The 57671-nt window shown below is 60.8% G+C and carries 46 protein-coding genes and 5 pseudogenes (1 of these 51 cut by a window edge); 17 read left to right on the forward strand and 34 right to left on the reverse strand.

Annotated elements, in window-relative coordinates:
* Positions 1-331: 331 nt before the first annotated feature.
* The 5 genes and pseudogenes from EH165_RS15425 to EH165_RS08050 form a co-directional block, all read right to left on the reverse strand.
* Positions 332-511, reverse strand: a pseudogene (locus EH165_RS15425) (transposase); the annotation flags it as partial.
* 62 nt (positions 512-573) lie between these two features.
* Positions 574-789 (reverse strand): annotated as a pseudogene (locus tag EH165_RS16830) (IS3-like element ISMysp3 family transposase); the annotation flags it as partial.
* Between the two features lie 55 nt (positions 790-844).
* Positions 845-1156 carry a transposase gene (locus tag EH165_RS08040; protein WP_124799007.1) on the reverse strand — a complete coding sequence of 104 codons (312 nt, stop codon included), beginning with the start codon at positions 1154-1156 and terminating at the stop codon, positions 845-847.
* 129 nt (positions 1157-1285) lie between these two features.
* Positions 1286-1579, reverse strand: coding sequence for a hypothetical protein (locus EH165_RS08045; protein ID WP_124799008.1), 294 nt, complete (start codon positions 1577-1579; stop codon positions 1286-1288).
* A 443-nt stretch (positions 1580-2022) separates the two neighbouring features.
* On the reverse strand, positions 2023-2244 hold the full coding sequence (locus tag EH165_RS08050) for a hypothetical protein (RefSeq protein WP_124799009.1): 222 nt from the start codon (positions 2242-2244) through the stop codon (positions 2023-2025).
* A 74-nt stretch (positions 2245-2318) separates the two neighbouring features.
* Between EH165_RS08050 and EH165_RS08055 the strand changes: the two are divergent.
* Positions 2319-3617 (forward strand): annotated as a pseudogene (locus EH165_RS08055) (IS256 family transposase).
* Positions 3618-4074: 457 nt separating this feature from the next.
* Here EH165_RS08055 and EH165_RS08060 read toward each other — a convergent pair.
* Complete coding sequence (locus tag EH165_RS08060; RefSeq protein WP_124799010.1) at positions 4075-4746, reverse strand: polymorphic toxin-type HINT domain-containing protein; 672 nt, start codon at positions 4744-4746, stop codon at positions 4075-4077.
* On the reverse strand, positions 4719-7130 hold the full coding sequence (locus EH165_RS08065) for an RHS repeat-associated core domain-containing protein (RefSeq protein ID WP_124799011.1): 2412 nt from the start codon (positions 7128-7130) through the stop codon (positions 4719-4721). The genes EH165_RS08060 and EH165_RS08065 overlap by 28 nt, the downstream gene beginning before the upstream one ends.
* 70 nt (positions 7131-7200) lie before the next feature.
* Between EH165_RS08065 and EH165_RS08070 the strand changes: the two are divergent.
* A pseudogene (locus tag EH165_RS08070) lies at positions 7201-8396 on the forward strand (IS3 family transposase).
* A gap of 103 nt (positions 8397-8499) precedes the next feature.
* Here EH165_RS08070 and EH165_RS08075 read toward each other — a convergent pair.
* The 4 genes from EH165_RS08075 to EH165_RS08090 are packed head-to-tail and all read right to left on the reverse strand — an operon-like array spanning position 8500 to position 16980.
* A complete protein-coding gene (locus EH165_RS08075) occupies positions 8500-8679 on the reverse strand; it encodes an RHS repeat protein (RefSeq protein WP_124799012.1) in 180 nt (59 codons plus the stop codon).
* Between the two features lie 53 nt (positions 8680-8732).
* The gene (locus tag EH165_RS08080; RefSeq protein WP_124799013.1) at positions 8733-9143 is read right to left on the reverse strand and encodes a hypothetical protein; all 411 of its coding nucleotides are present in this window, start codon (positions 9141-9143) and stop codon (positions 8733-8735) included.
* A 32-nt stretch (positions 9144-9175) separates the two neighbouring features.
* Positions 9176-16120, reverse strand: a complete 6945-nt coding sequence (locus EH165_RS08085; protein ID WP_124799014.1) for an RHS repeat-associated core domain-containing protein — start codon at positions 16118-16120, stop codon at positions 9176-9178.
* Complete coding sequence (locus tag EH165_RS08090; RefSeq protein WP_124799015.1) at positions 16120-16980, reverse strand: LPXTG cell wall anchor domain-containing protein; 861 nt, start codon at positions 16978-16980, stop codon at positions 16120-16122. Before EH165_RS08090 ends, EH165_RS08085 begins: the two co-directional genes overlap by 1 nt.
* A gap of 694 nt (positions 16981-17674) precedes the next feature.
* Between EH165_RS08090 and EH165_RS08095 the strand changes: the two genes are divergently transcribed.
* The 5 genes from EH165_RS08095 (at position 17675) to EH165_RS08115 (ending at position 22374) form a co-directional block, all read left to right on the forward strand.
* Positions 17675-18520 carry a MinD/ParA family ATP-binding protein gene (locus EH165_RS08095; RefSeq protein ID WP_124799016.1) on the forward strand — a complete coding sequence of 282 codons (846 nt, stop codon included), beginning with the start codon at positions 17675-17677 and terminating at the stop codon, positions 18518-18520.
* Positions 18517-19422: a hypothetical protein gene (locus EH165_RS15780; RefSeq protein ID WP_206425862.1), complete on the forward strand. Its 906-nt coding sequence runs from the start codon at positions 18517-18519 to the stop codon at positions 19420-19422. The genes EH165_RS08095 and EH165_RS15780 overlap by 4 nt, the downstream gene beginning before the upstream one ends.
* 76 nt (positions 19423-19498) lie before the next feature.
* Positions 19499-20236, forward strand: coding sequence for a YaaA family protein (locus EH165_RS08105; protein WP_124799017.1), 738 nt, complete (start codon positions 19499-19501; stop codon positions 20234-20236).
* Positions 20237-20343: 107 nt separating this feature from the next.
* Positions 20344-20886, forward strand: coding sequence for a YbhB/YbcL family Raf kinase inhibitor-like protein (locus EH165_RS08110; protein ID WP_124799018.1), 543 nt, complete (start codon positions 20344-20346; stop codon positions 20884-20886).
* A gap of 90 nt (positions 20887-20976) precedes the next feature.
* Complete coding sequence (locus EH165_RS08115; protein ID WP_124799019.1) at positions 20977-22374, forward strand: mycothione reductase; 1398 nt, start codon at positions 20977-20979, stop codon at positions 22372-22374.
* A 126-nt stretch (positions 22375-22500) separates the two neighbouring features.
* On the opposite strand, the gene map is transcribed toward EH165_RS08115, so the two are convergent.
* The 7 genes from map to dxr all read right to left on the reverse strand — a co-directional run bounded on the left by map (position 22501) and on the right by dxr (position 30281).
* Complete coding sequence (gene map, locus EH165_RS08120; protein WP_124799020.1) at positions 22501-23355, reverse strand: type I methionyl aminopeptidase; 855 nt, start codon at positions 23353-23355, stop codon at positions 22501-22503.
* A gap of 52 nt (positions 23356-23407) precedes the next feature.
* Entirely contained in the window at positions 23408-23782 is a 375-nt protein-coding gene (locus tag EH165_RS16505) for a penicillin-binding transpeptidase domain-containing protein (protein WP_124799021.1), read from the reverse strand.
* 5 nt (positions 23783-23787) lie between these two features.
* A complete protein-coding gene (locus tag EH165_RS08130; RefSeq protein ID WP_277870554.1) occupies positions 23788-25242 on the reverse strand; it encodes a penicillin-binding transpeptidase domain-containing protein in 1455 nt (484 codons plus the stop codon).
* A gap of 133 nt (positions 25243-25375) precedes the next feature.
* Positions 25376-26182 (reverse strand): GNAT family N-acetyltransferase, encoded by an 807-nt coding sequence (locus EH165_RS08135; protein WP_239020487.1) that lies wholly within the window; start codon positions 26180-26182, stop codon positions 25376-25378.
* 60 nt (positions 26183-26242) lie between these two features.
* Positions 26243-27409, reverse strand: a complete 1167-nt coding sequence (gene ispG, locus EH165_RS08140) for a flavodoxin-dependent (E)-4-hydroxy-3-methylbut-2-enyl-diphosphate synthase (RefSeq protein ID WP_422392144.1) — start codon at positions 27407-27409, stop codon at positions 26243-26245.
* 217 nt (positions 27410-27626) lie between these two features.
* Positions 27627-28940, reverse strand: coding sequence for a M50 family metallopeptidase (locus EH165_RS08145; RefSeq protein ID WP_124799025.1), 1314 nt, complete (start codon positions 28938-28940; stop codon positions 27627-27629).
* A 192-nt stretch (positions 28941-29132) separates the two neighbouring features.
* Positions 29133-30281 carry a 1-deoxy-D-xylulose-5-phosphate reductoisomerase gene (dxr, locus tag EH165_RS08150; RefSeq protein ID WP_124800398.1) on the reverse strand — a complete coding sequence of 383 codons (1149 nt, stop codon included), beginning with the start codon at positions 30279-30281 and terminating at the stop codon, positions 29133-29135.
* A 323-nt stretch (positions 30282-30604) separates the two neighbouring features.
* On the opposite strand from dxr, the gene EH165_RS08155 reads away from it, so the two are divergent.
* A complete protein-coding gene (locus EH165_RS08155) occupies positions 30605-30961 on the forward strand; it encodes a DUF2631 domain-containing protein (RefSeq protein WP_206425863.1) in 357 nt (118 codons plus the stop codon).
* Between the two features lie 84 nt (positions 30962-31045).
* Here EH165_RS08155 and rlmN read toward each other — a convergent pair whose 3' ends face one another.
* Both rlmN and EH165_RS08165 read right to left on the reverse strand, forming a co-directional pair.
* On the reverse strand, positions 31046-32200 hold the full coding sequence (gene rlmN / locus EH165_RS08160; protein ID WP_124799026.1) for a dual-specificity RNA methyltransferase RlmN: 1155 nt from the start codon (positions 32198-32200) through the stop codon (positions 31046-31048).
* Between the two features lie 67 nt (positions 32201-32267).
* On the reverse strand, positions 32268-33011 hold the full coding sequence (locus EH165_RS08165) for a ferritin-like fold-containing protein (RefSeq protein WP_124799027.1): 744 nt from the start codon (positions 33009-33011) through the stop codon (positions 32268-32270).
* Positions 33012-33668: 657 nt separating this feature from the next.
* Here EH165_RS08165 and EH165_RS08170 point away from each other — a divergent pair.
* The 3 genes from EH165_RS08170 to EH165_RS08180 all read left to right on the forward strand — a co-directional run bounded on the left by EH165_RS08170 (position 33669) and on the right by EH165_RS08180 (position 37102).
* A complete protein-coding gene (locus tag EH165_RS08170; protein ID WP_206426213.1) occupies positions 33669-35303 on the forward strand; it encodes a DEAD/DEAH box helicase in 1635 nt (544 codons plus the stop codon).
* A gap of 71 nt (positions 35304-35374) precedes the next feature.
* The gene (locus EH165_RS08175; protein WP_124799029.1) at positions 35375-36292 is read left to right on the forward strand and encodes an alpha/beta fold hydrolase; all 918 of its coding nucleotides are present in this window, start codon (positions 35375-35377) and stop codon (positions 36290-36292) included.
* A gap of 27 nt (positions 36293-36319) precedes the next feature.
* Positions 36320-37102: an aspartate/glutamate racemase family protein gene (locus tag EH165_RS08180; RefSeq protein WP_124799030.1), complete on the forward strand. Its 783-nt coding sequence runs from the start codon at positions 36320-36322 to the stop codon at positions 37100-37102.
* Here the strand turns inward: EH165_RS08180 and EH165_RS08185 are convergent.
* Positions 37049-37486, reverse strand: a complete 438-nt coding sequence (locus EH165_RS08185; RefSeq protein ID WP_124799031.1) for a hypothetical protein — start codon at positions 37484-37486, stop codon at positions 37049-37051. The two genes, EH165_RS08180 and EH165_RS08185, sit on opposite strands and share 54 nt — an antisense overlap.
* Complete coding sequence (locus EH165_RS08190; RefSeq protein WP_124799032.1) at positions 37483-38343, reverse strand: PHP domain-containing protein; 861 nt, start codon at positions 38341-38343, stop codon at positions 37483-37485. The genes EH165_RS08185 and EH165_RS08190 overlap by 4 nt, the downstream gene beginning before the upstream one ends.
* Before the next feature lie 153 nt (positions 38344-38496).
* Between EH165_RS08190 and EH165_RS08195 the strand changes: the two genes are divergently transcribed.
* Positions 38497-39579, forward strand: coding sequence for a magnesium and cobalt transport protein CorA (locus EH165_RS08195; protein ID WP_124800400.1), 1083 nt, complete (start codon positions 38497-38499; stop codon positions 39577-39579).
* A 143-nt stretch (positions 39580-39722) separates the two neighbouring features.
* Here the strand turns inward: EH165_RS08195 and EH165_RS16835 are convergent.
* Positions 39723-40228: pseudogene (locus tag EH165_RS16835) on the reverse strand (YflT domain-containing protein).
* A gap of 160 nt (positions 40229-40388) precedes the next feature.
* On the opposite strand from EH165_RS16835, the gene EH165_RS08205 reads away from it, so the two are divergent.
* On the forward strand, positions 40389-41519 hold the full coding sequence (locus EH165_RS08205) for an Mrp/NBP35 family ATP-binding protein (protein ID WP_124799033.1): 1131 nt from the start codon (positions 40389-40391) through the stop codon (positions 41517-41519).
* A gap of 32 nt (positions 41520-41551) precedes the next feature.
* Here the strand turns inward: EH165_RS08205 and tatB are convergent, their stop codons facing one another.
* The 4 genes from tatB to sigE all read right to left on the reverse strand — a co-directional run bounded on the left by tatB (position 41552) and on the right by sigE (position 44981).
* Positions 41552-42061: a Sec-independent protein translocase protein TatB gene (gene tatB / locus EH165_RS08210; protein ID WP_124799034.1), complete on the reverse strand. Its 510-nt coding sequence runs from the start codon at positions 42059-42061 to the stop codon at positions 41552-41554.
* 101 nt (positions 42062-42162) lie between these two features.
* Complete coding sequence (locus EH165_RS08215) at positions 42163-43782, reverse strand: S1C family serine protease (protein ID WP_124799035.1); 1620 nt, start codon at positions 43780-43782, stop codon at positions 42163-42165.
* 153 nt (positions 43783-43935) lie between these two features.
* A complete protein-coding gene (locus tag EH165_RS08220) occupies positions 43936-44391 on the reverse strand; it encodes a zf-HC2 domain-containing protein (RefSeq protein WP_124799036.1) in 456 nt (151 codons plus the stop codon).
* Positions 44388-44981, reverse strand: a complete 594-nt coding sequence (sigE, locus tag EH165_RS08225; RefSeq protein ID WP_422392145.1) for an RNA polymerase sigma factor SigE — start codon at positions 44979-44981, stop codon at positions 44388-44390. Before sigE ends, EH165_RS08220 begins: the two co-directional genes overlap by 4 nt.
* A 302-nt stretch (positions 44982-45283) precedes the next feature.
* Between sigE and EH165_RS08230 the strand changes: the two genes are divergently transcribed.
* Positions 45284-45907, forward strand: coding sequence for an O-methyltransferase (locus tag EH165_RS08230; protein ID WP_239020491.1), 624 nt, complete (start codon positions 45284-45286; stop codon positions 45905-45907).
* A 217-nt stretch (positions 45908-46124) separates the two neighbouring features.
* On the forward strand, positions 46125-46940 hold the full coding sequence (locus EH165_RS08235) for a D-alanyl-D-alanine carboxypeptidase family protein (RefSeq protein ID WP_164479161.1): 816 nt from the start codon (positions 46125-46127) through the stop codon (positions 46938-46940).
* On the opposite strand, the gene glgC is transcribed toward EH165_RS08235, so the two are convergent.
* Positions 46924-48147 (reverse strand): glucose-1-phosphate adenylyltransferase, encoded by a 1224-nt coding sequence (gene glgC / locus EH165_RS08240; RefSeq protein ID WP_124799039.1) that lies wholly within the window; start codon positions 48145-48147, stop codon positions 46924-46926. The genes EH165_RS08235 and glgC overlap by 17 nt on opposite strands.
* A gap of 141 nt (positions 48148-48288) precedes the next feature.
* Here glgC and glgA point away from each other — a divergent pair, with 141 nt between their 5' ends.
* The gene (gene glgA / locus EH165_RS08245) at positions 48289-49440 is read left to right on the forward strand and encodes a glycogen synthase (protein ID WP_124799040.1); all 1152 of its coding nucleotides are present in this window, start codon (positions 48289-48291) and stop codon (positions 49438-49440) included.
* 118 nt (positions 49441-49558) lie between these two features.
* On the opposite strand, the gene EH165_RS08250 is transcribed toward glgA, so the two are convergent.
* On the reverse strand, positions 49559-49726 hold the full coding sequence (locus tag EH165_RS08250; RefSeq protein ID WP_090479970.1) for a DUF3117 domain-containing protein: 168 nt from the start codon (positions 49724-49726) through the stop codon (positions 49559-49561).
* 273 nt (positions 49727-49999) lie between these two features.
* Here EH165_RS08250 and EH165_RS08255 point away from each other — a divergent pair, with 273 nt between their 5' ends.
* Positions 50000-50203: a DUF6191 domain-containing protein gene (locus tag EH165_RS08255; protein WP_124799041.1), complete on the forward strand. Its 204-nt coding sequence runs from the start codon at positions 50000-50002 to the stop codon at positions 50201-50203.
* A gap of 131 nt (positions 50204-50334) precedes the next feature.
* On the opposite strand, the gene EH165_RS08260 is transcribed toward EH165_RS08255, so the two are convergent.
* The 5 genes from EH165_RS08260 to EH165_RS08280 form a co-directional block, all read right to left on the reverse strand.
* Positions 50335-50805, reverse strand: a complete 471-nt coding sequence (locus EH165_RS08260) for an SRPBCC family protein (protein ID WP_124799042.1) — start codon at positions 50803-50805, stop codon at positions 50335-50337.
* Positions 50802-51281 carry a DivIVA domain-containing protein gene (locus tag EH165_RS08265; protein WP_124799043.1) on the reverse strand — a complete coding sequence of 160 codons (480 nt, stop codon included), beginning with the start codon at positions 51279-51281 and terminating at the stop codon, positions 50802-50804. Before EH165_RS08265 ends, EH165_RS08260 begins: the two co-directional genes overlap by 4 nt.
* 105 nt (positions 51282-51386) lie before the next feature.
* On the reverse strand, positions 51387-52199 hold the full coding sequence (folP, locus tag EH165_RS08270) for a dihydropteroate synthase (RefSeq protein ID WP_422392146.1): 813 nt from the start codon (positions 52197-52199) through the stop codon (positions 51387-51389).
* Positions 52200-52454: 255 nt separating this feature from the next.
* Entirely contained in the window at positions 52455-55958 is a 3504-nt protein-coding gene (locus EH165_RS08275; protein ID WP_124799045.1) for a UvrD-helicase domain-containing protein, read from the reverse strand.
* Positions 55958-57671: the 3' portion of an ATP-dependent helicase gene (locus EH165_RS08280; RefSeq protein WP_124799046.1), read on the reverse strand. Its footprint extends 1574 nt past the window's final position; the window shows 1714 of its 3288 coding nt (coding positions 1575-3288); its start codon lies off the right edge, out of view — the gene reads right to left on this strand; the stop codon is at positions 55958-55960. Before EH165_RS08280 ends, EH165_RS08275 begins: the two co-directional genes overlap by 1 nt.

Genomic DNA, 57671 nt, shown 5'->3' on the forward strand with positions numbered 1-57671 from the left:
CACAAAAAGCAAGAGATGAGCAAACCAAATCCTGCTGAATACATAATTTTTCCGAACCGTGAATATTTAGGTTTCCGACCGCAGTAAATTAGCAACGCTGCTCCGCTGACGACGATGGCGAAATTTCTAAAGTAAGAGTGTCCGCCGAAAGCATTAGAGGCGACACCTCCCCAAAGTATCACAATGCTGACTATCACAGAAGTAATAAGGACACCCGTGCTTATACGCTTCACTGTCAGCCACCTCTCTATTTGTGGGGTGTTCCGACCTGCGCCCCTACACAGCAATACAGACCCCTACATTCAAAGGCCTGATTGATGGCTCTTCAGAGTTAGTAGGGGCATGGTGGCCTGGCTCTGGATGGCGCACGCCGTTGGGGGCGTGTGCAGGCCCAGCGTATCCGGCGGCGTTGGTTGGTGGGGTTACGGAATCCGAAAGCTGTCCGGCCGACGTGTTTGACGATTCGGTTCGTCCCCTCGCTGGCCGCGTGGGAGAGCCCGGAGCTGATGGCTGGTGAACACCCTTCAACCCGTGCCAGCGCATCAGGCATTCCACCGTGCACCTAGCCACCGGCGTGCCCTGGACCAGCACGTTCTCCCGGCGGAGCTGGTGATAGACCTTCGACACCCCGTACAAGCCGCCACGGGACCCCTCGTGCACCCGCCGAATCTGGACGAGCACCTCAACGTCGCGGATAGCTCTGGCGCAAGGCGCCCGTTTCACCTCGGCGTAGAACGTACTCGGGTCGATTTTGCACCCATGCTCAGTGAGCACCCGGCAGATCGGCACGACCGGCAAAACGCGCCCTGTTTTCCACGATGAAAGTAACTACCACGGCAGTCGCTCACTCGAGCTCCCGCGCGAAGAAACTTGACGCCGCCAACAGAATCTCATTGGCACGCTTAGACTCTCGCAGCTCAGCCTCCAACTCTTTAATCCGCTTCGCACTATCCGTTGTCGTGCCGGGGCGCTTACCGGTATCAACATCGGAATGCCTGACCCAAGTTCGCAAAGTGTCAGCAACTATGCCGACCTTCGGCCCAATACGTTTCACCGCCGCGTTCATCGACAACGCCGGATCCTCCGACATCGCCTCCACGACCAACCGAACCGACCTCTCCCGCAACTCCTGCGGATACTTCCTCTGTGCTGGCATGAAACCACCCTTCCGTGGAATCAAACCCTCCACAAGACCCGGGGTGATTCAGTCTCAGTACACGCCGGGTCTGTACAGGGACGATAAGGGTTACTGCGAAGGCGAACACGATTGCTAAGAGTCGACGCGTCAGAGCATTCCTACCTCACGCGCCAGCACTTCGCGGGCAATCTCGTCCCCCGCTTCAGTATTTGCGAACCAAACGATCGCGCCTGGCGTGGGAATCTCATCTCGCCATTCGGTCAACCACTCCCGCGTGATCCGCTCGATGGCATCACCTGGCGAATGCGGCCACGCGTGGTGCCCCTGTTCGTCAACGTCTCCAGGCACTATCAGGCCCGCGGTCACCAACTCAGCTATCAGTCCGATCGTCATCGTACGCCGAGCTTCCGCGGCGCAGAGGCTCCATATAGCGTTTGTCACCCAGGACGCGTAGCCCCAGTCTATTAGGCCCGACACAAGGACACACTCAGTGGGCGTCCTTGCGGCCGCATCAGCGCTCATTTTTTGATATGTATCCTCTTTTGAATCTGCCCTGGGGCCTTAATGTCGATCGTATGCCCACCCGTCTTTGAGAAGACACGCAAACCGATCTGCGTGCCATTCGGTAGTTCGTAGACCGACCCTTTGTAGCCAATCCACGTGATGCGTATGCCCCCTTGAGTCAACTCATCGAACGTCGACTGTAGTGCGGACTGATCAGGGGCGGTCCATACATCGGGATTCTTCCCCTTTAACAAGCCGTTGAGTATTTCGTCTAGCGACCGACCCTCCGCCCCCGCTGCTGCGCCGCCGAGGCCGCCGGCATATTTGACTGTGAGGCCCCCTGCCAAACCAAGTCCGGCGCCTAGGGCTGCGGCTTTGATTTAATCTTCGACTGATCCTCCGCCGTATGCGCTGTTTCTGGCGCCGGCGACCGCCCCGCCCCACACAACGCCACCCACAGCTGTTGTTCCGAAGGTGGCTGCGGTGCACACTGCGGTCGCGAGAACACCTGATGCAAGGGACACCGTGATGGTGAGGGCGGGCTGGACAACCGTCCCCCACGGATCCTGCGCGATCCTGACGTATTTGTTGAATGCCTGCATCGTCGGGACTGTGGATTTAAGGGTGTTTCCGGCCTGACGCGCCGCGCATGATGCGTGGCGGGAAAGGCGCCGTGATGACAACGACACTTGATGCTGTGAGTCCGAAGAAAAACCAGAGCGATGACCGATCCGCCGAGGGTGCTGCCGCGGCCGAGTTGGTAAGGATGGCGAAAGAACAAGGCCTGTCCCTGACAGGCCCTGATGGGCTGTTGAAGCTGTTCACGAAGAACGTGCTTGAGGCCGCGCTGAACGAGGAACTCACTGAGCACCTTGGGCATCAGAAGAACCGGGCCGACCCTGACCGCGGGCAGGGCAATGTCCGCGGGCGGCACGAGAGCGAAGACGGTGCTCACCGAAGCGACCGGTCACATCACGATCGAGGTCCCAAGGGATCGGGATGGTTCGTTCGAGCCGCAGACCGCGGGCGAAACGTCAACGCCGGCTGAACGGGGTTGAGGAGATTGTGCTGTCTTTGTATGCCAACGGGCTCACGACGGGTGAGATCAGCGCACACTTCGCCCAGATCTACGGCGCGTCGGTGTCAAAGGAGACGATCTCAAGGATCACCGACAAAGTCATCGAGGAAATGCACGAATGGGCCGCCCGGCCCCTGGATGAGGTTTACGCGGCGATTTTCATTGTCCCCCACTACGTGGGAGGTGCCCCAGCGATTGTGGTGAAGATACGGGACGGTCAGGTCGCGAACCGGCCCGTTTACGCAGCTATCGGCGTCACCCTGGCCGGGGAGAAAGACGTCCTCGGGCTGTGGGTCGGGACCGGAGGTGAAGGCGCGAAGCTTGCGGATGAGCGTCCTGACCGACATTAAGAACCGCGGTGTTCGGGACGTTTTCTTCCTTATCTGCGACGGTTTGAAAGGCCTGCCCGACGTGGTGGGCAATGTGTGGCCGCTCACCACGGTGCAGACGTGCATCATCCACCTCATTCGCAACACTTTCCGCCTGGCGTCGAAGAAGGACTGGGACGCGCTCAAACGTGATGTGAAACCGATCTACACCGCACCGAACCACAACGCCGCCCGGGCAGCGTTGGAAGAGCTCACCGAGAAATGGGGGAAGAAGTACGGTGCGATCATTCGGCTCTGGGAATCCGCGTGGGAAGAGTTCATTCCTTTCCTGGACTACGACCTCGAGATCCGGACCGTGATCTGCTCAACAAATGCGATCGAATCACTGAACGCTAGGTATCGGCGGGCGGTTCGGGCCCGGGGTCATTTCCCGACCGAGCAGGCAGCACAGAAATGCCTCTACCTGGTCACCCGTAGTCTCGATCCCACGGGTCGTGGCCGCACCCAATGGACAATGCGGTGGAAACCAGCGCGGGGCGCATTCGCGACCACCTTCGCCGACCGCTGACCAGCAGCACAAACCTACTAACCAAAAATGCTGGAAACACCGTTAACGAGACAGTCCCACCAAACATCACACGAAACGGCGAAGAGCCCCTTACTCCGGCGCCTGTCCGCTGATGTTTGTCAGATTAGATGATCGAGTTAGCCGCGAATATTTTCTACATTTGCATAATAGACTCTCAATTGCAGATCCGTCGGACTATTCCAAACGTATTGGCCTACGGTTCGTAGAAGCTTCTCGCCTCGGTTAGAATCTATTACCTCGGGCTCGCTCGACCAGTGACCAGCCCATACCTGTATGCATTCTTTTCGTAGTAGGCTAACTAGCGCCGCAATTACTTCAGCCAAGTCCGGGACGGGGCGAATTGCTCGTATCTCCTGAACCTGACAAATTTCAGGCAAAGGGATTAGGTCCTCAAGGCCCAAGATCAAGATCTCTTGCTCGATATTCGTCATTTTGGTCACGGTGCTCCTAATTTAACTCTTTGACCATCAAGCGGCCCTCCAAAATACCTAAGGTAAGCGGAGCCCTTAATTCCTGGCTGGCCTGCCACCCCTTCGGGGAGAACTCGAAAGCCGACGGCCTGCTTAGTACCTGGGCTATAATATCGCGTTGCAGGGTTTGACGCGGTTGCTTTACCAGGAAGTATTTCATAGCCCGCATTTCTAGCCAGGTCATCAATCTGCTTAGGGGTCAACCCCTTGAGCGACTTCGGGTCACTCAGTATTTTTTGAGACGTGGTGCAGGTGTTGTGGACGAGTATGGGTGTGTTACCAGCGTAGTAGGTGTGGATTCCTTCGATTTCGAGGTTGTAGGCGGTGAGGTCCTGCCCGTGTACATACTTGGTTGTGATGGTGGCGGTGCCGCCGGCCGCAGTGAGGACCTTGTCGCCCACTGGGACGTCGATGGCCTTAGTGAACGTTTTGGTGGTGGCATCCCAGATGGGGTGACCATCGGTGGCGTTAAGCACGGTGCCGTCAGACAGCGTGAGATCAACCATAATGTGCGGCCCGGCGTGACGGATCAGCGTTAACACCTGTTTGGCTGTGGTGACCCCAGTCTCTGGTTCCGTGGCAAGAACCAGATCGCCAACCTTGACGTCTTCTATCGGTTTTTCGGTGCCGTCTGCCATGAGGACCGACGTACGCCGGTGAAGCTATTCATGCAGCTCGTTGCCGAGGAGCCCCCGCGGGCGCTCATGCTGGCGCCGGCATAGGCAGCTATGCCGGTGAGGCCAAGGCCGGTGAGGCCGAGGCCGGTGACTTGCCAAAAGTTGTAGTCAGCGCATTGGTCGGGGTCCATGGTGCAGGCGCTTAACGCCAACGTTTTCGCATACTCCAGGTCGGTACCGCCTTTAATGAGGTAGCCCGCGGCGATCCTGCACGCTGCCGTGGTGACGCAGACAACGCTTTTGCCGCTCATCAGAACGTCATTAAAAATCGTCAAGGCGCCCCAGTCCATCCACTGCACACGTGCAACGGCGATGTCCGTGACGTTGGGCAGCACATCTGCAGGAGTGAAAACGCGATATTGCCCATTGACCAAAAAGGGGCCTGGGTGCCTGACGGCGACATCGCCAGCGTCAATGGGTTCGCTGACGACTGTCGGCACCAAACCGGCCCCAACCTTCGTCGCAGCGGCTGTAGCCGAGCTGGTTCTTCTCGGGTCGCTCCACTGAGTGTCGTTTTTCTCCTTGCTTTTGGTGGTGGCCACGGCTTTGGGAACGTACGGGGTGCTGTTGCGTTCAGTGGTTGTGGTGAGGGTTCGGACTGGTCCGGTGGCGGCGTTTCCGACGGACTTCTCGCTGGTGAACGTTTCCAGCCCAGGTCCGATTGGTTTCCCGCCGCAGTTGACTCCGATGTAGTTACCGGTGGTGTAGTTCTGGTAGCAGTACCCGAGGAAGTCCGTGTTGGTGGTGGGGTTCCCTGAGACGAATGCATACCGGTTTTGGGTTTGCGACGCGAACACTGACCCTTGGTAGGGGTCGGGGCTGAGCCAGGTGGCGGTGACGGGGTCGTATTGGCGGGCGTAGTAGGAGTTCAAATCGTTGGTGGGATCAGTGATCTCGCCGCCGTATCCAACTGTTGCGTTCCAACCGGGGGTGTTGAACGTCTGATTCCCGTAATCGCCGTAGGTGGCTTGTTCGGTGACCGTTGCGCCGATTGTTTGCGCCACCGGTGAGCCCTGGGCGTCGGTGAGGTTCCACCTGATACCGGTGCCGGGAGTGGTGACGGTGGAGGCCTGGATAGCGACATTGCCAGTGACATCCCGCACCATGTTGGTGGTACCGGAGGCAGGGTTGGTTTGGGATAGGACACTCAGGCCGTCCCACACACTGGAAGTCACAGTGGGTTGCCCCACCATGCCGCCCCCACTGCCGCTGCCCGCACCGCCGCTGGCATTGCCGGTGGTGGGTGTGGTGGTGGTGTCGGTGCTGGTTTGCAACCGGCCGATGCCGTCGTAGGTGTTATCGGTGGTTCGGCCGTCCCTGATGATGTGGGTGAGCCGGTTTTGCGGGGACCACGCGTAGTTGGTCAGCAAACCATCCACAGTTTCCTTCGTCCGCTGCCCGACCCCGTCGTAGGTGTAGGTCGCGACGTGAGAACCGGTGGAGGAAATGATCTGATTCAAATCATTGAACGTCGCCGCGATCGTGGCGGGGTCGGCGCCGGTGGTGACTGCGGAAACCCGGTTCCCCGCCGCGTCATACCCATAGGTGGACGCCCCACCCCCACCCGCTGCTGCCCCACCAGCACCTGCTCCCGTTGCGCCTGTCGTTCCACCAGCACCTGTGTTGGTGGTGGTTGTTGCGGTGAGCCGGTTGAGAGGGTCGTAAGTGTGAGTTTGGGTGTTGGAGGTGACCGGTTTCGCCAAGCCCGAAGCGACCCCGGCGACAGTCGTGGGCGTGAGCAAAGCAGCCAACCCAGCCCGAGGGTCAACCCCGCTGGTGGTGACGGTATTGGTTTCGGTGGTGACGTTGCTGCGGGAGTCATACCCGTAGCCGAGAACTATTTTGCCGCCCGCCGGGACCTGCCCCTGCGCGGTAGGAATATCCCAACCGGCTAAGTAGTCACCGGGTGCGATCCCACCAGCTGTGTTCCCACCGCTGCCGGGGACCACAGGTCCGAGCGGCGTGGGGGTGGGGTCAGTGGGGAGTTGGTGGGTGATAGTGGTGACCCGACCAGCACTGTCGTAACTAAAGGTGGTGTCCACCCCATTCGAACGGACCTGCGACACCAGTCGGCCGGCGTCGTCGAAGGCGTACTCCAAATCCCCGAACGGAGACCTCTGCGCCACCGGCAACCCAGCACCATCAAACGTGGTGGTGACAGTTTGACCCGTCGGATACGTCAACGCCGTTTCCTGCCCAGCCGCGTTATAAGCATGCGCAACAACGGCCCCAGCGGGGTTCGTTTCCGACAAAACCTGCCCGGCAACGTCATACGTCCAACCGGTGACACCAACACCGTCGGTCATCGCAATCGGGCGACCCACCGCATCAAACTCCCACGCCACTGATCGGCCTAGGGATTTCGGACAGTGGCCCCTCTTAAGCTGAGGGGACTACTGAGAGCGAGATCTGATTGTGTCTGCTTCTTCGTCCAGGCGGCGGTTCAGCCAGGATTTTAAGGATGAGCTTGCCCGTGAGGTGGTTGATTCCTCCAAACCGATCGTCGATGTTGCTAAGGCCTACGGCGTCGGTTCGGAGACGTTGCGGCGGTGGGTTCTGAAGTACCGGGAGGCCCACGGTGGTACTGAAACTGACGTGACGGTGTCGGAAAGGACCCGACTTAAAGAGCTCGAACGGGAAGTTTGTGATCTCCGGGCCGAGGCGGCGTTCCTGAAAAAAGCCAGCGCTTACTTCGCTCGGGAGCAGCGGTGGTAAGCAAGTATGAGTACGTCGGTTCCCAACTCACCGAACCTAGCAACACCAATTCGGTGGTGAAAATGCTTGGCTGGCTTGAAGTCTCAGCATCTGGGTTCTATAACTGGCGTGGCCGTGGCCGTGGGCTGTCGGCGACCGCAGCTCGCCGTGATGTGTTGGCGGTGAAGATTCATGGGTACTTCACCGCATCCAAGGGCCGGTATGGGTATCGGCGGATCTACGCCGACCTCAAAGCCGAAGGTGTTGAATGCTCCCCGGAGCTGGTCCGCTAGATCAGGGTTCGGGAGAACCTGGTTTCGTGCCAACCCAGGCCTTTCCGGGTGACCACCGAATCGGACCCCGACAGACCTCAGGCGATCGAGGACTTGGTGAATCGGGACTTCACAGCCGACCGGCCCGGGGTGAAATTCGTCGGTGACATCACCTACATCCACACGTGGCAAGGCTTCATTTATTTGGCCACGGTCATCGATTGCTACTCCAAGAAAGTTGTTGGGTGGTCGATCGCTGATCACATGCGCTGCGAGTTAGTTGAAACAGCCCTGAAGAACGCCGCGGCGACAACAGTTATTGAGCCGCAAGCGATCTGGCACTCCGACCGCGGCAGCGCCTACACCAGCGGCGCCTACCGCAAGCTGGTTGCCTCACTGGGGATGCGGTCCTCGATGGGCAGAACAGGGGTGTGCTGGGACAACAGCATGGCCGAATCTTTCTTCGCCGCGCTGAAGAACGAACTCGTCTACCGCACGATCTACGCCACCAAAAGGCAGGCCAAAAGCGACGTCATCGCCTACATCGAGGGTTTCTACAACTCCCAACGCCGCCACTCGGGCCTGAACTACTCCCGACCCAACGAAGTCCACTACGGTTACCAACAGCCGGCTACGGCAGCGTAAAAAAACCACATTCCGCTGTCCGAAATTTACGCGCCAGATCAAAACCCGAGGTGTCGAACGTGGTGGTGACGGTTTCACCTGTGGGGTAAGTCAAACCGGTTTGTTAGCCGGCTTTGTTGTAGGCGTGGCTGATGGTGGCCCCAGCGGGGTTCGTTTCCGACAAAACCTGCCCGGTGGTGTCATACGTCCAACCGGTGACACCAACACCGTCGGTCATCGCAATCGGACGACCCACCGCGTCAAACTCCCACGCCACCGTCGTTCGGAGCGATGAGTATGCCATTTCTTAACCGCTTTTCAATTGAGGGCACTCAAACGCCAATACCTTGAATATCCCTACGATGAATACTTGAACGCATCCCTAATCGCAGCCCCAAGCTCCTCCACCGAAAGTTGCCCAAGATCCAATTTTATAGCCGGAGACAAGTATTCGAAACCTTTACCAGTGTTCTTGGTAGGAGTAACATCTAAAATTTTGCCATCCACATTCCAAATCAGGTCCAGGCTGATCTGTCGGTCAAGGTATGCCCGCCGAGATTTGAATCCAAGGCTTTTAATTATCGGGCGATCGGGTGGTCCTTCCGGCACCTCCATGTCGTCACGCGAATGGGTAGCTGCCTCAAGGACGGCGGCGCCCAAATCTGCATCTGCGAACGGAGCTGGAATTTTCCTCAGCCAGCCATTGGGTCTGCGAAAGTTGTCTTTACATCGGGAATATGCGAATACGACAGCATATTCGGCCCGCATCTCAACAGTGGTCGACCGAAAGAATGGCATCCTCATCCGAGAGCCTTAATATCCAGTGTAATCCCTTTGTTCATTGCGTAGTTTCTCATTTCTGCCAGTACGGCCTGCTGGGCGGCTGAGGTGCCTGTCGACGGAATGATGAGCTCGACTGATTTTCCACTAAAGTCCGCTCCTAGGCTCACCGGCACTCCATTCAGTCTGCCACTGCTGTATGCGTCGAGTTGGTCGATGTACCCCTTCAGCTTACTTCTTAACTTACTCGCTGTCTGATAAGTGACGGATCGGGTATCGAGCGTCTTAAAACTAACCGCGGTGGTACCCACAATTTTATCGATGGTCTTACTGTTGCCGCCAACAGCACCAAACAGTTTCTCAAACTCAAGGCCACGAACCTTGGGCTCAAGTTTCCACAGCGCCGCGTAAGCAGCGTTCATATCCTCAACCGTTGTGGCTTTCAGAGCCGACCTCGCCGTTAACCGACCGAGGGAGTCAATTTCGGGGCCGAGAATCAATGAAAGCGCCAGCAACAGGCCTGGCAACTCCGCCGCGCCACTAGAAGTCAACCAATCTTCAGTTAACAGCCATTCATGCCCTGGGATCACCCACACGTTACCTGGAAGAATCTGGCAACCCAGGCGGTCACATACTTGGTGGAATACGTCAGCCGAACAGGCACCGGGACCAGCGATACAAGGATCATCGTGCCTTACGGCGACATCGCTACTGTCGATGGGTTCGCCGCCGCCTGTAGGCGCCAGACCGGCCCCAACCTTCGTCGCAACGGCTGTAGCCGAGCTGCTTCTTCTCGGGTCGCTCCACCCGGTGTCATCTTTGCCGGTGGTTTTCGTAACCGCGACCTGCGCTGGCACCGGCGGTGGTGTGATTCTTACTGATGAGAGGTCTCCGGCTGATTGGGGGTCTTTGAGGAGGCCTGTGTGTCTGACGGGTTTGGGTTGGCCTCCGCAGCGGGGGCCGCCGGTGAAGTCACTGGAATTGAGTGGGCAGTAGCCGAGGTAGTCGGTGTTGGTGGTGGGGTTCCCTGAGACGAATGCATACCGGTTTTGGGTTTGCGACGCGAACACTGACCCTTGGTAGGGGTCGGGGCTGAGCCAGGTGGCGGTGACGGGGTCGTATTGGCGGGCGTAGTAGGAGTTCAAATCGTTGGTGGGATCAGTGATTTCGCCGCCGTATCCAACTGTTGCGTTCCAACCGGGGGTGTTGAACGTCTGATTACCGTAATCGCCGTAGGTGGCCTGTTCGGTAACAGCGCCGCCAATGGTTTGCGCTACCGGTGAGCCTTGGGCGTCGGTGAGGTTCCACCGCACCCCGGTGCCGGGGGTGGTGAGGGTGGAGGCTTGGATAGCGACATTGCCAGTGACATCCCGCACCATGTTGGTGGTTCCAGATACGGGGTTGGTTTGGGATAGGACACTCAGGCCGTCCCACACACTGGAAGTCACAGTGGGTTGCCCCACCATGCCGCCCCCACTGCCGCTGCCCGCACCGCCGCTGGCGTTACCTGTGCTGCCGGTGGTGGTGGTGTCGGTGCTGGTTTGCAACCGGCCGATGCCGTCGTAGGTGTTATCGGTGGTTCGGCCGTCCCTCATGATGTGGGTGAGCCGGTTTTGCGGGGACCACGCGTAGTTGGTCAGCAAACCATCCACAGTTTCCTTCGTCCGCTGCCCGACCCCGTCGTAGGTGTAGGTCGCGACGTGAGAACCGGTGGAGGAAATGATCTGATTCAAATCATTGAACGTCGCCGCGATCGTGGCGGGGTCGGCGCCGGTGGTGACTGCGGAAACCCGGTTCCCCGCCGCGTCATACCCATAGGTGGACGCCCCACCCCCACCCGCACCGGCTGCTGCAGCTCCGCCAGCACCTGCTCCGCCAGCACCTGCTGCCGTTGCGCCAGCACCTGTGTTGGTGGTGGTTGTTGCGGTGAGCCGGTTGAGGGGGTCGTAAGTGTGAGTTTGGGTGTTGGAGGTGACCGGTTGCGCCAAGCCCGAAGCGACCCCGGCGACAGTGGTGGGCGTGAGCAAAGCGGCCAACCCAGCCCGAGGGTCAACCCCGCTGGTGGTGACGGTATTGGTTTCGGTGGTGACATTGCTGCGGGTGTCGTATCCGTAGCCGAGAACAATTTTGCCGCCCGCCGGGGCCTGCCCTTGCGCGGTGGGGATATCCCAACCGGCTAAGTAGTCTCCTGGTGCGATCCCACCAGCTGTGTTCCCGCCGCTGCCGGGCTGGACTGGGCCGAGGGGTGTGGGGGTGGGGTCGGTGGGGAGTTGGTGGGTGATGTTGGTGACCCGCCCGGCTTTGTCGTACCCGAGGGTGGTGTTCACCCCATTGGATCGGTCCTCGGACACGAGGCGTCCGGCTTTGTCGAAGGCGTACTTCAAATCCCCGAACGGGGATTTTTGCGCTACCGGCAACCCGGAGGTGTCGAAGGTGGTGGTGAGGGTTTCACCGGTGGGGTAGGTCAAGGCGGTTTGTTGGCCGGCTTTGTTGTAGGCGTGGTTGATGGTGGCACCAACGGGGTTCGTCTCCGACAAAACCTGACCGGCGGCGTCATACGTCCAACCGGTAACACCCACGGTGTCGGTCATCGCAATCGGGCGACCCACCGCATCAAACTCCCACGCCACCGTCGTATCAGGCGCGGGAGCCTGTCCAGGTGGAGCGCCGGTATTGGTGAATTTCTGCTGGGTGAGTAAACCGGCGGCGGTGTAGGTGTTGGTGGTGGTGTCACCGTTGCCGTCCACTGAGCTGAGGACTTCTCCGACCGCATCAAACACATTCTTGGTGGTCACAGTTCCGGCGGCGTTCGTTACCTGGGTGGGGCGGGACGACGCATCAAACACCGTTGCGGTTGTGTTGCCGTTGGGGTCGGTGACCGTCGTGCGGTTCCCGACCTTGTCGTAGCTGTACTTAGTCGTCACATTCGCTGTGGCAGTAGAAGCACCGGCCGTACCACCGATGCCGGTGGGGGTGGCTGCTTCGATGAGTGTGGTGAGCTGCCCCACCGGGTCGTATCCGAATGTGGTGGTGGTCCCGGCGGGGTCGGTGGCCGTGACGGGTTGCCCAGCTGGGTCGAACCCAGTTTTGGTGACGGCGCCCATCGGGTCAGTAACTGCGGTGACCCTCCCGGCGGGGTCCAGGGTTTGCGCTGTTACCGCGCCGAGGGGGTCGGTGGCCGTGAGGGCCCGACCGGCTCCGTCGTAGGTGAAGGTGGTGGTGTTCCCAGCGGGGTCGCTCGCTGCGGTGACGAGGCCGCGGGAGTCGAGGGTTTGGGTGCTGGTGCGCCCCAACGGATCCGTTGACCCAGTCAGGCGGCCGAGGCTGTCGTAGGTGAAGGTGTTCACCGCACCCAACGCATCCGTCACAGCGGCGAGGTGGCCGCGGGTGTCGTAGGTGTAAGAAGTGACCTGCCCTGCTGGGTCTGTGACTGTGGCGACCTGCCCGTTGGGGGTGTAGGTGTGGGTGGTGACCCGACCATCGGGGTCTGTGGCCGTGGCGATTTGCCCGTTCACTGTGTAGGTGTAAACGATTTCCGACCCGACAGCGTCGATGGTTTTCACCACCCGCCCCAGCACGTCGTAGATGTACCCGGTGACACCACCGGCAGCGTCGGTGGAAGCAATAACGCGGCCGACATTGTCGTATTCGGTGGTCCACACCCCACCCCGGGGGTCAGTGACTGTGATGACGCGGCCGTTGGCGTCCACAGTGTTGGTGGACACCGCACCCAACGGATCAGTGCTGCTGGTGGCCTGCCCGGTGGGGTCAAAACCAGTGGACCACGTATTCCCATTCGGATCCGTGATGCCCACAATGCGGTACAGCTGATCCCGGGTGTATTTGGTAACCGCACCCATCGGATCCGTTGTCGCGGTCAGGTCATCTTCGGTGTTGTATTCAAACCCGGTGACCGCGCCGGTGGGGTCGGTGACGGAAGCCATCCGGAACAGCACATCCCAGGTGTAAGAAGTGACCCCGCCCGCCGGGTCGGTGGAGGTCAGCACATGACCGTTGCGGTCATACGTGTACGAGGTGACCGCCCCCGCCGGGTCAGTCACCGTGGCCAGGTTCCCGGCCTGGTCGTAGCCGAAGGTGGACGTGTTCCCCGCCGCATCCGTGGTACTCACGGCCTGACCAGCGTTGTCATAACCGAGGGTGGTGGTGTTCCCGGCTGGGTCGGTGCTGGACGTCAACTGCCCCACCGAGTTCCACGCATACAGGGTGGTTTCCCCACCCGGATTAGTTTGCGAGGTCACATTGCCGGCCGCATCGAACGTCGCCGCCGTGCTGGACCCATCCGGCAGATGCGCGCCCGTGACCAAACCCTGCGAGGTGACATCGAAGGTGGTGGTCCGGGTGGCGCCGCCCACCCCGCCAGTGTCAGTGCTGGAAGTAACCGTTCCAGTAGGTGAATACGTGAACGACGTGACAGTGCCGTCGGGTTGCGTCACCGAGGTGGTGTTCCCTGCCGCGTCGAAGGTGTAATTCCAAGTCCGGCCCAACTGGTCGGTGGAGGCAACCACATTATTCGCCGCGTCGTAAGCGAACCTTTTCACCCCACCCGCGGCATCGACAATGGCGGTGACCCGGGAGGCGGTGTCGAATTCGTAGGTGGTGTTGTTACCTTCGTTGTCGGTGTAAACGGTGCTACCAGCGTTGTAAGCGAACCGGCGAACGTTGTTTTCGGCGTCGCGTTGCTCCACCACCCGACCCGCGGTGTCAAAGGTGTTCACCAAATACAACACGCCCAACGGATCGGTGGCCGTCAGCAACTGATGTGCGCCGTCGTAGGTGAAAACGCGCACCCCACCATCCGGATACGTAATCGACGTCAAATCACCCGCACCGTCGTAGGTGAAGCCCCACACCCGGCCGCCCGGCACCGTGTAAGAGGTAACCCGACCCAAATCATCAGAGCCGACGGTGATGACTTGACCGTTGGTGTCGGTGATAGAAGCCAACGGCACAAACTGGGCGTTCGCCGAAGGTGTCCCGTATTCCAGGGTATAACCATGCCCCCGCGCATCAACATAAGAAGCCAGTTCCCCGATACCATCCACATCCGCGGCATCAAAAACCCAGATCCGCCCATCCGGGGACGTCATCGTTAACCGTCCGCTGCCAGTATCAGCTAGGGCAAGGTTCGCCCCTGGGTCCGAGGTGAAACCACCCGCCCCATCAGGGTTGAAGACGTAGGAGGCGCCGTCGCCACCGGCCATCATCACCGAGCCGTCGATGAACCGCTGCACATGCGCGCCCGGCCCCATCGACCACCCGGCGCCGTTTCGGGTGAGGCGGCCGTCTTGGGAGTTGTACGTCAACCCCACATCCACCCCGCTGTCACCGGGCAGGCTGTAGATGGGGAGCTGCTCAATCAGGTTGCCGGTGGTGAACGCCACCGGTTCGGCCCCATACGTTTGGTAGTTGTGCACACCCAGCTGCCGCCACCGGGCCTTCTCGGCATCCGACGGCGCCGCCGGCCAACCAGTGGTGGCGGGGGTGCCGCAATCAAACCCCGCCCCCGTCAAGTACTGCGCGAACGAGGCAAACAGGCCGTTGGCAATGGATTGGAACCCGGCCGGGTCGTTAATCACCGCCCAGTCAAAGTTGTTGTCCAGGTTCAACACCTCAAGGTGGGTGTAAGCGCCAGCAATATTCGCAAACGACGCATGCGGCACCCCATTAGATAGGGCGTTCCACTTCTTGGCCGGGCGGCCGGTGTAGGTGGGAAGGCCAGCGATGATGGTGCCAGCCAATGCGTCGTCGGCGGGGCGATCAAAGTTGAAAACCTTCGTCCCACCCTGCGACGGATTGGTGCCCCAGGCGTGTCCCTCGGGGGCGTCGAACGCGATCGTGGCGGTCAACGCCGGGTTCGCCGCCGCCGCCGTAGCAGCGCGCATCGCCTCCGACACCACCCTGGTGTTCGGGTCATCGCGGGTGATCGTCACCGTCGCTAAACACTGCTGCTCCAACAACACCTGCACGGCCTTGGACAACGCAATGTTGTAAGGCAACTCCGACGCCACCACACCCGGTGAAGTCGTGTTCGCCACACCATCATCAGGGTCCAACACAATGCTCGGCCCAACAGGGGCCACGAACGGGAAGCCAATAACCACGAACTGCGACAAATGCGCAGACTCCCCCACTACCGTTCCACTACCCGCAGCCCCCGACCCAGCATCAAATCGGGACGCCAACGCAATCCACGGGTCGCCGGTGTTTTCGCGGGTGAAGATCTTCACCGTGGCCGGGTCCACCCCCGCCGCCGCCAACCCGGTTTTGTTCACATCGAAAGTGACAGTGACACCCGGGTCCACCGACGTCACAATCACCGGGCCGTCAGGGACTTTCACCGTCGTCACCGCAGCCTCAAACCGGGTCACCCCCACCCCAGCACTATCAGTGGCAGTAACTTCCACCGGCGCTGACACCGCAACACCATCCACCGCAATAGCCGCAGCCTCAGAAACCGTCACCGGTAACTGCGCAACATCAACGGCCAACACACCTGCGGTTTCCTCACCACCGAAAACGATCGACGCGCCCACCGCATCAGCAGACACCATGTCACCAGACCCCGGGGTGACCCGACCGGAACCAACAACAACATCCCCACCCACACCGCCTGTGCCAGAGCTACCGGAACTGCCGAGGGTTGCAGGATCCGTACCAGCAGGACCGGTGCCAGTGGGGTCGGTGCCAGCCGGATCAGCGGGGGCAGAACGGATGTTCGCAGCCGCCGCGGCCCGCACCTTCGCCAGCGTCACCACACCCGCCGCCGCTGTCCGTTCCTTCACGGCTTGGGCTGCGATACCGGCGTAATCAACGACCGGAATGGGGAACGCCTGCGCCGGAGCGACAGCAGAAACAGCCAACGCAACAGCAACCACCCCCGCCAACACACCGCGCATCCCACCCACACGCACACGAGCGCCCACAAACCCCGAAGCTGCCCGCATCAGATCGAACCCATTTCATCAGAAGACGCAGAACCAGCACCAGCACCCGCAGAGCCGTTTGGCCCACCGTCGGGCCGGCGGCGCCGAGACACCGCCAACAACCCAGCACCCAGCAACAACAGCACCCCAGCCAAAACCACCCACACCGCCACATTCACACCCGTCACCGGCAACGCACCCCCCACCGGAACCGCAAACACACCCACAGGTCTCACCACACCGCCGCCGCTGGCAGCAACACCACCACCCGCACCACGGCTAGCCTGCGCATCACGGCTAGCCTGTGCGGTGGGGGCCGCTGCTGCCGCTGCAGCGGTGTCATCAAACAGTTTTTTCAGCTGCTTAGCATCCGAAACCCCGTCGGCGTTGAAGTCCTCAGACCCCACAGCGCAAGTCACGTCGCCGCAGATCAACACCTCAACCCAATCGGGGATACCGTCGGCGTCAGCGTCAGTGGAACCGTCCTCACAACTAGCGCTCCCGCAGATGATCTGTTCCACATAGTCAGGAATGCCATCGGCGTCAGCGTCAGCTTTCGGGTCAGCACATACCGCCGTGCCGCACGCCCGGATTTCCACCCAATCAGGAACACCATCCCCGTCACTGTCCTGCCCCGGCGTCAAACACGTCGCAGTACCGCACACCTGACGCTCAACAACATCAGTGATCCGATCACCATCAGAATCGCACTTTGTGGCATCCACCCCCACACACGACACCGACACATCACCAAGCGCTGCAGAGACGCCCAAAGGAGATCTCGCTGAGGCAGCGATAGGCGTATCTGCGACAGCAGTGCTCACTGGTAACGCAAAAACAACCATCAACACACTGGTGACACCCAGTAAGAACTGACGCATGATCGCCTCATTAGTCGAGTGATTTTCACCCCGAAGAGACGCATACAGACGAATCAAATGGGAATTGCTTGTGAATGTACTGCATCAAAGTAGGTCAACCACCCGAAAGGTCTCGCAAGTTTTTCCAACGAGCCAGCTAGCCTGCCCGGAACATGACCCCCATGTGACATCTCACTCCGGTTCTTCGGTATACCGCCCGTTCTCAGGGCCACCTCACCGTGGTTGACGCCAGCAGCAAGGCGCGATCACATCACACGCTCACGGCGCTACCAGATTCGCTGACAGACGCACCACGCCAACCCCACCCAGTTCGGAGCTGGCGTGGTTGCGCCGGAAGCTCCCCCACAGCTTCCGAGACCACAGGCCATTAGCCGCCTGCAGCCATGCACCCATCCAGCCAGGGCTCCATCCCGGGGGTCTCCGCTGCGAAGAACGTTAGATTGGGGGATGATCGCGTCGAGAGGCTCCGAGGCTGGACACGCTCTCACGCCTCGCTGCGTGCCGGGCCGAATATGGCAGCGGAATAAGTGATGTCAAGGTGTATACCTTCGCGCAGCCATCTGCCTCGATATTGGGTAGTAGCTGCAATCATCATCTTGGGGAAATACACTCAACCTGCACCACGTTCACAGGTAACGGATCGATAGTCGCTTACGTCCTTTCGTAGGTAGTGACTCACCTCTAAGGGGAACTAATGATTTTGGGACGCAGCAGTACTGCGAAGGCACAGTTGATCGACGCTATCGTCTCGGGCTGGTCAGGGCCGAGACAGGCAACGGTGATTGGCCCCAAGGGTGGGTCATCGAAGACGACCGTGCTAGGCCTGCTAGCGCTCTACCTGGCTCAATACCGCGCCGACACGGTAGCGGCAGTGGATGCGAACACTGACATCGGCACGCTTTCCATGCGATTGGGCGCACCCGATCTCAAGGGCACGCGGCGCCTGGTCGACCTCATGGCATGCGCCAACGACATCACTTCCCTGACTGACCTCGCCCCTTTCTTACAGGTTGTTGGCCGGGTTCGCGTGCTGTCGAACGCAGGCATCACTGCTGAGGCAATGGGCAAAATGTCCGAGGACGACTACCGGGCGGTGCTCATAGTGCTCAGCCGGTACCTCGATTTGGTCCTCACAGACAATGGCACCTCCGTAACGGGACCCATCTCTACGGCCTCACTTGCCTCCGCGCACGCTCTTGTCTTGGCAGCCGAAATGTCTGTTGATTCACTCAATCTGGTGCAACCAGCGGTCGACGCGCTGTATCGATCGGGTCACACCGACCTAGTCGGCAACGCCGTCATGGTCATTTCAGTGAAGTCTGCGAAAATAAACCCCAAAGCATTTGAAGAAGGAGTAGAGCATTATCGCCGCCAAGTCCGTAAGGTGATCATCGTGCCCTTCGATCCTCATCTGGGCAAAGATGGACGTCTGTCTATCGACTTACTCAAACCGGCGACTCAACATGCCTACCTGGAAGCCGCAGCAGAGCTAGCAGGTTCGTTCGGTTCTTCGCCTCGCATCGAAGGGTGGCAGCCATGACACACCCTCGCCACCTTAAGGACGATCAAACCGTGACTACGGCCCTACCTTTCCCCCAAGCGACCAATGATCCCGGCTGGCAACCTCCAGGCGCACGCCGCAGGTCGTGGAAAGCTGCCGTGCTTCTAGCCGGTCTTGTGGTCGCAGTGATCGGCGTAGGTACCGCGTTGACCCTGGGTGGCCCAGACGAGCAAAAGCCCGCTCAGGCCGCCACGACGGTGGTGACTGCGCCAGCAAAGACCGTGGTGACGGTGGTGGCTACTACTTATCCGGCGTCGCAAGCTACGGCGTCTTCGCAAGATTCCTCACCAAGCTCAGAGGCATCCGCGACCTCGGCCAGCTCAGAGCCATCAGCGCCTTCGCCAGCCGCAGAGGCCCCGCCTGTGACGACACAAGAAGTGCCTGCGCCGGAACCCGCGGTAGTGCCTGCTCCTGCCGCCGTAGCCGCTCCGGCGCCCGTCGTGGTCAGAACCACCACGACATCTGTCGTGACCAAGACCGCGGCGCCAGTGGTCGCCCCGGCTCCTGTCCCAGCGCCAGCTCCCGCGCCAGTACCCGTCCCTGCACCAGCACCAGCACCTGCGCCCGCGCCGGCGCCAGCGCCCGTGGTCGTCCCGGCTCAGCCTTCTGGCGCTACGAGCGTGTACATCAACCTCGACGGGATTTCAGCTACTGCGGGTGGCCTCAAGGCCGCGGTAACTGTCACCACCGACGGATCCTCCCCTAACGCCACGCTTCTGCTCAGCGGACCGGAGAGCAGGTCCATCCCCATGAGCGGTGGGCCGGCCAGCTTCGCAGCAAGCGTCTCAGGGCTCGCCCCTGGTACCTACACGGTGGTAGTCAGAGCGTCATCGGACTCATTGACGGCGAATACTATTCCTGCAACTATCGCCATCAGCTAGAAACGCAAGGCCGTGGGTCGGGTTATAAAACGCTATCCCAGCACCTCCACACATCTCTTGATGAGGCTTCCCTCCCGTGTTTATCTTGCTACCGCCCTCAGAAACAAAGCTGCAAGGAGGGGACGGAACTCCGCTGGATGTGCATCGGTTGGCCTTTCCGTCTCTCACCGCCAGTCGCTTGGCTCTGATGGCCGCGTTATCGGACCTGTGCAGCGATCTCCCAGCGGCTCGGAAAGCGCTGGGAGTTGCAAGCACCAAGGACCCGGAATTACTGGCCAACCTGCACCTAACATCGGCCCCGACCATGCCGGCGCTGAACCGCTACACCGGTGTCTTATTTGATCATTTGGCCGTGGGGACGATGACACGTGTTGAACGCGCCAGGGCAGATAGCCGTATCATGATCACCTCGGCACTGTTCGGCATGGTTGCTGCGTCGGACCCGATACCGGCTTACCGCCTCTCCGCAGGCTCCATACTGCCTGGCGTGCCCACAATCTCGGCCTGGTGGAAACCACACTTGTCTCCGATCCTCGCAAATATCGACGGGCCCGTCATCGATCTTCGGTCAAGTTCTTATGCAAGCTTCGCACCAGCACCTGGCGCAATCCGTGTGCAAGTGATGACCGAAACTAGCAGCGGCGAGCGCACAGTCGTCTCCCATTTCAACAAGGCCACCAAGGGCGATTTAGCGCGCATCCTCTCCACATCGCGCGCCACTATCGATGGAGTCTCAGCATTGCTCAAGGTGGCACGCAGAGCGGGAATGGCCATTGAGCGAACATCCCCGAACCTCCTCACGGTGGTGACCTGAGGCGACCCCTCTTCGGCCGTCACAGTCGATCGTCGACCCACTTCTTAAGGAAGCCTTGCGTTCATCGGTACGGTCGAAGTAAGCGCAAGTACCTAAAGGAGTCCAGAATGAGCCTGCACCGACCGATCCCCGAGGACCCTTACCGAAAACTGCCAGCCGTTTCCAGCTTCGATCTCGCCAGCAAGGACATTGCCCAGGATCGCGATCTTGCGGTTGAACATATCTATTCCGGTGATGGCCTGCACGGCGGGAACCTATCCCCACATCTTGTGTGGAGCGGCTTCCCTAGCCAGACCCAATCGTTTGTGGTGTCCTGTTTTGATCCTGATGCGCCCACCCCATCCGGATTCTGGCATTGGGTAGTAGTTGACCTCCCCGCAGATACCGCTTCGCTCGACCAAGGGGCCGGCTCCAACGATGCTGGACTTCCAGCGGGAGCGTTCCACCTCCGCAACGACATGAGTTCACCGAACTACGCTGGCGCCTCGCCACCGCCCGGTGATTTTCCACACCGGTATTTCTTTGTTGTACACGCGGTCGATATTCCGACCCTGGGCCTTGACAGCAGCGCCACCCCCGCAGCAGCGGCCTTCAACTTGGCCTTCCACACGCTCGCGCGCGCCATCATTGTTCCCGTGTTTTCCCACTGACATTCAGGCTTAGTCAAGCTGGCACACAGCGACGGCGATGGGGCATGCGGTAAGGCTGGCTACCGGCCCTCTGCGAGTTAGGCTGGACGGATGCGCCATTTTGATTTGATCGTGATCGGCACCGGCTCGGGCAATTCCATTGTGGGCCCTGAATTTGACGATTGGGACATCGCCATTCTCGAGAAGGGTCTGTTCGGCGGCACCTGCCTGAACGTGGGTTGTATCCCTACGAAGATGTATGTCCACCCCGCCGACCTCGCCTATGGAGCTCAGTTGGTGGGGCACCTCGGTGTCGATGCTGCGGTGAGCACCGTGCACTGGAGGGAAATACGCGACCGGATCTTTGGACGCATCGATGCGATCGAAGCCGGCGGCCGCGACTACCGAACTTCGGAGCGCACCCCGAATATCACTGTGTATACCGGCACCGCGCGTTTTACGGGAGCCACCACGATTGATACCGGCACCGGCGAAACCATCACAGGCGACCGCATAGTGGTAGCCGCAGGTGGCCGACCCATCATTCCGAACGTGCCAGGTCTATCTGACGGCGCCGTGCCGTTCCACACCTCCGACACCATCATGCGCATTAATAAATTGCCCACCAGCCTCATCATCATCGGCGGCGGCTACATTGCAGCCGAATTCGCCCACGTCTTCGCCTCCTTCGGCTGCAAAATCACTCAGCTGAACCGGGGGGCGAGCCTACTGAGCAAACATGACTCTGATATCTCAGCCACGTTCACCCAGCTGTCCAGCGAGCGGTACACGGTGGCGCTTAACTGCGATATTCAACGAGTAGCGCGGACACCCGGCGGCGGTGTGATCGTGGAAACTATCAGTCCGGACGGCCCCGTAACCTACGAAGCGGCAATGCTTCTCGTTGCCACCGGACGCCAACCGAACACGGACGTTCTCGACGTGGCGGCGGCTGGCCTCGCTACGGAAACCGACGGCAGGCTCGTCGTTGATGAGTACCAGCGCACCAACGTCGAAGGCATTTTCGCCCTCGGCGACATCAGCTCGGAATACGCCCTCAAGCATGTTGCGAACCACGAGTCACGTGTAGTTGCGCACAACCTCAAGCATCCTGAGGCGCTTATTGCCTCCGACCACCGGTTCGTGCCTGCCGCCGTGTTTACCCACCCCCAGATTGCCGCCGTGGGAATGACGGAGCAACAGGCCAAGGCCGCCGGAGTCGACTACGTGGTGAGTCGTCAGGACTACGGGGGCATTGCGGCGGGCTGGGCCCGTGAGGACACCACCGGTTTCCTCAAGCTGCTCGCCGACCCGACATCGGGAAAGCTGTTGGGAGCGCACATCATCGGCCCAGAAGCGGCTACCGTCATCCAGCCCCTCATCCAAGCGATGTCCTTTGGCCAAAGCGCGCGCGAACTAGCCCGAGGACAGTATTGGATCCATCCCGCGCTGAGCGAGTTACTGGAAAACGCGCTCCTGAACCTGCCCCTGCACGCCGAGCAAGGGTAGTTTCTCTCCTATGGGCGCAATCATGAAACTAATTCAAAAAATCGTCGAGGGCCTCGCAAGGCGCAAGGTCCGCCGGGACGAGCAGGGGCCAACCGGACTCTAACTGGCAACTCTGGCGGCGGGCCGCTACGGCAAGGTCAACACTTCGGCGCCGGTGTCAGTCACGACCAGGGTGTGTTCGAACTGAGCTGTCCAAGATTTGTCTTTGGTGGTCACCGTCCAGCCGTCGTCCCATTGGTCCCAGGTGATGCCGCCGAGCGTGATCATCGGTTCGATGGTGAAGGTCATACCGGGTTCCAGCACCGTGGTAACGCTCGGCTCGTCGTAGTGCAAGATGACCAAACCGGAATGGAAGGTGTCGCCGATTCCGTGGCCGGTGTAGTCCTTCACTACGCCGTAGCCGAATCGGTGAGCGTAGTTTTCGATGACACGGCCAATCACGTTCAGTGCCCGGCCCGGCTTGACCGCTTTGATGGCCCGGGCAAGCGCCTCTTCGGTGCGTTCCACGAGCAGGCGGTTCTCCTGCGAAACGTTGCCAGCCAGGAACGTCGCATTGGTGTCACCATGCACACCACCGATAAAAGCGGTGACATCAATGTTGACTATGTCCCCGTCCTGAATCACCGTCTGGTCAGGGATGCCGTGGCAAATCACCTCGTTGAGGGAAGTGCAGCAAGATTTGGTAAAACCTCGGTACCCGAGAGTTGAAGGGTAAGCATGGTGGTCGACGAGGTACTCGTGGCAAATCCGGTCAAGGTCGTCGGTAGTGACGCCGGGTGCCACCGCGGCGCCCGCCGCGGCTAACGCGCCTGCAGCAATCTTGCTCGCAACCCGCATCTTGTCAATTGTCTCCGCGGTCTGCACATACGTACCGCTACCTGGGGTCGGAGCCGCTTTGCCGACATACTCCGGCCGAGCAATCGAGCCCGGAACGGTCCGGGAGGGAGTGGGTACAGAGGGAGTTATCCAAGCGCGAACCATGCTTCAACACTAGCGGCTCGCGGATGGCCTGGCTGGTGAAGTCGAGCCTTCGCTACTGGTTCGCGGTGAGAAAATCCGCCAACAGAGCGTTGGTGCGGCTCGAGTCGTCGCCAGCCACTATCAGTGCAGCGAAGGCCATGTCGCCCTGATATCCCACGGTCCAGGCGTGCGCGTGGATAGCTCCCGTTTCGTCTGAAAATTCTGCAGTCCCCGTCTTGAGATAGATCTCTCCGAAACTCTGCAGACTCTTACCAGTCCCCTCCGAGGTGACCGCCCGCATCAGCACAGGCAAGTCTTGTGCCGCATTCGCAGTCAGGGCTGCCGGAGGTTGGTCGATCGTGGTGACGCTGTCCCGTATGAGCGTGGGGGTTGGCATCGATCCGTGGGCGACTGTCGCGGCCATCAGAGCCGCGGAGAACGGGGTCACCAAGGTCACCCCTGGCCAAACCCGTCTTCCGCCTGCTGCACGATGGATTGCGCCACTGGCACCTGGCCCGTGAGGGTGATGGCGCCCTTCATGTCAAAGTCCAGCCCGACTCCGAATTCCTTGGCTGTCGAGTTCAGAGCACTCGGCGGCAGCGCGGTCGCGATCTGCGCAAAAGAGGTATTGCAGGACTTGGCGAAAGCCGTTTTTAGCGCGACGGTGCCCAGGTCGAATGAGTGAGAGTTTTTAATGGGTCGGGAGTCGACCACCCACTCCCCCGGGCACGCAACCTCGGTGTCCGCACGTAGGCTGGATCCGTCGATGCCCGCTGTCGCAGTGATGATCTTAAAAATTGAGCCGGGCGGATATTGCCCGGAAAGTGCAATTGTCCCTAGCGCGTTCGCTGGAGCATTTTGAGCGACGGCCAGAATCTCGCCGGTAGACGGTTGAATCGCGACGATGACCGCAGGCTCGGGAATTTTTGCCAGCGCCCCTTCTGCTGCGCTCTGCACCTTGGTGTCCAAGGTCAAGGTAACTTTCGCCCCCGGCACCGCCTGCTGTTCCGAGAGGGTCTTCAGCTCGGCGCCGGTGCTATCCACGGTCACAATTCGCCACCCTTTGACGCCCTTGGTCAGCGCGTCTGCAATGGGGGTCACCTGGCCCAGGAGTGACTTCGCAAAATCTTTGGTCACCGGCAGATTTCGGATTGACGATGGCGCGCTGATGCCGGGAATCGCCGCAAGTTGATCGGCGACAGTTGCGTAACTCTCTTCACGCAGGTTCAGGACGGTGTAGCCGGTGGATGGGTCGGCGGCCGCAATCTGAGCCGCAATCTCATCGGCGTTGAGAGTGGAATCAAATTGGCCGAGTACGGACACCAGAGCCGATGCCGCTTCAGGCACCCGGGTCATTTTTGCCTGGATCGCGACCACGCTGTACACGCGCACCGGAGACAGCACCTGGTTGTTGTCCCGATCCACCAGCGAACCGTCTGTTGCCTTGGTAATACGCACTACGAGGCCTTGTTGCGGGCCAAGGTCTGGGTTGATGGAAGTGGAGTCCCAGGCTAGTTTCCAAGCGCCGTCCTGTCGAGACCACTTCCACTGCACTTGGTAGGCCCAGGTGCCTGCGTCGCCGAGAGACCAACTGATGTCCACCGGCACGGTGGCGGAATTGTCATTCACTCGAGTGATAGCACCTGGCAGGACAGTCAGGCTTGATGCCTGCAGGTCTGCTTCGACTCGGTCAAGTGCCTGCTGCGCTACGGCTGGTTCGGTGGTCAACACACTTGCGGCGATATGGTTACCGCTTTGCCATTGTTGGGCGTAGGCGGCGATCTCCGCCGTTGGAGCAGGCGGTGGTTCTATCGCGGGTGCGGCCGTGCAGGCGCTTACGACGATTGACACGACAAGCAGCAGGGGCAGTAGTAACAACTGCGAACGCGGCCTGCGGTTTTTAGACATCACTACTTTATTATTCCCGCCCGCCTCCCCTACCAAGTCGCTACGCGCCAGAGGCCCTCGGCCTTTGTCGGCGGCTCCGCCACTACCACTGTGTTCGTGCGCCCCTGTCGATTCAGATCCTTTGGCGCTGCGCTTAAAAAAGCACTGACGTGAACGAAGCAACTTGGGTAAATCCGACCCTGGAGTAGGCCGCTCTGGCTGCGCTGTTGAAATCGTTGACGTACAAGCACGGCACCTTTCCCAGTCCCTGCTGGATTGCTGCGACCACGGCAGCCATCCCCGCTGCGCCGATGCCCCGACCGCGCCACTCCGGGTCAACCCACACTCCCTGGATCAGCGCGGTGGTGGCAGTCATCGCACCGATCTCAGCCTTGAAGATCACCCGGCCGTCTTCTATCCGAGCAAAACAGTGTCCCCGGGAAAGTAGGTCGCGCAATTTGGCGCTATAGGAGCGGCCGCCATCGCCCTGTCGTGGATCGATGCCGATCTCGGCGGTAAACATCGCGACAGCCGCGGGGTAATAAAGGTCCAAATCATGGGGGTTTGCGCGCCCGACTCGCGCATCGGGTGGCACCGCGGGAGGCTGAACACAGGTCAGGACCGGCTGATTCCAGCGGATCGCTCTGGCGGGACCCCACTTGGGCTCCAATGCCTCCCACACGGTGGTAACTAGTTCCGAGCGCCCCATTAATGACGCGCTGCGACGGCCACGACGCATAGCCAACGAGGCGAAAGCTCTCATTGCTTTGGCGTCGCCGCTGACGGGAATCAAGTTCGAGCCTGCAAAAAATATGCCGTCACGGCCACCGGTGATCCCCCAGAACTCGCCCCCCATGCGTGCGGAGGACATTTCTCTCAAGAACCGAGACCCGACGAGACACGTGGCGTACGGGTCTGAGTCGAGCCTGTCGGCGATGATGTCGGAGTGCGCACTCGTCAAGACACGCGCTGACAACGCGGTCAGCACAGCGGCCGTGCAGCCGTAGGCTGCGTCATTTCGTCAGACCAAGCTCACCGAAGGCGTGCCGGAGACTGCGCCTTCCAGTTTCATCTTCTCGGCAAGCAGCATTGCCTCTTCAATCAGAGTTTCCACGATCATGTGTTCCGGGACGGTTTTGATGACCTCGCCCTTGACGAAAATCTGGCCCTTGCCGTTGCCAGAGGCTACGCCGAGGTCTGCCTCACGAGCTTCGCCTGGTCCGTTCACGACGCAACCCATGACGGCCACGCGCAGCGGCACATCCAAACCTTCAAGACCTGCGGTCACTTCTTCCGCGAGCTTGTACACATCGACCTGCGCTCGTCCACAGGAGGGACACGACACGATCTCGAGACCGCGCTCTCGCAGATTGAGCGACTCGAGAATCTGGAGACCCACTTTCACTTCTTCCACCGGCGGAGCGGAAAGTGACACGCGGATGGTATCGCCGATACCGCGGCTGAGGAGGGCGCCGAAAGCCACCGCCGATTTGATGGTCCCCTGGAAAGCCGGACCGGCTTCGGTGACGCCCAAATGCAGCGGGTAATCACATTGCTCAGCCAGGAGCTCGTAGGCCCTCACCATGATGACGGGATCGTTGTGCTTGACCGAGATCTTGATGTCGCGGTAATCGTGCTCCTCGAAAAGCGAACACTCCCACAACGCAGACTCCACCAGGGCTTCGGGCGTGGCCTTGCCGTACTTTGCGAGAAGACGCTTGTCGAGAGAACCGGCGTTGACCCCAATTCTGATGCCCACACCTGCGGCGGCTGCGGCTTTGGCAATCTCCCCTACCTTGTCGTCAAAAGCCCTGATGTTGCCCGGGTTGACGCGGACCGCGGCGCATCCGGCATCGATGGCAGCGAATACGTAGTTGGACTGGAAGTGAATATCGGCGATGACGGGGAGTTGAGACTTCTTCGCGATGACCGCGAGCGCTGCGGCGTCGTCGTTGGTGGGGACGGCGACTCGAACGATCTGGCAGCCCGCGGCCGTCAGCTCGGCGATCTGCTGCAAGGTTTTGTTGATGTCGGCTGTCACTGTGGTGGTCATTGACTGGACCGAAACTGGGTAGTCACTGCCGACCCCCACAGTTCCTACCATCATCTGGCGTGTTCTACGCCGCGGAGCCAGCACGGGTACCACGCGATCGGCGGGGGTACTCGGCATGCCGAGACCGACGGAGATGCCGGTCATTTCGTGAAGCCGAACTGTGCGGCCGCCAGCGCGTGCGTGATGTGGCACTGCATATACATCGTGTCCTCGTATTCTCTCCCGCGTCGAGGTGCCCGGTGGGGACCCCGCCGGACCCGTCGCCGGGTGTCTTACCAGTGTGCCGCACTCTGCGATTGAGCGTGACGTTGAAAGGGAAACTAGCAGGATCTCTAGTGTGATCGCACGGCGCCTAGCCGAATAGATCGACAGGGTTCACAATGTCAGCTACCAGGGTCAGCAGGGTGAGTCCGATGAATAGTATTGCCACCACGTAAGCAACAGGCATCAACTTGGCTACGTCGAATGGCCCGGGGTCGGGACGTTTGAAGACCTTGGCGAAACCGCGCTTGATCCATTCCAGAACTGCGCCGAGAATGTGGCCGCCATCCAACGGCAGGAGTGGCAGGAGGTTGAGCAGGAACAAGCTCATATTGAATCCGGCAAGAAGCTGTAGGAACAGTACAAGCTTTTCAGTTTTACTGGTGTCGAGATCAAGGATCTCACCAGAGATCCGACCGGCCCCCACAATTCCCACTGGCGTGTTCACATCTCGCTTCTGACCTGAAAAAATCGAATCCCAGAGCGCGGGTATCCGACTGGGAATCTGCACCACCGCACTGGCAGCACGGCCGATGAAACTGCCGGTTTGAGTAACAACTGCGCCGATCGACTGCGAGGTGTAGGGCAGTTGCGGCGAGACCCCGAGGAATCCCACGATCGCGCTCCCCGTTACCTGAGTTCCCGTGTCGTCGTAAGTGTTGCGCTCGGTGGCGATTACCGGAACCCTGGCTGTCTTCTCGACGCCCCCGCGCTCGTACACAATCTGAGCGGTGGTATCGCCCGCGACCGCGATCAGGGCTCGCATCTGATCCCAATCCGTGATCGTTTGCCCATTAAAGGAGACAAAGCGGTCGCCAGGCTGCAAACCCGCTGCCGCAGCAGGGGTTTGCGGGTCGGTAGGCAGACAGTCCTTTCGAGTCGCAGTCGCCGGGATGACACACGCCGATACCGAAGCGACCGTGGGTATAGCGGTCGGGATACCAATGCCGATCAAAATGACGGCGAAGAGACCGACGGCGAAAATCAGGTTCATGAAAGGGCCAGCGAACATGATGATGATTCGTTTGAAGGGGTGCAGTTGGTAAAACTGCCGGCCGTCGTCGATGGTATCGATCACTTGGGCGCGGTCGGACGCGCGCGAATCTTCGATCATCTGCCGAAAGACCCCCATCGGGCCTTGGGCGGTGGTCATCGTGCGTTGACGACCGTCCTTGCCTGGCGGGACCATCCCCACCATTCTGATGTAGCCGCCCAACGGCACTGCCTTGATGCCGTACTCGGTTTCGCCTTTTTGTCGTGACCAGACGGTCTTCCCGAAGCCAACCATGTACTGCGTGGTCCGGACCCCGAAGATTTTGGCAAAGGTCAAGTGACCCAGCTCGTGCCAGGCGATAGAAAAGAGCAGCCCAAGCACGAATAGGACGACCCCAAGTGCCACCAACATCCGAGTAACGCCCCTATTCCTCATCGTGCAGTAGTGACGGCGCAGTACTTACTTCGCGGTCTTTGCGGCACAGTATTTACTTCGCGGTCTTTACGGCACAGTATTTATTTTCGTGGTTCTTACAGAGCCGTATATCTAAAAAGCAGCCGCAGTGCAGCGTTCGCGGAGCTGCGATCCACCATCAACGCGGTTCTAGCATCCCATCAGTGAAGCGGCTTGCTGCCGCGACCAGTCCTCGGCCTCGGCGATAGACGCCATAGTCTCCGGTTCAGATGTGAAATCGGCGGGCATCCTGTCCAGGATGCGCTCCAGCTGGTCTGTGATGTGCAAGAACGCCAGTTTGCCCGCAAGAAATGCGGCAACGAACTCTTCGTTCGCCGCGTTCATGACCGCCGGCGCATGCCCGCCGATCTGACCCGCGCGCGCGGCCAGTTTCAGCGCGGGGAAGGTCACATGGTCTACCGGTTCGAAGGTCCACGACGCGGCTTTCGTGAAGTCACAGGCGGCAGCTGCGCCGGGAACGCGGTGCGGCCACGCCAGGCCAAGCGCAATTGGCAGTTTCATGTCAGGCGGGCTGGCCTGCGCCAAAGTGCTGCCATCAGCGAAGGTGACCATAGAATGCACGACCGACTGGGGATGCACCACCGTCTGGATCCGGTCGTACGGAATATCGAAAAGCAGGTGCGCCTCGATCAACTCCAACCCCTTGTTCACCAGGGTCGCGGAGTTCACCGTGACCACTGGTCCCATTGCCCAGGTCGGATGCCGCAGCGCCTGCGCAGCAGTGACTTCAGCAAGCTCCGCGCGCGTTTTTCCGCGAAAGGGACCACCCGAAGCGGTAAGTACCAACGCGGCCACCTCGTGTTTACCCCCGCCGCGCAGTGCTTGGGCTAACGCTGAATGTTCGCTATCGACCGGCACAATCTGGCCCGGCGCAGCGGCCCGGGTCACAAGAGAGCCGCCCGCTACCAGAGACTCCTTATTCGCCAGTGCCAACACCCTGCCTGCGGCCAAAGCGGCGAGAGTTGGCCCCAGCCCGATCGACCCGGTGATCCCATTCAGCACTACATCGGCGTCCACCTCTTCCACCAGCTCGGTGGCCGCTCGCGGCCCCGACCGCACCCGCCGATCTCCTAGGCCGAGTTCGCTCCCCTCGGTTGCCAGCGCCAACTGCGCTGCCGGGAATTCGAGCGCCTGCTCCCGAAACAGCGAAAGGTTGCTGCCGCCAGCAGCCAGACCCGTCACTTCAAAAAGATCAGGGTTGGCCCTCACTACTTCCAGAGCCTGGGTTCCGATGGAACCGGTGCACCCGAGGATCAGGACCTTGCGTGGAAAGCGCAGCAATCCCGGGAGCGCCAGCCCGTCGACCGAAAAGGAGAACGGAGCAGGCGCCGGGCTCTCCCCCACCGGAGTGGAAGCGGAATCAGTTATCACATTCCCATTGTGCGGCACTCCACCGACACGGACCCTATAGCGGCACTACCTGCGCTCCTTTTAAAGCCAGTGGCCGCCTCGCTCACGCCATCACCGCAGGCCAAGCCGGGCCCGACCCCGCGTGCCACCCCCAGTAGTTCCTCGTGCCAAAATGGGAGGGGCCACACGGCTTTCGAGCGTGGGTAACCTGGCTTGAGAGCGTCATTTGTCGAACACCTTCGGAGGAAGAAGTGGCTGAGCATTCAGTGGAACTAGTGAAGTCCGGCGGTCAAGACGTCCCCCTGTTCGACGACCAGTCGGTAGACCCGCACGCAGCTGTAGAGCCTGTTGCCCACGCATCCATCCAGCGATACAACCCAGACGCGCCTTCCGAAGAATGGGGTTGGCACGGCTCGTGGCGAGAGTTTGCGCCCAAGGGCAGCCGGGTGATGCTGTGGATCGGCGTCGCGATGATGTTCGTCATGTTGATCGGTAACCATAAGTCGCGGGTCGAGGACTATTACCTCATCGGCATTGGCCTGCTGATGGCGCTCTGGCTGTTACACACCGAAGTAAAGATTCGCAAGCAGCGTAAGACTCGCCCCTGACACCCCGTGGTAGCACTGAGTACTGCAGAAAGCACTGAGTACTGCAGGTCAGGGCGAGGTGTTCCGCCTTCGGGCCCGGACCGGTTACTTGTCCCGTTCGTTAGCGGCCAATTGCCCGCATGCCGCATCGATGTCTTGGCCCCGCGTATCGCGCACGGTGCAAGCCACCCCTTGAGCCTCTACTCGTTTGACGAACTCTTCCTGCACTGGCCGAGGGCTTGCGTCCCATTTACTCCCCGGAGTGGGGTTGAGGGGGATGAGGTTGACGTGTACGAGCTGGCCCAGATGATCCCGCAGAATCTTGCCGAGCAGATCAGCGCGCCAGGGCTGGTCGTTGATCTCTTTGATCAACGCGTATTCGATGGAAACGCGGCGGCCTGTCCTGTCCGCGTACCGCCGTGCACCTTGCAAAACTTCGGCAACCTTCCACCGCGAGTTCACCGGAACAAGCTCGTCCCGAAGCTCGTCGTCGGGGGCATGCAAGCTCACGGCAAGACGCACCGCTAAGCCCTCTTCAGTGAGTTTGTCGATAGCCGGTAGAAGGCCCACGGTTGAGACAGTGACCGAGCGAGCCGAAATGCCAAGCCCCTGCGGGCTCGGGCTCACGATGGCGCGAACCGCTTCAAGAACTCTCTTGTAATTCGCCAGGGGCTCCCCCATCCCCATGAAAACAATATTCGAAAGCCGTTGCGGCGCGCCAAATACACCGTCCCTGCTGGCTTTGGCCGCAAGCCTCACCTGTTCAACAATTTCGCCTGTCGACAGGTTGCGTTCCAGACCGCCTTGGCCTGTGGCACAGAAAGGGCACGCCATCCCGCAGCCAGCTTGGGACGAAACACACAGTGTGATCCGCTCCGGATACTTCATCAATACCGATTCGATCAGCGTCCCGTCATGCGCCCGCCAGAGGGTTTTTCGGGTGTCGCCAGAGTCGGTGGCAATGCTTCGAACCTGGGTCAACAACTGCGGCATTATCGCGGAGACAAATTCCGCGCGTCCGGCCTCCGGAAGATCCGTCATCTCGGCGGGGTCCGTCGTCAGTCCGGAGAAGTAATGACGAGCGAGCTGATCTGCGCGAAACGCGGGCTGGCCCAACGCCTTTACCGCTTCCTTGCGTTCCGGAACGCTCAAGTCCAAGAGATGGACCGGTGGCTTCGGACGACGCGGGGCAGTGAACACCAGCGGGAGCGAGCGGGAGGCTGGGGTGGGAGCGGCGGCGGGGGCGGCAATTTCAGACATAATCTCCCTAGTCTCCCACGTCAGGCCGCCCCCCCCACTAGGAAGTGCCGGGGCAGGGGATACAACGTCACGCTAGGCCAAGCGAACGCATCCTCCCTGTGTGCCCTTGCTGCAGTCTGCGGAACAGAGACGCGATACCCGTCATATCGCCTGATCCAGTGACGATCAACTCGGCCAGCGAGTCCCGCTCAGCGACGACGTATTGGGCCTGAGTCATCGCTTCACCGAGTAAACGCCGACCCCACAGCGCTAATGAACCTGCAAGACGGGGGTCTGTCTCGCACGCTTTGCGAACCTCGCGAACGGCGAATGCTGAATGCCCCGAATCACCGAGCACCTCGAAGACGAGGTTGCGAGTATCGGGGTCCAGCCATTCGGCGATCTCACGATAGAAGTCGGCAGCAAGTCCGTCGCCTACATGTGCCTTCACCAAAGATTCCAGCCAAGAGTGCGGAGCAGTCGAATCGTGAAACGCGTCAAAGGGCCGGACGAAAGGGCGCATAGCGACCTCAATATCGGTCCCACCTTGGGCCAAATGGGCTGCCAGAGAACGGTAATGGCCCATCTCTGCCGCGGCCATTTGCGAGAGGGCCACGCGACCGGACAGCGTTGGCGCGGTTCGCGCGTCAATGGACATGCGGTCGAATGCTGACAATTCGCCGTACGCCAAGACACCCAGCAGGTCAACGACCGAAGCTGAATCCGGCGCAAACGCCGCTCTGCTCGCCGGCGCAGCCTCACTTACGGCAGCATCGTTGACACCAGATGCCCCGCTGTTGGTATCAAATTTTTCGCTGGTGGTCTCCGACATGCCGCCTCCTACAGATGCTCACCGATCGCTGCTCTCGATCGAGCCCGGGGTAAGCCTAACCACTGCTGGTGTGGAAGCGACGCCCCCCTCACCATGTCTTGGTAGCGCCGCAAATACCGTGCGTGCGCCGTAAATACCATCGAGAAGATGCGTAACCCGTAGTATGGGCTTGGACATGCGGCGTCATTCGACGCTGCGGCAATGTGCGCGCGTTGAAGTTATCGCGCCGATAAGTGGGTGCCAGCCTTACTGTGGGTGCTCATTTCCGTGAGCGGCACCCTATGCCGCCTTCAGGTATTGGCGCCGGCGAGTTTCCTCTCGCCTCACAGGTGAACGCGCGCGAACCGGTGAGGAAGGCTTTACCCGCACATGAATCAAAAGCACCCACACGCTTCAAATTTTCTCGATCGCGACAACGACCAGACTGTGGCGAGCAACCCGCCGAAGACAGCCGCAAAGGCTGTAGCCGCAGCGGAACCCGACCACTCGACTCTTCAGTCGGACACCAGCCAGTTGGACACCAGCCAGTTGGACACCACGCCGTCGGGGGACCTGGCTGTGGACTCCGTTTCTGCAAATTCCCTGTCTGTGCCTGCCGACTCATCCGGCCCGGAAGGTGAGAACGGAACAGATGACGATGTGACCCTGCCGGAGCCCATGCTGGCCGAGGTATTGCCCGAGTCCCCCACGTTCGCAGAACTCGGCGTTGACGAGCGGATCGTCTCCGCCTTGGCGGCCAACGGAATCCATCGCACCTTCGCCATCCAAGAGCTGACGCTGCCGGTCGCCTTGCAGGGCAGCGACCTCATCGGTCAAGCCCGCACAGGGATGGGCAAGACCCTAGGCTTTGGTGTCCCCTTGCTGCAGCGCCTGAGCCTCGAGTCCGTGCCGGAAGGCGCTCGCGCACCCCGAGCCCTCATCATCGTTCCGACACGTGAGTTGTGCGTGCAGGTCACGCGGGATCTTGCATCCGCTGCAAAGAATATCGGTCTGAAAGTCACCAGTGTCTACGGCGGTCGCGCGTACGAGCCCCAGGTAGCGGCGTTGCAAGGTGGCGTCGACGTCGTCGTCGGCACCCCCGGCCGCTTGCTCGACCTCGCGAAGAGCGGGTCGCTTGTTCTGGGGGCTGTCAAGGTTCTCGTTTTGGACGAGGCTGACGAAATGCTCGACTTGGGCTTCCTGCCCGATATCGAGAAGGTCCTCACGATGGTGCCGACCACGAAACAGACCATGTTGTTCTCTGCCACGATGCCCGGTCCGATCCTGACCCTGGCACGTACTTTTATGTCCCAGCCCATGCATATCCGCGCCGAAATGGCAGCCGAAGGTGCTACCCATCGGTCGACCACGCAGTACGTGTATCGCGCCCACGCGATGGACAAGGTAGAGATGCTGGCACGGATCCTCAACGCGGACGGTCGCGGCCTGACCATGGTCTTCAGCCGCACCAAACGCACCGCGCAAAAGGTTGCCGATGAGCTGGTGGAGCGCGGTTTTGCCGCCGCCGCCGTGCACGGTGACCTCGGCCAGGGGGCCCGCGAGCAGGCGCTGCGCGCGTTTCGCTCAGGCAAAGTCGACGTTTTAGTCGCCACCGACGTCGCTGCGCGCGGTATCGACATCGAGGGGGTCACCCACGTCATCAACTATCAGAGCCCCGAAGATGACAAGACGTACGTTCACCGCATCGGCCGAACCGGTCGCGCGGGCCGAACCGGTATCGCCGTCACGATGGTCGATTGGGACGATATCCCCCGCTGGAAGATGATCAACGACGCCCTCAACTTGGACTTTGCCGATCCAGCGGAGACCTACTCATCGTCCCCGCACCTGTACTCAGATTTAAGCATCCCCGAAGGCGCCAAGGGACGTCTGGCCCGCAGCGAACGGACCAGGGCCGGTCTGGGGGCTGAATCAGTCGAGGACCTCGGCGAGACTGGCGGGCGCAATCGCAAGAATGCCGTTCGCAGTTCCCATGACGCGCCTGCCAATCGGGACGCGACGCGCCCCAGGCGCAACTCGACGGCAGCTGGTCACCACGCCGAAACCGTGGAAGCCGGCCCAGATACCCCCTCATCGGACCGGCCCCGGCGCGCCCGGCGCCGCAGCGGAGCAACTGCTCCGGACGCATACCCCAACACCGTCGTATCCCCCAACACCGTCGTATCCCCCGATGCCGTCGCCGACGGTGAAGGCGCTCCGCGTCGTCGGCGTCGCCGTCGTTCGACCGGGAGTTCCGACCAGATTTCTTCGGCTACCTCAGAAGCTGGCACTCGCTCTGCGAGCGCTGAATAGGGGCGCATCCCCCGCATGACACGTCGCCCCAACACGCCCCTGACAATTGAACTCAGCAGAAGTGAACAGCCATGAGCGCAACACCTTTCCCCGAACCCCGTGGTCTCGGTGAGGCACCGGGGTTCAACCAACTCAGCGCTCACGGAGCCAAGCGCGTCGACCTGCCCGGTCGGCACGGACCGGTCGCTGCGCTGGACCGTCATCCCGCGGGCGAGGTGGTCGGTACCGTCCTGTTGGTGCCCGGGTACACAGGGTCCAAGGAGGACTTCGCGCCCATCGTCCCGATGGTGGCGGAGGCAGGTTATCGCGTTGTTTCGATCGATCAGCCGGGCCAGTACGAATCGCCTGGCCCGGATGACGAGGACGCTTACCTGCCGGCTGCTTTGGGTCTGGTTGTTGCTGATCTCATCGCAGAGCTCAAGTCGGATATCGAAGGACCGCTGATCCTGCTGGGCCACTCGTACGGCGGATTGGTTGCCCGCAGCGCCGTTCTGGCTGGGGCAGACGTCGCGGGTTTGACACTGCTGTGTTCTGGACCGGCCGCATTTCATACTGGACCGCGCCTGGACGCGTTGCGTGAAAGCGAAATCATGTTGCGCGCCCATGGACTCGCCGCTGCGTACGGCTTCCGTGAGGCCCTGACCGAGGAACTGGCGGGTGCGCAGGAGCAGGATCTGGCAGCGTTCCGGCGCACCCGATTCCTTCGCTCTTCGGCCGCTGGCCTCTTGGGGATGGGCGGCGCGTTGCTGAACGAGCCCAACCGCACTCACGAGTTAGCGGCTACCGGCGTACAGACTCAGGTAGTGGCGGGCGTAGACGACAACGCGTGGCCCTTCGTTGATCAGGCCCAGATGGCGCGCGCATTGGGGACCGAGTTGATTCTCATTCCCAGTTCTGCGCACTCCCCCGCGATCGAAAATCCGGCTGGTTTGATGCAAGTGCTCCTGCCACAATGGCGGGCTTGGGCCGAGGCTCACACCCGGAGCTAGAGACGACCCAGCTACAGTCTTGAGTCCATGAAGACCTGCGCTGATGATGGGCAAGTACAAGTGCAAGCGACCATCGGTTTGATCGGCGGGATGAGCTGGGAAAGCAGCTCGTTGTACTACCGCCATATCAACGAAATGGTGCGAGATCGGTTGGGTGCCTTGCATTCCGCCAAGTGCATACTGTTCTCGGTCGACTTTGCCGATATCGAAGCGATGCAGTCTGCGGGCAATTGGGAGGCGGCGGGCGAGGTGCTCGCTAACGCTGCCCGCCGACTGGAAGCTGCGGGCGCTGACTTCTTGGTGCTCTGCACCAACACGATGCATAAAGTGGCCGACCAGATCACCGCCGCGGTCAGCATTCCACTCTTGCACCTTGCAGACGCCGCGGCTGCGGACATCATCGCCAAGGGCGTACGCACAGTCGGGCTGCTCGGCACCGCGTTCACCATGGAGCAGGCGTTCTACACGGATCGGCTGATCTCCCACGGACTCATCGTCCTGACGCCGCCACCTGGTGATCGCGCCGAGATTCACCGCATCATTTACGAGGAATTGTGTCGGGGCGTCATCAGTGAGGCATCACGCGCCAGCTATCTACACATCATCGCGGATCTGGTCACAGCTGGAGCCCAGGGAATCATCCTAGGCTGCACCGAAATTGAGCTGCTAATCGAGCAAAAGCATTGCACCATACCAGTTTTCCCCACCACTGCTATTCACGCGAGGGCAGCTGTGGACTTTGCACTGAGCGAGAAGCTAGCGCCACCAACTCCACCACAGGAGCCCCGCAACGCTCCCCAGGACGACTAGGGCGACCGTCACTGTGGGCGCCGTTGCGCCCCACCCGGATGAGCGTCGACGCCGCGCCAGAAAAAGTCCCAGCTCCCCCAGCGCACCTACACCCAGGTGCGCCACCACCCTGTCCCAACCCGGGCCGATCGAAACGGCAAACCCGGTACCGGGTTTCAGCACGGGCAGCAGCACCATTAACAATCCAAGGATGACACCGAGCACCAAGGTCCCGGCTGAAAGCAGGCTCGCGAAGCCAGCAACAAACCGGACCCCGCGAGGAAGTTGCGGTGCAGGGTAGGACTCCGGCTGGCTCTGACCCCCCCAAGGCGGAAGGTCAACTTCCTCCCATAGGTCTGCACCGACCTTCTCATCCCGGCCAAAATCTGCCCAGGGATTACTCATTTCTGCAGGAGGGGAACAACCCCCGAGGAGGCAGAGACAATGCGCTGCAGGGACTTTTCCGGCGTCAAGTCCTGACCCAACCGCAATGTCTTATTGGTGCCGTGGAAATCGGAGGAACCGGTGGGGATCAGGTCGAGCTCTTCCGCGAGTGCGGCAAGCTCCGTGCGGGCTGCTTCGTCATGGTCAGGATGAAATACCTCTATGCCGTCAAGACCCTGTGCCGCAAGAGATCTCAGCTTCTCCCTGCCCAGGACCGCGGCGGCTTCCCGGGAGCGCGGGTGCGCAATGACCGACACACCACCAGCCGCAGCGATCATCGCGATCGCAGTTTCCAGGTCGGTGTCGGCCTTATGCACGTAATACGGGCCATCGCCCCTCAGGTAGGTAGCGAACGCCTCGTGAACACTTTCGACCAGTCCCGCTTGTTTCAAAGCTCGCCCAATATGTGGCCTGCCGACGGGTGCGCCGCTGGCGATTTCCAACACCTGCTCGGCACTGATATCGATGCCATCCCGGACCATCTTCTCTACGATCCGCAGCCCACGATCCATCCGTTCCTGACGCAACCGAATGTGTTCCTGGACAATGGTCGGGTTACTGGGGTCGAATAGGTACCCCAGCAGGTGGATACTTGCCGGACGCCCGTTGGGCTGCGCGATTTCGGTGGAGAATTCGGTTCCGCGCATCAGCGCCATTCCGGTGGGTAATGCTTGCTCAGCAGCGTCCCAACCGGAGGTCGTATCGTGGTCTGTGATCCCAATGACATCGAGCCCGGCGCGTCCGGCGGAGGCCATTAACTCCGCTGGGGTTTCGGTGCCGTCGGAGGAACTCGAATGTGAGTGCAAATCGATGCGCATAGAAGCCTATTCTTCCCTCTGCGATGCACTGTTGTGCACACCGGTGTTTTTCACCGGCCTCACACCGGGGGAAGGTAGGTTCATCTCAGCTAGACCGCCCGCCCAAGCGGTGCACCGGTCTTATTCGCCCGTCTGGAGGCTGCCGTGCCGATTCTGCCATCGATTCCCTCACTGAGCGCGCTTCGTCGTGGCTCCCGTTCGACAGGCGAATTGGCCCCCGTACCAAGCCCAGCCAACAACAGCGTGATCGTGGATTGCGCCACCTATTTCGATGGTGTCCGGCAGTCGTCCTGCGAGCGGCCAGATGACGCCATCGCGCGCGTGCGAGCCCACGGTTCAGGTTTTGTCTGGATTGGACTCAAGGAACCGGAAATGGCCGACATGGCCGAAGTAGCAACATCTTTCGGGCTGCACGAGCTGGCCGTTGAGGATGCTATCAACGCCTACCAACGGGCAAAGATCGAGCAGTACTCGAGCTCGTTGTTTGTGGTCATCAAGACGGTGAAATATGTTGAACATGAATCCGCTCTCAAGGCGGTGGAGATCGTCAACTCCGGCGAAATCATGATGTTCCTCGGCGCCGATTTCATCGTCACCGTCCGGCACGGCGACCACTCGGGCCTCGCGGGATTACGACAGGACTTGGAGCGCGACCCGGCTCGACTCGCGCTGGGGCCCGCCGCCGTCATGCACGCCATTGCCGACCGAATCGTCGACCAATATTTGGCGGTGGTCGAGTCGGTCGAAGACGACATCGACGAGATGGAGTCGCTGGTTTTCGACCCCACCGCGATCCTGCGGACTGAGCAAATCTATCTGCTGAAGCGGGAAGTGCTGGAGCTTCGCAGAGCGATTGCCCCGCTGTCTGCGCCGATGCGACGCCTGGCCGAGATGCCCAATGTGTTTGTGCCGCCAGAGATCCGCACCTACATGCGTGACGTCGAAGATCACCTGCAGCAGGTGTCCGAGCGAGTGATGGCCTTCGACGAAATTCTGACCACCCTCGTCAACGCTGTGCTTGCGCAGGTGGCAACCCGGCAGAACGAGGACATGCGCAAAATTTCGGCGTGGGCTGCGATCGCGTTGGTCCCCACCGCGGTTGCCGGTATTTACGGGATGAACTTCGACTTCATGCCCGAGCTCCACTGGACCTTCGGTTACCCGTTGGCGCTGGTACTGATCGCCGGCATCTGTGTGCTCCTTTACCGGACACTGCGCAAGCGGGGTTGGCTGTAGCTGCCAGTAAACACTGCGCAAGCGGGGTTGGCTGTAGCTGCCAGTAAGCACTGCGCAAGCGGGGTTGGCTGTAGCTGCCAGTAAACACTGCGCAAGCGGGGTTGGCTGTAGCTGCTGGCATCCCGTAGCGCCAATCGGCACCGTCAGCCGTGTTTGCCCAGCTCCATTTGTGCCAGAAATCCGCGGGCTTTCTCCGCGGTGTTGGGTTTGCAGAGCACGTCATACCGGCCTGCGACAACCTGCGATGACGACGTGAAGTCGCGCCGCCCCTTCGCCATCCGGTAGCCCAGGACCCCATCAACAATCCGAACAATGCGCCTATGGACACCCCGACCACAATCAGGAGCAGGGTGTTGTTCTGCGCAGGAGAAAACAGGCCCATCAACAATCCCACAAACAGCCCGAACCAGGCCCCGGAAGCGGCTCCTGCGGCAGCGACCTTGCTGGTCGTCAGACGTCCGGTCACGCGCTCCACCAACTGCAAATCGGAGCCGACGATGGTCACGTCCTCGACAGCAAACTCCTGCTTGGCGAGGTGCTCTACCGCGGCCTGGGCCTGCGTGTAGGTCGGGTAAGCCGCAACGGCGAAGCCGACTGGCGGAGTGGGGACAGTTGGGGCGTTTACGCGGAATCGGTTGGACGACGTCATCGCCGACCACCTCCTAAAAAGGTGTCACAGTGCATCGGGGTGCGGGAGTTTTTCTCGTGCCCCTCCATCGTCCCACAGCGGGTCAGGCCACGTTGGTATGGAGATGCCGCCGATAGGTCCACCGTAGTATCGAGAACGCACCCACTACCTTCGAGGGATTATGTCGCTGACGCCAGAAATTATTCGCAAAGCCCTTGATGCGGTAAAGGATCCGGAGATTCGACGCCCCATTACCGATCTCGGGATGGTCGACAAAATCGACATCGCCGCAAACGGTCACGTCTCGTTGGTGGTTCTCATCACCATTGCAGGCTGCCCAATGAAGGACACCATCACCCGAGACGTCACCGCGGCCGTAGAGGCCATTCCGGGAGTGAGCGGGGTTAGCCTCGCACTGGTGCCGATGAATGACGAGCAACGCCAGGCGCTGCGCGACGGCCTCAAAGGGGGCGCTACTAAGGATATTCCCTTTGCCAGGGCTGAGTCTCGGACTCGGGTGTACGCCATTGCCTCCGGTAAGGGCGGCGTCGGCAAATCAACCGTGACAGTTAACTTGGCGGCTTCGCTGGCTGCACAGGGACTTTCGGTAGGAATCTTGGATGCTGACGTCTACGGCTTCTCCATTCCCCGAATGATGGGGGTCACGACAAGACCCACCAGGATCTCCGACATGATCCTGCCGCCGGTATGCCACGGCGTGAAGATCATCAGCGTAGGAATGTTCGTTGAAGGCAACGCTGCAGTGGTGTGGCGAGGGCCCATGTTGCACCGTGCCCTCCAGCAGTTTCTCGCCGATGTGTTCTGGGGCGATCTGGACGTCTTGTTGCTCGATTTGCCGCCCGGTACGGGGGACGTCGCTATTTCAACAGCGCAGCTGATTCCCAGTACCGAAATTCTGGTTGTTACGACCCCGCAGACTGCGGCGGCCGAAGTCGCCGAGCGGGCTGGTGCGATCGCACTACAAACCCGCCAAAAAGTGATCGGCGTAGTAGAAAATATGTCGGGGTTGGTGCTCCCCGATGGCGGCATCTTGGATGTGTTCGGGACCGGTGGCGGCCAGATTGTATCCGACTCATTGACGCGCTCGATGGGGGCGCCCGTTCCGTTACTCGGTCGCATTCCGCTTGAAATTGATCTGCGAGAAGCTGGCGACGCCGGGGTTCCGTTAGTTCTGAGCCACCCGGAAAGCGCTAGCGCCAAGGCTTTGTCGAGTATTGCGGCGTCTCTCGCGGCGCGTTCGAGGCCTCTGGTGGGCATCTCACTGGGCCTTTCACCGGCTTCGCGCACCTAGTGTGGTTGCTGACAACTGCACCGCAGAGTGAGTCAGGTCCCTTCGATGTCAAAGGGCGGGATATCACCTTTTGACAAGGGTGCGGTAACGCGTCGCACCGGCATATTCATATCTAGGAGAGCTGGCTTCTCGGTGGAGATAGGCACCCAGTTGCCACCCGGACTTCCCGCCGCTGCGGCCGCAGCATTCGCCGTATCCCCTGGCGCTTTGGTGTCCTTCAAACCAAGAAATCCGGTGATCCCACCGGAAAACTGATCGCCCAGAATATTCTTCTGCAGGATCTTTTTCGGGTTCATATCCCGAAGAGACTTGAGATCCTGATACTCCTTGAGCGATTGCAGGTCCGCCACCTGCCGCCGCAGTTCCTCTAGTTCGGGCCCGATCTCCCTTTTCAGATCCTCCTGGGCGCCGGCCGCCATAGTTTTCAGCTTCTTCGACGCTTCAGATACCCACCTCACGGCGACAGGAATGCGCTCCGGGCCGAGGACGAAGACCCCCACCCCCAGGATGATCAAGATTTCGCCCCAGCCGAGACCGAACAATGAAAAGCACCTCCCTCAACGCTGCGGATTGGTTGCCAGCCTCAGTCGATTTCCAGACTACCGGCGGCGGACAAGGCCCGTGTGGCACGGGAGGCGGCCGCCTACGCGGCAACGAGAGTCATTTGGACGACGAAACTGCGACCTTGTCTAACCACCTCGACCTCGACGACGTCGCCGACGTTGCGAGACTGCACTGCAACCACCAGTTCATCGCTGCTACCTACCGTGCGGTCACCGAATTTTGTGATGACATCTCCTTCTACTATTCCTGCCTCGGCCGCCGGCGAATCGGCCCGTACGTTTTGCACTTGGGCGCCTTCGGTAGTCCCATCCGATACGGATCGCGCATCGACCCCGATGGAGGGGTGGACAGCTTTCCCGGTGCGAATCAGCTCCTGAGCGGTGGCTTTTGCCAGGTTTATCGGGATCGCAAACCCGAGCCCGATGGAACCGGAGGATTGCGACCCAAGGGTACGGATTGCGGAGTTGATTCCGACAACTGAGCCGGTCGCATCCACCAAGGCTCCGCCCGAATTTCCCGGGTTGATCGAGGCATCGGTTTGGATGGCATCGATAACCGCATCCGTGTCCGTCCCCTCGCCCGAGAGACGCACGGGACGGTTGATGGCGGACACAATACCGGTGGTCACTGTGCCGCTCAGTCCCAGCGGCGAGCCGATCGCGATTACCGGGTCCCCCACGGCCAACGTGGACGAATCACCGAGCTGCGCGACCGTGAGGTTCTGTGCCGTCACTTTGATAACCGCTAAGTCCGTTCGAATATCGCGGCCGACAACCGTTGCGGGCAAACGGCTCCCATCTGAAAACACGACTGACATCTGGGCATCGGGGGTGGTAACTGCCAGAGAAACTACGTGATTGTTCGTTAAGATATATCCTGCAGCACCATCGATGACCACGCCGGATCCCGACCCGCCGCCGTTTCCGATCCGTACCTCGATCGACACCACCGCTGGATTGACCCGGGCGGCTATATCTGCGATGGATCCGGGTTCCCGCTCCACCGCGGGCTGCACTGCAGCCAAAGAAAAAGCGGGTTCGTTGACGCTGGCGGGAATTCGGGAGATCAGCAGTGACCCGATCCCGGCCCCAAATGCACCGATGAGAACCGCGACCACCGCAAGTGTGATGAGTGCCGCTGGCTGGAGCTTTCGGGACAAGAGGGCCTGACGCAGGGTGTAGCGAACTTCAGGTAATTCTTCGGGTAGAGCGGCTTCAGGGGTCGCCAAGGCTGGCGACCCCAAAACCACTGACGAATTCGGGTCGCGCCAGGGGTCAGGTTGTACCGCAGGAGCGGGCGGCGCGGCGGCTGGTTTCGGTCCACGCTGCAGTGACTCTCGCCCGCCCTGCGGCCGCCCAAACGCGCTGTTGAGCATCTCGGGCACCGGAACGGTCAGGGCAAGGCCCGGGCGATCCTGGCGAGAGGAACGTGGGGCGAAGGCGCCCCTGACATCGGCGGGTCTGGAAAAAATATCCCGCTCCAGCGGTTGTACCGGTGGCTTCCACAGGGGCCGTGGGCCGAGCCGCGGCCGGTACTGCTGGCTGGGCACAGACGCTTCGTTGGGCACCTTCGCCTGGCTGGGCACCTGCGTCTGGATGGGCACCTGCGTCTGGATGGGCACAGACGCTTCGTTGGGCACCGACGTGGCTGCACTGACTAGCTCCGAGGCGTTCTCGGGTGTCGAGTTGTTGTCGGGCATGAGCCTTCGGAGGTCACTTTCGCTGGAAGTCGCGACGGGCGTGCTTTGGCCTTGAGGCTCTTGCGGCAAGGGTACGCCGCACCGTCGGGGCTGTGCCAGCCCGCCGGGAGTCACCTGCGGAGATGGCGCGGCGATAACGCGAGAAGCGGTCGATCACGTAGGCAGATCTCGGTCCCGATCAAACGGCATCTTCGGTGAGAGCGTGAATACCGTCTCCGCAGCCGACGTCGCCGAGTTGCTATCCCCTAATCGGAAGCGGGCCTTGCGTGTTTTCCCGAGTGTTACATGCTCAACGCGGATCGCGGGATTGGTAGACAATTCCCTACCGACCCCCGGTGCAGTGATTGCCTCTAACTGGGACGGGTCGGCGGTGGAGCGAAGCGCGACAGGAATGGAAAACAGTGCCTGAGCGAGCGAACGGCGCATTTGAGGTGAGCCCGCGCTGCGGAGTTGATCTCGGGCATCGCACTGCTCCGCAATCTCGCTGGCACAATCCGGGCATCGCATCACATGCGCAGCCGCGCGCTGGTAGGCAGTCATCGATAGCTCGCCATCTGCAAAAGCGACGACGGCGTCCATATTCAGATGGTCTTCAAAAAACGCCGTCACAGAGCACCACCAGCGATCGCGAGCCGCGCGCCGGTGAAGGCGCTCATGTCACGTCGACGTTCTAATCCGGCACGCAGCGCCTGACGACCGCGATGGATTCTGGAGCGCACCGTGCCCAGCTTGACCCCGAGGGTCTGGCCGATCTCCGCGTACGAGAGGCCCTCCACATCACAGAGCACGAGCGCGGCTCGGAACTCTGGTAGCAACTCGTCCAACGCGGCTTGGAGATCCGGGTCCAAGTTTGCCGCTTCGAAAGCTTGCTCGGGTGACGGTTCATTGCCGACAATACGGTCGGTCTCGGTAGGCAACGCCTCCATCCGGATGCGCTGCCGCCGCCGCACCATGTCCAGAAAGACGTTGGTGGTGATCCGATGAAGCCACCCTTCGAAGGAACCGGGCTTAAAGGAGGCCAACGACCGAAAGACCCTGATGAAGGTTTCTTGGGTGATATCTTCGGCGTCGTACTGGTTTCCAGACAATCGGTAGGCAAGGCGGTACACCCTGTCGCCGTGGTCACGGACGATATCTTCCCAAGCAGGAGCAACCCAATTTGGTTGCTCTGGGCTGTGGTCCGCCGCTTGGTTGGGCAGGATCGACAGTGCAATCACCTCCAGGTCTTCACGTCATTTCGACGCACCGTTGACACGATTGTTCCTTCACCTCATGTGAAATGGCCATGAAAGTAAATTTTTGGCAAAGCCGTCGATCGGTCCGCTAAACCACGCCCGAGACGGTGCGCCTGTGCAAATGCGCCACCGCTGACCGGTAGCGTCCGGATTGGCGAAAGCGCGGGTAGCCGGATTTCATTCACCAGCCCTTCGTTTCCGCACGTGCCGGTATTGGCATCGCCACAGCAGCTCTCGTTGTATCTGGGGATTCGGAAGGGTGTTCGGTGACGTCAAGCCGGTCGTATGCGGAGTTTTACATCAGTGAGAGCGAAGCGATGCTGGCCGCTCGTACGCGTGCGGCGGACCTGGGATGTGTACCCACAGGGTCGGGTGCCGGAGCGGCCCTGCGGTTCCTTGCCGCTGCGATCGGCGCGAAGTCGGTTGTCGAGGTCGGCACAGGCGCGGGGGTTTCCGCGCTCCACCTCTTTGCCGGGATGGTCCCGGACGGCATCGTTACCTCTATCGATGTCGAATCCGAAAACCTCCGCGCGGCCAAGGCTGCCTTCGCGGATGCAGGCATTGCACCGGCCCGTGCTCGCCTCATCAACGGGCGAGGCCTCGAAGTCCTTCCTCGGCTCACCGACGGCGCGTACGACCTCGTCCATATTGACGGAGCCCGCTCGGAATATCCGCACTACCTTGTCGAGGCCTTGAGGCTTCTTCGACCCGGCGGAATTGTCGTCATCGATGATGCTCTCGGAAACGACCGGGTCAGTGACCCCACCCAACGCGACGCCGAGACCGTCGCGATCCGCGAGACGGGCAGACTGATGCGGGAGGACGAGAATCTCGTGCCCGTGCTGATCCCGCTATCCGGCGGCGTGCTCGCCGCCGTCAAACTGCGCTAATCCACTGCGCCGCAGTGTTTCTCAGGCCGCTACCGGCAGTGTGAACCTTTGGGGCGCCCGAGGAGCACAACGGTACCTAGACTTCATGCTTATGTCCGCTTGGGTTTCCGCCTCCGTTTGTCATTCACGCGTGCTCGGAGTGGGTCTTGCGTCTCTGGCTTTAGTGCTTACTGGATGTGGTGGCGCACCTTTACACGCTGGCCCACAGGACGCGTCGGTGCCCACGACGGTGACGTCGACGATTTCATCGAGTACGTCGCAAGATACGCGGATACAGCAACCCTCGTCCTCGTTTCTGGCAGCGCCGCTTTCCGCCGTCACGACATCAGCTGCAACCGCCACGACAGCCGAATTAACCGACACCTCGGATTCAGCAGCGACTCTCACGGCGTCCGAGCCAACCCCGTCGAGTACGGAGCCGCCCAGCGATCCGGACCCTACGACCGAAGCGCTTGGGGAAGCGGTGTCGCCGCCACTCGCAGTGCCGACGAACACCTTCGACCCTGGTTCGCTGCCCGAGCTGCCCGCACCCGACCCTGAGGCCGCCGGACCCGATAATGGCGCCCCCTGTCCGGCGGATCCGCAGTACTCAGACGAGGAGGTAACCGGACTCGACCCAAACACGGCAGCGGCCTACCTGGCGGCGCGGCGGGGGGCGGCCGCAGTGGGAATAGTAATGTGCCTCAACGACGGGAAGCGCAGTACCTCCCAGCAGCAAGCAACCTACGACGACTACGTGACTCGTTACGGTGTGGCCGTCGCAAACCAGTACGTTCTGCCACCTGAAAAGTCCGCGCACGTCGTCGGATTCGCCATCGACGTCCAACCTGCAGCTGCCTTCAACTGGCTTGCGCAAACAGCTGGAAGTTACGGCCTGTGCAGAATGTACGACAACGAAGCATGGCATTTCGAGTTCAGCCGTACCTACGCCCCGCCGGCTGCCCGACCCGACTTCCGGCCCCATCGAGGTAAGGCTGGAGCGATGGTCCTGTCAGACCCTCGCCCCAGCCCGGCATCTAGTCCCCGAGTGTGATGTTCTTACCGACCACGGTGATGCCGCCAGCGGTCACCGTGTAGTGGGCTCGATCATAATCGTGATCGACACCAATCTGGGCGCCGTCGGGCACCACGACGTTTTTGTCGAGAATCACGTTACGCAGCAAGGCACCTCGACCAATTCGGGCCCCAGGCATGATCACCGAGCCCTCCACCCTGGTACCGCCCAAAATCCGGACATTGTCCGAAATGACTGACCGTTCGATGTTGGCCCCAGAGATAATGGTGCCAGGACCCACCATGGATTCCCGGGCCGCGCCGTTTTCGATGAACTTAGCGGGCGGCAGCGGTGGTGGCAGGGTCAGAATGGGCCACTGGTCGTTGTACAGATTGAAAATCGGGTGCACTGAAACCAGATCCATATGCGCCTCGTGGTAAGCGTCCAGGGTGCCGACATCGCGCCAATAACCACGATCCCGATCTGTGGAGCCGGGCACCTCATTGCCCGAGAAGTCGTATACGTAAGCAGATCCACGGTTCACGAACATCGGAATGATGTTCGCGCCCATGTCGTGAATGCTGGCCTCATCGGCAGCATCGATCTTCAGCGCCTCAATTAATGCCTTCGTGCTGAACACATAGTTACCCATGGACGCGTACGCGACATCTGGGTCGTCTGGTACCGACGGGGGGTCGGCAGGTTTTTCGAGGAATTGGTTGATCTTCTGCCCGTCGGCAGCAGTTTCAATGACGCCGAAGGCCGTCGCCTCCATCCGTGGGACCCGGATACCTGCAACTGTCACATCGGCGCCGGAGGCGATGTGCTGGTTGACCATCTGCTCCGGATCCATCCGATATACGTGATCGGCGCCGAACACAACGATGTACTCGGGGTTGTCGTCGTAGACGAGGTTGAGGGATTGGTAGATCGCATCGGCACTACCGGTGTACCACCGGGGGCCCAATCTCTGCTGAGCCGGAACCGGGGTGACGAAGTTTCCGAGCAGTTGACTCATCCGCCAGCTGGTCGTGATGTGCCTGTCCAAAGAGTGTGACTTGTATTGCGTCAGAACACATATCCGCAAGTAGCCGGCGTTGGCCAGATTGGACAGTACGAAGTCAATGAGCCGATAGCTCCCCCCGAAGGGCACCGCTGGTTTAGCCCGATCAGCGGTAAGTGGCCACAGCCGCTTACCTTCGCCGCCGGCCAACACAATTCCGAGAACTCTGGACTTCCTTGGCATAAAACAGACCTTATCCGCACCGTTGAATTTGTTCTGCACCAGACCCTGCGAATAGGTGCGCGTCGCGAAGATATGCTTTCTCGGCCGTGGGTATGGGGCGCCTCTGGCGGCGTACCGGAGGAGAGCGATACTCTGCCCCTCATGCGAATCGCGATCCTGACCAGAGAATTTCCACCCGACATCTACGGCGGCGCGGGCGTGCATGTCGACTACTTGGTCCGCGATCTACGGACCTTGGTGGACGTGGATGTACACGCCTTCGGCGCCGACCGGGACGGAGCGAAAGGCCACGTTCCTGATCCTGAGCTGGCTGATGCGAACGCAGCGCTCCAGACGTTATCCGTGGACCTGTCCATGGTCGCCGCACTCGGTGATGCACAGATCCTGCATTCACACACTTGGTATGCCAACATGGCCGGGCACATCGGCAAGCTTCTTGCTAGCGTCCCGCACGTGGTGACGGCGCATTCGCTTGAACCCCGACGACCGTGGAAGGCCGAGCAGTTGGGCGGGGGGTACCGAGTATCTTCGTGGGCGGAAAAGACTGCCTACGAAGCGGCGGACGCCGTGATTGCCGTCTCCGATGGTATGAGGGCCGATATTCTCGCCTGCTATCCGGAACTGGATCCCGCTACAGTTCATGTGATTCGGAACGGGATTGACACACAGATCTACCAGCCTGTGCCCGAACGGGACTTTTTGGTCGCAGCCGGTGTGGACCTGAGCGCACCGATAGTGGCCTTCGTAGGTCGGATCACCCGCCAAAAGGGCGTCGGGCACCTCATTAAGGCCGCCCATCAGTTCACACCGGGTACCCAGCTAGTGCTCTGCGCCGGAGCCCCCGACACCCCCGAAATCGCTGAAGAAATAGCTGCTGCGGTCGCGAAGCTGCAGGCCAGCAGACCGGGAGTTTTCTGGTTAAACGGAATGCTTACCCTCCCCCAGGTACTGCAGGTACTTTCGGCCGCGGATGTCTTCGCTTGCCCCTCCGTTTACGAGCCCCTCGGAATCGTGAACCTTGAAGCTATGGCCTGCCATGCCGCAGTTGTCGCTAGTGATGTCGGCGGAATACCTGAAGTGGTGAACGACGGCGAGACGGGATTATTGGTGCACTATGACGCAGCAACCCCGGAGGCCTTCGAGGCTACCTTCGCGGCCGCGGTGAACGCACTGGTGGCAGAGCCACAGCGTGCGAAGGAAATGGGATTAGCCGGGCGCGCCCGAGCAGTTGAATCTTTCTCGTGGAACGCTGTCGCGGAAACCACCGTTGCGCTCTATCGGAGTCTGCTCTAGCACTGCAGCAACCATGCCCGTGGCGCGCGGGTGGCACCGGTTCTGAGAAGAACCGATTCCACCCGCGCCAACGAGTGTGACAGGCACTGCGGGCCGCGCGAAGAACGGCCGGAAAGAACTAACTCACTACTGCTTTGAGGGCGTCGCCCAAAGCCGATGCTTCGTCTGCTGAAATTTCGACAACGAGTCGGCCGCCGCCTTCCAACGGAACTCGCATGACGATGCCGCGACCCTCCTTCGTAACTTCAAGAGGACCATCCCCGGTACGGGGCTTCATGGCCGCCATGTGCGACTCCCTCCACGACAGTTATCAATAGTCCGACGCGGACCGGCTACAACCCCGGCACCTGTCGACCCGCTCGAAGCAGGCTTCTTATTCTCTCTCACAGGTGCCTCAGATGACGAACCGAGGTCGATTCTCATGAAAGTCGGGAGCTGCGAAGGCTCGCACGCAACCTTCCGAACTCAAGCAGCGGCGCTGGCACGCTAGTGGCCGGAGAGACCCACAGCCTCCACGCGGTGAGGTGCAGTGCTCCCGGTTGTCCCGTAGGCTGAGGTCGTGGGACCACTTGGCGAGATCTTTAATCCTGGAATGCGGCACGAGATCGAGGAACGCCGCTCCAAGGCTCTGCGGCGCGAGGAGGAAGGGCACGGCCGCGACAGCGATCTTCGAATCGACCTCGAGTCTGGATTCGTCGTCATCGAATCCCCCAGCCCGCCAGCAGAAGACTCTGCCGCAGCCGAAGGCGCCGACCAGTCTTAGCAGCAGGTGCGGAACGCGGTACAGAATCTACGGCGGCTAGTTCGGTCTATTCATAGTTATTTGGGACTTTAAAATCGACGTCTTCACGCTCGCAGACCTGATTCGACTGCTGACACTATCTGCAGCTTTCCCTATCCGGCAGGAGTGCTTTCGGCGTCCAGGAGCGCTGCCAGCCGGTTCATCGAGAGCTGGAAGCCCCATTTAATTGCTGGTCTTACGACGATCCATCCGAGCCGGCCGATAATCCCGAACGGCAGATCTACATCGTCAATCCACGTGATGGTGGATCCGCTGCCGTGAGGGTCCACGGTGAAGATGCCGTCCCCCCGGACAATCTTTCCGTTGTGTTCGACCACCCATCGGCGGGGTGGATCTAGCTCAGTCACCGTCATCAGATCAAGAAAACCGACGCCAAGCACACCGGTGAACGCGACCATTTTCGTACCCACCTCCGGCGCTTGGGTCTGGCCGGATACTGCGTAGGTGGTGGTACCCAGCATCCATTTGCTCTGCCAGCTCGGATTCACCAGAACCTCGAACGCTCGCTCAGGGCTTGCCTTACTCGTCACCGAAACTGCAACGCGTACACGGTTAGTGCTCATGACCGCGCCGCTGACTCGGCGTCCTGCGGCACAAAGCTCACGACCGAGTGAATGTCTGCACCCTGAGCGCCTTGCCGCTCCTGCACCGCTTCTGCTTCTGCTTCTGCTTCTGCTTCTGTCAGCGCAAATGCTGGGGTGGGGTCGGTGGTCATGAAGTCCATTTCTCTCTCGTCCAATGTTGACTCGGGGTGCGCCGACCTCATCAAGGCAAGCTCAGCATGTGTGCGATCTAGTTCCTCCGAAAGCCGGTCCAAGGTCCAATCGACATCTGACATGCGGTATCCCCGCAGCGCCATGGCAAATCGGACGGCTCGCACATCCTTGCCAGTAGTGCCTGTGCTCGGCAGTTGCGCTGGTGATGTACGCGCGGGCAGTGCGGCCATCTGCTCGCCTCGCCCGAAGATGAGCACCGCGATTCCGAAAAGCGCAAGGCCCACGACTACCGCGATGACAAGATATTGCAAAACTGTGGTCACCCTCTGATGATGCCACGTCGTCCGACTGTGCCAGCAAAATGGAGAGTTGAACCCGCGGGATTTGTGCCCAGAGCGCCAAGCCCCACACTGAATGGCTCGGACTTCTCAGGCCAATCCTCTTCGCGGAGCGGACGGCTGTCGTCGACCGCTAATAGAGCCGATCATTTCAAGTACGTGTCGGGTTTGGCGCACCTGGTGGGTCCGGAAGATGGCGGCGCCGGCAGCGGCTGCAAAAGCGGTCGCAGCGAGTGTGCCGTCAACTCTTTCATTGAGCGGAACACCAAGAGTCTCGCCTACAAAGTCCTTGTTGGACAACGCCATCAGCACGGGCCAGCCTGACAGGGCGAGTTCACCGGTGCGCCGCAGAAGTTCGAGGCCGTGATAGGTATTTTTTCCGAAGTCATGCGTGGGATCGATCAAAATTCCCTCCGCGGGAACGCCCTTCCCGACGGCTTTCGACGCTGCTGTGGTGGTTTCTGCCAAAACCGCAGCCACAACATCCACATAAGAGCTGCGGAACGGATTTGTTCGCGGCACGGCACCCCCCGTGTGCGAGCACACCAGCCCGGCACCGAACTGCCTGGCCACGTCCACCAGGTCAGGATCAACTCCCGCCCAGGTGTCGTTGATGAGATCCGCACCCGCGCCGCATGCCGCTATCGCCACCTCTGCGCGCCAGGTGTCGACACTGATAATCAGATCGGGCCACAAGTTCCGGACCGTGGCGATAAACGGGACTACCCTTCTGATTTCTTCGGCAACGTCGACGTCCGCACCCACGCCAGCCTTGACACCGCCGATATCGATAATGTCGGCTCCATCGTCCACTGCGGCCCGAACTGCGTCGAGGGCCGCCGCGTCAGCAAAAGTAGCCCCGCGGTCGTAGAAAGAATCGGGGGTGCGATTGACGATGGCCATCACCGCTGCACGGTCTACAGGAACCGGTCGGCCGCGAAAGATAGCGGGCCCACCCGGACCACGGTGCGGGTCGCTGGGGGCATCGGCGGCCAGGGCTTGCGAGCCGCTGATCGCGCTGCGACCCACTGCGCTGGCATCGGGGGGGCGAGCTTCGGAAGGCGTGCCATCAGCCACGGACTGCGTCATACCGAAAGAATACGGGTCCTTCGTGGCGGGCAGTCAGATGTGTTGGTAGGGCCTGAGATACCAGCTCTGTTATTCGAGCTCCTCCCCATTGTGGACGCCCGCGCCCTGTGCGCCGATCTCAGGCCTTTCGGGAGTGGTGAGCGAGGACGTCCCCGCCTCGACCAACCTGAATAGGCCGGCTTCATCCAACAGTTCAGTGGGAGAGACCGTGATGCCGCTGGGCACGTAATGGAAGGCAGCACGGACTTCTTCCACGTCACACCCACAGATTTGCGCCCACGCCAGTCTGTAGGCGGCGAGTTGGACAGCGGCTGCGGCAGCGCCAGCCGAATCTGGTTGCTGGCCGGTCTTCCAGTCCACAACGGTCCAACCCCCGTCGGCGTCAGAGAAGACGGCGTCTATGCGACCCCGCACGGGGAGGTCTCCGACCATCATCGCGAACGGTACTTCCTGATCCTGCGGGACCCGATCTGCCCACGGCGACGTAAGAAATGACCTCCGCAGACTCTCAATATCGTTCTCCACCAGCGTGTCTCGGAAATCTGCTCCTGGGAGTTCTGCCAGGTCCAGCAACGCTTCTCCAGCGTAGTAACGCTCGAGCCACTGGTGGAATGCGGTACCGCGACGCGCTCGCACCGAAGGAGCCACTGGCAGTGGTCGACGAATATTCTGAGCCAGTCTTGCTGGATCTCGAGCAAGCGCCACCAGCGCGGAAACGGACACTGTGCTTGGCAACTCAACGGTGAACTGCTTGATCTCCAGCGCTTTCTTCTCTGCGATGAGCGCATCAACGTCCCGCTTCCACCCCCGTGGGTCGTCGCCTTCGCGAGCCACCCCCGCCTCTTCGGACGGGAGCACCCGAATTGGTGGGCCTTCCGCCGCTGACGTTTTCGCCTGGGTGGTTTCGGGCGCCTCTGACAAGGCTGGGGGTTTTGCGAACCTGGTGGGCGCGGCAGCTTCTGCCTTCCGCAGTGCTACGGCGGTGCGCACCATTGAGGCGGCTGTTTCCACCGCTGCACGCCTGCCGCCGAGAGGGTCAGCCGGCCACAGGGCGGAGCGAGGTTTCCGCAGAAGCGGGTTGGCCTCGTCCGGCAGTGGTCTATCCGCCCACTCGTCCGGGACTGCTACCGCGCTGGCGGCGTCCGCTAATTCCCCAAAGAATGCGCTGGGACCGCGGTACTTTGTGGCGCCGTAGGACCACCAATGGCTACTGAAGACCAGCGTGCCTTCCGATCGCGTCAGAGCGACGTAGAGCAGGCGGCGCTCCTCCGTCAGCTGCGCGGCCTTCCACGCCGCTTTGTGCTCTTCCACTGCGTCGCAAATCTCCCCTTGATCCAGGCAATGCGAAAGATCGAGCTGCGGCAGGTCCTCGCGATCACCTCGAATACTGGGTGGCAGTTGGCCATCATCTGAAAGCCAACTCAGACCTTTCACTCCAGGAAATATTGATTCCGCCAGCTGTGGGACGGCCACGAGTTGCCATTCGAGCCCCTTGGCCGCATGCACGGTCATCAGCTGTACTGCGCTGTCGGACTGCTCCACCTCCCCCGGTGCCAATCCATTTTCCGCATCAGCTGCCACTCGGAGAAATTCGAGAAGATCAACCGCGGCAGTGAGTGACGAACCGCTGGCGCCACTGCCTGTGGGGGAAGCCTGCCCGGAAAAGTCCGCGACCACCTGAGCAAAGGCGTCCAGATGGGTACGTCCTTTAGTGCCGGCCAGCGGTGCCTCGATATCGAGCCCAATCGTGTGTTCGATATCAGCGACAACATCTGTCAAAGGCTGCGCCAAACGCCTACGCAACCACTGCAACTCAGAGCCCAGTCGCCGAATCCGGTCAAACCCCTCCGTTGAAAACTCCGCGCCCGGCCCGGGATCCGAAATTGCATCGACCAATCCGGCGCTCTCGAAACTCTCGCCCCGCTGAGCGTGCGTCAGAGCTGAACGCACAGCGCTCAATCGGTGGCTGCCATCAACGTCGTCATCACCGTTGTTTGAACTCACCTTCGCTACGAGGCGTCCCGTCGCTGGGCGCTGCGAAAGCTGCCGCGCCCTGCGCTGCAGGGCGGCAAGGTCAGCGAGGCCCAGCCGCCATCGCGCCCCGGTGAGAATTCTGATAGCTGCTCCGCCGGCCGCTGGTTCTACTAGCACCTGAAGCGTGCTGACCAGGTCGATGATTTCCGGTTCGTTCAACAGTCCGGCCAACCCGGTGATTTCTACCGGAATGCCCCGTTCGGTGAGTAGGTCGGCGATGCCTGCCATTGCCGACCGCCGGCGAAACAGCACAGCAGTGGTGGGCGGAGGTGCTGATCGAGCCTGCGCCGTCCGCCACTCGTGGGCGATAGTGTCTGCTACCCAGGTGTTTTCGTCGAGCGACGTGGCGAAGAGGCCATACCGCACCTGCCCGCGGCTGGCCCCTAGCCGAGGTGTCAGCACATCCACTGCGACTGGCGCAGACCGGATCGGCGCGGAAATCGAGTTGGCGATCGTCAAGATGTCTGAAGGGTTGCGAAAGCTTGTCAACAGGCTGGCTCGCCCGGCGTCGGCACCATCTTTCTGAGGGAAATCAGTAATAAATCTCGGCAAGTTCGAAGCCGATGCGCCCCGCCACGAATAGATCGATTGACAAGGGTCGCCGACCGCAGTTACAGGGTGCCCCATCGCACCTGACTTCGAACCGAAAAGGAATGTCAATATTTCGCGCTGCGAATGGCCGGTGTCCTGGTATTCATCCAACAACACCACCTTGTGTCGGTGGCGCAATTCCGCGCCCACCCTGCTTTGCTCGCGCACCAACTCAGCAGCCAGCTGCATCTGATCACCGAAGTCGAGCACCCCCGCGGCACGCTTCGCCTGCCGAAATGCTTCTACGAGTGGCAAGATTCCGCTGCGATTCGTCAGCCTTGTGTGTAGGGAAACGAGCTTGCTATGGATCGCACTGGTTTGACGCCGGGTTGGCCGCGAGTCTTCTATGGCTGCCGCTAGTTCGAGGGTCAGCTTTTCCAACTCTGCAGGTGTTCGGAGGTGGTCGGCAAGCACCCCCGACAGGTTCAGAAGCCGCTCGGTGACCCGGTCCGGCGTCAGGTCCGTCCGCAGGTCTTGATCCCATCGTCGCACCACTGATCCGGCAAGCTGCCAGGAACCGGTGGCACTCAGGATTCGGGCGGTTGGTTCCACTCCGACCAGCGTTCCGAATTCGGATATCAGCCGGCCGCCAAATGCGTGGTAGGTCCACACCTGCGGCTCAGTAGCAAGAAGATGCTCTCGCAAATCGGCACTTATCAAGCCCGATGCTGCGAGGGCAGCCAACCGACTTCGGATGCGCTGCAGGAGCTGGGACGCCGCCTTTCGGGTGAAGGTGAGCCCGAGTACGTCCTCAGGCAGAACCCAGCCATTGGCGATGAGGTAGACCACTCGCGCCGCCATTGTTTCGGTTTTGCCGGATCCGGCACCAGCCACCACGAGGAGAGGAGAAAGGTCAGCCTCAATCACCGCGATTTGCTCTCGCGTCGGCGGGAACTCCTGACCCAAGGCCCGCGAAAGCTCCAGGGCGCTGATTTTTTTCTGCCTCATCAGGTCACCTGCCGACCTTGTTCCTGTACGGGACAAGAGGTCCGCACCGAACAAAAGTCGCAATACTTATTCTCTGTGGCGAGAGCGGTGGCAGCCGTCAAATGGGCTGCCGCCCGGCGGATCTCGCCAATCCATGTAACGCGCTGCTCTGGTGTGAGTGGAGACTGCTCCCGCACCGTGGGCGTGCCCTTCCGCAGGTACACCAATACCGCGCCGCCGCTTTCGCGAGCCTGTTCGGTCTCCGTGTTGGGCGCTGTTGGTTCGCGAGGGTCTACGGCGTGTACCGGTGAACCGATAGCGACCTGATACGTAGCGAGCTGGGGGTTAGCTTCCGCCTCGGCCTTCGACACAATAGACGAACTGGTTTTGAAATCTACGACGACCGGCAGGCCCTCTTCGTCCGCACTGATCCAATCAGCTCGCCCAGAGATCACCACCGGACGTTCGGCTTGCTCAGAACTCAACCCATCGCCGGGCGCGCAGGTCGGCACCGCGGACAGAACAGGTACTTCGGACCCGATCAACTCCCACGGCGGATGATGTGCGGTGGACCACTGTTGAACAGCAAGGGCCATGGAAACAGCCAGTCGCCGCAGCCGCGCCAATTGCCACGGGGCCAAGGACCGGTCCGCATCGAGGTAGTCATCCAACTCCGCCATCAGCTCCTCCCATGGCAGTTGGAGAGCTATCCCGTGCGCCAGAGCATGCACGACCACACCTTCGAGCTGCGCCTCCCCTGCCTCCCCTCGACCGCCGTGGCGTTCCAGAACTGCTCCGAGTGCGCACCGATTGAGGGACTCAACCATTGACGGCGATATCACGACCGTCTCCGACTCCGCCAGGACCTCTTCACCTGTCGAGACTGGAGGGAGTCCCCACCAGAGTGTGGGATCGGCCCCGCGCACCCGATGGCTACTCAGCTCTGCCAAATGGCCCGCTGCCACTTCACGCAGGGCCAAGGGTGCTGCCGGGTCAGAAGCAGATCGGCGAAGATCTGCGAGTAGTTCAGGGACATTCAGTCCGCGACGCTCCCTGCCATCGGCAGACAGGGGTCTGCCCTGCGGAATTTCTTGAGTGCCGGCGATCTCGAACAAAAAACGCGACGGCTGAGTTTGTGGGTCAGCGACCGCGGTCGCGATTAATATCTTTTTTGCTCGAGTTGCTGCGACGTAAAACAATCGCCGCTCATCTGCGAGGTTGTGAATCGAACGAGAAGCAGTGGCAGGCAACCCATGTGCAAAATCCAACAGGTCCGAGGTCCCCAAGAGGCTGCTGTTGCTCACCTGAGCGGGCCAGCGGCCCTCCTCGACACCGGTCAGAGCGACTACCTCGAATTCTAGGCCTTTGGAACTGTGCGCAGACAAGATTTGCACTGCCTCAGTGAACGTGGCATGCGGGCCGAAAAGATCCTCCTCGATCTCGCGCCCAAGCACCGCCTCGACGAAATCGCTCACGCCAGCACCAGGCAGCACTTCAGCCCGATGGGCAGCCGTCTCGAAGAGGGCTATGACGGCATCCAACGTAACGTCAGCCTGTTGGCCGGCCCGGCCGCCCCGCAAACTTGCCTCGCGCAGTACACCCTCACGCGCACTGCGCTGCCAGATCCCCCAGAGTGCAGACTCCGCATCCGAATCGTTGCGGGCGCGTCGAGCAATCTCAAGCATGGCCACCACCGCCGTCAACGGTAGCGAAAGATCAGGCGACAAACCTGCG

The sequence above is a fragment of the Nakamurella antarctica genome (assembly GCF_003860405.1).
GTDB lineage: Bacteria > Actinomycetota > Actinomycetes > Mycobacteriales > Nakamurellaceae > Nakamurella > Nakamurella antarctica.

What these genes read in the sequence shown, in the direction of transcription:
- glgA (WP_124799040.1), top strand. Translation starts at nt 48,289, where the DNA reads ATGCGAATCGCGATCCTGACCAGAGAATTTCCACCCGACATCTACGGC.
- EH165_RS08215 (WP_124799035.1), bottom strand. Translation starts at nt 43,782, where the DNA reads ATGCCCGACAACAACTCGACACCCGAGAACGCCTCGGAGCTAGTCAGT.
- EH165_RS08165 (WP_124799027.1), bottom strand. Translation starts at nt 33,011, where the DNA reads ATGTCGGAGACCACCAGCGAAAAATTTGATACCAACAGCGGGGCATCT.
- EH165_RS08250 (WP_090479970.1), bottom strand. Translation starts at nt 49,726, where the DNA reads ATGGCGGCCATGAAGCCCCGTACCGGGGATGGTCCTCTTGAAGTTACG.
- EH165_RS15780 (WP_206425862.1), top strand. Translation starts at nt 18,517, where the DNA reads ATGACACACCCTCGCCACCTTAAGGACGATCAAACCGTGACTACGGCC.
- EH165_RS08145 (WP_124799025.1), bottom strand. Translation starts at nt 28,940, where the DNA reads ATGTTGGTGGCACTTGGGGTCGTCCTATTCGTGCTTGGGCTGCTCTTT.
- EH165_RS08090 (WP_124799015.1), bottom strand. Translation starts at nt 16,980, where the DNA reads ATGCGTCAGTTCTTACTGGGTGTCACCAGTGTGTTGATGGTTGTTTTT.
- EH165_RS08185 (WP_124799031.1), bottom strand. Translation starts at nt 37,486, where the DNA reads ATGAGTAATCCCTGGGCAGATTTTGGCCGGGATGAGAAGGTCGGTGCA.
- EH165_RS08060 (WP_124799010.1), bottom strand. Translation starts at nt 4,746, where the DNA reads ATGGCAGACGGCACCGAAAAACCGATAGAAGACGTCAAGGTTGGCGAT.
- EH165_RS08040 (WP_124799007.1), bottom strand. Translation starts at nt 1,156, where the DNA reads ATGCCAGCACAGAGGAAGTATCCGCAGGAGTTGCGGGAGAGGTCGGTT.
- glgC (WP_124799039.1), bottom strand. Translation starts at nt 48,147, where the DNA reads ATGCCAAGGAAGTCCAGAGTTCTCGGAATTGTGTTGGCCGGCGGCGAA.
- map (WP_124799020.1), bottom strand. Translation starts at nt 23,355, where the DNA reads ATGGTTCGCGCTTGGATAACTCCCTCTGTACCCACTCCCTCCCGGACC.
- EH165_RS08075 (WP_124799012.1), bottom strand. Translation starts at nt 8,679, where the DNA reads ATGGCATACTCATCGCTCCGAACGACGGTGGCGTGGGAGTTTGACGCG.
- EH165_RS08130 (WP_277870554.1), bottom strand. Translation starts at nt 25,242, where the DNA reads ATGTCTAAAAACCGCAGGCCGCGTTCGCAGTTGTTACTACTGCCCCTG.
- EH165_RS08110 (WP_124799018.1), top strand. Translation starts at nt 20,344, where the DNA reads ATGAGCCTGCACCGACCGATCCCCGAGGACCCTTACCGAAAACTGCCA.
- EH165_RS08080 (WP_124799013.1), bottom strand. Translation starts at nt 9,143, where the DNA reads ATGCGGGCCGAATATGCTGTCGTATTCGCATATTCCCGATGTAAAGAC.
- folP (WP_422392146.1), bottom strand. Translation starts at nt 52,199, where the DNA reads ATGGCCATCGTCAATCGCACCCCCGATTCTTTCTACGACCGCGGGGCT.
- EH165_RS08095 (WP_124799016.1), top strand. Translation starts at nt 17,675, where the DNA reads ATGATTTTGGGACGCAGCAGTACTGCGAAGGCACAGTTGATCGACGCT.
- EH165_RS08115 (WP_124799019.1), top strand. Translation starts at nt 20,977, where the DNA reads ATGCGCCATTTTGATTTGATCGTGATCGGCACCGGCTCGGGCAATTCC.
- EH165_RS08260 (WP_124799042.1), bottom strand. Translation starts at nt 50,805, where the DNA reads ATGAGCACTAACCGTGTACGCGTTGCAGTTTCGGTGACGAGTAAGGCA.
- rlmN (WP_124799026.1), bottom strand. Translation starts at nt 32,200, where the DNA reads ATGTCTGAAATTGCCGCCCCCGCCGCCGCTCCCACCCCAGCCTCCCGC.
- EH165_RS08050 (WP_124799009.1), bottom strand. Translation starts at nt 2,244, where the DNA reads ATGCAGGCATTCAACAAATACGTCAGGATCGCGCAGGATCCGTGGGGG.
- EH165_RS08190 (WP_124799032.1), bottom strand. Translation starts at nt 38,343, where the DNA reads ATGCGCATCGATTTGCACTCACATTCGAGTTCCTCCGACGGCACCGAA.
- EH165_RS08205 (WP_124799033.1), top strand. Translation starts at nt 40,389, where the DNA reads ATGTCGCTGACGCCAGAAATTATTCGCAAAGCCCTTGATGCGGTAAAG.
- EH165_RS08085 (WP_124799014.1), bottom strand. Translation starts at nt 16,120, where the DNA reads ATGCGGGCAGCTTCGGGGTTTGTGGGCGCTCGTGTGCGTGTGGGTGGG.
- EH165_RS08275 (WP_124799045.1), bottom strand. Translation starts at nt 55,958, where the DNA reads ATGAGGCAGAAAAAAATCAGCGCCCTGGAGCTTTCGCGGGCCTTGGGT.
- EH165_RS08170 (WP_206426213.1), top strand. Translation starts at nt 33,669, where the DNA reads ATGCTGGCCGAGGTATTGCCCGAGTCCCCCACGTTCGCAGAACTCGGC.
- EH165_RS08175 (WP_124799029.1), top strand. Translation starts at nt 35,375, where the DNA reads ATGAGCGCAACACCTTTCCCCGAACCCCGTGGTCTCGGTGAGGCACCG.
- EH165_RS08180 (WP_124799030.1), top strand. Translation starts at nt 36,320, where the DNA reads ATGAAGACCTGCGCTGATGATGGGCAAGTACAAGTGCAAGCGACCATC.